This is a genomic window from Xanthomonas sacchari, assembly GCF_040529065.1.
Classification (GTDB): domain Bacteria; phylum Pseudomonadota; class Gammaproteobacteria; order Xanthomonadales; family Xanthomonadaceae; genus Xanthomonas_A; species Xanthomonas_A sacchari.
This window is the reverse complement of the sequence record NZ_CP132343.1, coordinates 4,771,284-4,827,332: the sequence shown is the minus strand read 5'-3', so window position 1 is coordinate 4,827,332 and position 56,049 is coordinate 4,771,284. Positions and strand designations below refer to the sequence as shown.

General features: G+C 69.6%; 50 protein-coding genes and 1 pseudogene (1 of these 51 cut by a window edge). 33 read left to right on the top strand and 18 right to left on the bottom strand.

What is annotated here, in order from left to right; all coding sequences use genetic code 11:
- Positions 1-45: 45 nt before the first annotated feature.
- From RAB71_RS20560 to RAB71_RS20545, 4 genes are all read right to left on the bottom strand, one after another.
- The gene (locus RAB71_RS20560) at positions 46-969 is read right to left on the bottom strand and encodes a transposase (RefSeq protein ID WP_104609622.1); all 924 of its coding nucleotides are present in this window, start codon (positions 967-969) and stop codon (positions 46-48) included.
- A gap of 515 nt (positions 970-1,484) precedes the next feature.
- Positions 1,485-4,520, bottom strand: coding sequence for a TonB-dependent receptor (locus RAB71_RS20555; protein WP_244170800.1), 3,036 nt, complete (start codon positions 4,518-4,520; stop codon positions 1,485-1,487).
- 114 nt (positions 4,521-4,634) lie between these two features.
- A complete protein-coding gene (locus tag RAB71_RS20550; protein ID WP_010343762.1) occupies positions 4,635-5,681 on the bottom strand; it encodes a FecR family protein in 1,047 nt (348 codons plus the stop codon).
- Positions 5,662-6,234 carry an RNA polymerase sigma factor gene (locus tag RAB71_RS20545; RefSeq protein ID WP_010343761.1) on the bottom strand — a complete coding sequence of 191 codons (573 nt, stop codon included), beginning with the start codon at positions 6,232-6,234 and terminating at the stop codon, positions 5,662-5,664. Before RAB71_RS20545 ends, RAB71_RS20550 begins: the two co-directional genes overlap by 20 nt.
- Between RAB71_RS20545 and RAB71_RS20540 the strand changes: the two are divergent.
- The 6 genes and pseudogenes from RAB71_RS20540 to lepB form a co-directional block, all read left to right on the top strand.
- Positions 6,145-7,110, top strand: a pseudogene (locus tag RAB71_RS20540) (cyanophycinase); the annotation flags it as partial. The gene RAB71_RS20545 and the pseudogene RAB71_RS20540 sit on opposite strands and share 90 nt — an antisense overlap.
- A 261-nt stretch (positions 7,111-7,371) precedes the next feature.
- Positions 7,372-8,337 (top strand): isoaspartyl peptidase/L-asparaginase family protein, encoded by a 966-nt coding sequence (locus tag RAB71_RS20535; protein WP_234006673.1) that lies wholly within the window; start codon positions 7,372-7,374, stop codon positions 8,335-8,337.
- A gap of 216 nt (positions 8,338-8,553) precedes the next feature.
- Positions 8,554-10,713 (top strand): peptidyl-dipeptidase Dcp, encoded by a 2,160-nt coding sequence (dcp, locus tag RAB71_RS20530; protein WP_010343759.1) that lies wholly within the window; start codon positions 8,554-8,556, stop codon positions 10,711-10,713.
- Between the two features lie 101 nt (positions 10,714-10,814).
- A complete protein-coding gene (locus tag RAB71_RS20525) occupies positions 10,815-11,324 on the top strand; it encodes a hypothetical protein (protein ID WP_010343758.1) in 510 nt (169 codons plus the stop codon).
- Positions 11,325-11,479: 155 nt separating this feature from the next.
- Positions 11,480-11,872: a hypothetical protein gene (locus RAB71_RS20520; RefSeq protein ID WP_010343757.1), complete on the top strand. Its 393-nt coding sequence runs from the start codon at positions 11,480-11,482 to the stop codon at positions 11,870-11,872.
- 135 nt (positions 11,873-12,007) lie between these two features.
- Complete coding sequence (lepB, locus tag RAB71_RS20515; protein ID WP_010343756.1) at positions 12,008-12,637, top strand: signal peptidase I; 630 nt, start codon at positions 12,008-12,010, stop codon at positions 12,635-12,637.
- A gap of 124 nt (positions 12,638-12,761) precedes the next feature.
- Here lepB and RAB71_RS20510 read toward each other — a convergent pair whose 3' ends face one another.
- On the bottom strand, positions 12,762-13,691 hold the full coding sequence (locus tag RAB71_RS20510; protein WP_010343755.1) for an oxidoreductase: 930 nt from the start codon (positions 13,689-13,691) through the stop codon (positions 12,762-12,764).
- Positions 13,688-14,740: an MBL fold metallo-hydrolase gene (locus tag RAB71_RS20505; RefSeq protein ID WP_010343754.1), complete on the bottom strand. Its 1,053-nt coding sequence runs from the start codon at positions 14,738-14,740 to the stop codon at positions 13,688-13,690. The genes RAB71_RS20510 and RAB71_RS20505 overlap by 4 nt, the downstream gene beginning before the upstream one ends.
- Positions 14,741-14,832: 92 nt before the next feature.
- Here RAB71_RS20505 and RAB71_RS20500 point away from each other — a divergent pair, with 92 nt between their 5' ends.
- Positions 14,833-15,465, top strand: a complete 633-nt coding sequence (locus RAB71_RS20500; protein WP_010343753.1) for a TetR/AcrR family transcriptional regulator — start codon at positions 14,833-14,835, stop codon at positions 15,463-15,465.
- A 33-nt stretch (positions 15,466-15,498) separates the two neighbouring features.
- Here RAB71_RS20500 and RAB71_RS20495 read toward each other — a convergent pair whose 3' ends face one another.
- The 3 genes from RAB71_RS20495 to RAB71_RS20485 all read right to left on the bottom strand — a co-directional run bounded on the left by RAB71_RS20495 (position 15,499) and on the right by RAB71_RS20485 (position 17,650).
- Entirely contained in the window at positions 15,499-15,849 is a 351-nt protein-coding gene (locus RAB71_RS20495) for a VOC family protein (protein WP_010343752.1), read from the bottom strand.
- 70 nt (positions 15,850-15,919) lie between these two features.
- Positions 15,920-16,642, bottom strand: a complete 723-nt coding sequence (locus RAB71_RS20490; RefSeq protein WP_029562206.1) for a helix-turn-helix domain-containing protein — start codon at positions 16,640-16,642, stop codon at positions 15,920-15,922.
- Positions 16,643-16,732: 90 nt separating this feature from the next.
- Positions 16,733-17,650, bottom strand: a complete 918-nt coding sequence (locus RAB71_RS20485; protein WP_010343750.1) for an alpha/beta hydrolase — start codon at positions 17,648-17,650, stop codon at positions 16,733-16,735.
- Between the two features lie 92 nt (positions 17,651-17,742).
- Between RAB71_RS20485 and RAB71_RS20480 the strand changes: the two genes are divergently transcribed.
- On the top strand, positions 17,743-18,660 hold the full coding sequence (locus RAB71_RS20480; RefSeq protein ID WP_010343748.1) for a LysR family transcriptional regulator: 918 nt from the start codon (positions 17,743-17,745) through the stop codon (positions 18,658-18,660).
- A 36-nt stretch (positions 18,661-18,696) separates the two neighbouring features.
- Here the strand turns inward: RAB71_RS20480 and RAB71_RS20475 are convergent, their stop codons facing one another.
- Complete coding sequence (locus RAB71_RS20475; RefSeq protein ID WP_026144209.1) at positions 18,697-19,665, bottom strand: LysR family transcriptional regulator; 969 nt, start codon at positions 19,663-19,665, stop codon at positions 18,697-18,699.
- 108 nt (positions 19,666-19,773) lie between these two features.
- On the opposite strand from RAB71_RS20475, the gene aceB reads away from it, so the two are divergent.
- The 4 genes from aceB (at position 19,774) to RAB71_RS20455 (ending at position 26,791) form a co-directional block, all read left to right on the top strand.
- Complete coding sequence (aceB, locus tag RAB71_RS20470) at positions 19,774-21,414, top strand: malate synthase A (protein ID WP_010343746.1); 1,641 nt, start codon at positions 19,774-19,776, stop codon at positions 21,412-21,414.
- A 146-nt stretch (positions 21,415-21,560) separates the two neighbouring features.
- A complete protein-coding gene (aceA, locus tag RAB71_RS20465; protein ID WP_010343745.1) occupies positions 21,561-22,856 on the top strand; it encodes an isocitrate lyase in 1,296 nt (431 codons plus the stop codon).
- A 236-nt stretch (positions 22,857-23,092) separates the two neighbouring features.
- Positions 23,093-24,136 (top strand): diguanylate cyclase, encoded by a 1,044-nt coding sequence (locus tag RAB71_RS20460; RefSeq protein ID WP_010343744.1) that lies wholly within the window; start codon positions 23,093-23,095, stop codon positions 24,134-24,136.
- Between the two features lie 27 nt (positions 24,137-24,163).
- On the top strand, positions 24,164-26,791 hold the full coding sequence (locus RAB71_RS20455) for a putative peptide modification system cyclase (RefSeq protein WP_010343743.1): 2,628 nt from the start codon (positions 24,164-24,166) through the stop codon (positions 26,789-26,791).
- Here the strand turns inward: RAB71_RS20455 and RAB71_RS20450 are convergent.
- Complete coding sequence (locus RAB71_RS20450) at positions 26,743-27,099, bottom strand: NHLP-related RiPP peptide (RefSeq protein WP_019799789.1); 357 nt, start codon at positions 27,097-27,099, stop codon at positions 26,743-26,745. The genes RAB71_RS20455 and RAB71_RS20450 overlap by 49 nt on opposite strands.
- Before the next feature lie 161 nt (positions 27,100-27,260).
- On the opposite strand from RAB71_RS20450, the gene RAB71_RS20445 reads away from it, so the two are divergent.
- The gene (locus RAB71_RS20445) at positions 27,261-28,427 is read left to right on the top strand and encodes a putative peptide maturation dehydrogenase (RefSeq protein ID WP_010343741.1); all 1,167 of its coding nucleotides are present in this window, start codon (positions 27,261-27,263) and stop codon (positions 28,425-28,427) included.
- Positions 28,428-28,445: 18 nt separating this feature from the next.
- Here RAB71_RS20445 and RAB71_RS20440 read toward each other — a convergent pair whose 3' ends face one another.
- Both RAB71_RS20440 and RAB71_RS20435 read right to left on the bottom strand, forming a co-directional pair.
- On the bottom strand, positions 28,446-28,952 hold the full coding sequence (locus tag RAB71_RS20440) for a cupin (protein ID WP_010343740.1): 507 nt from the start codon (positions 28,950-28,952) through the stop codon (positions 28,446-28,448).
- Positions 28,953-29,091: 139 nt separating this feature from the next.
- The gene (locus RAB71_RS20435) at positions 29,092-30,714 is read right to left on the bottom strand and encodes a SulP family inorganic anion transporter (protein ID WP_010343739.1); all 1,623 of its coding nucleotides are present in this window, start codon (positions 30,712-30,714) and stop codon (positions 29,092-29,094) included.
- Positions 30,715-31,013: 299 nt separating this feature from the next.
- On the opposite strand from RAB71_RS20435, the gene RAB71_RS20430 reads away from it, so the two are divergent.
- The 4 genes from RAB71_RS20430 to RAB71_RS20415 all read left to right on the top strand — a co-directional run bounded on the left by RAB71_RS20430 (position 31,014) and on the right by RAB71_RS20415 (position 33,935).
- Positions 31,014-31,445, top strand: coding sequence for a hypothetical protein (locus RAB71_RS20430; RefSeq protein WP_010343738.1), 432 nt, complete (start codon positions 31,014-31,016; stop codon positions 31,443-31,445).
- Between the two features lie 240 nt (positions 31,446-31,685).
- The gene (locus RAB71_RS20425; RefSeq protein ID WP_010343737.1) at positions 31,686-31,889 is read left to right on the top strand and encodes a hypothetical protein; all 204 of its coding nucleotides are present in this window, start codon (positions 31,686-31,688) and stop codon (positions 31,887-31,889) included.
- A 37-nt stretch (positions 31,890-31,926) separates the two neighbouring features.
- Positions 31,927-33,042, top strand: a complete 1,116-nt coding sequence (locus RAB71_RS20420; protein WP_010343736.1) for a DUF3182 family protein — start codon at positions 31,927-31,929, stop codon at positions 33,040-33,042.
- 2 nt (positions 33,043-33,044) lie between these two features.
- Positions 33,045-33,935, top strand: a complete 891-nt coding sequence (locus RAB71_RS20415; protein ID WP_010343735.1) for a S9 family peptidase — start codon at positions 33,045-33,047, stop codon at positions 33,933-33,935.
- A 249-nt stretch (positions 33,936-34,184) separates the two neighbouring features.
- On the opposite strand, the gene RAB71_RS20410 is transcribed toward RAB71_RS20415, so the two are convergent.
- The gene (locus RAB71_RS20410; protein WP_010343734.1) at positions 34,185-34,502 is read right to left on the bottom strand and encodes a hypothetical protein; all 318 of its coding nucleotides are present in this window, start codon (positions 34,500-34,502) and stop codon (positions 34,185-34,187) included.
- 324 nt (positions 34,503-34,826) lie between these two features.
- Here RAB71_RS20410 and RAB71_RS20405 point away from each other — a divergent pair, with 324 nt between their 5' ends.
- From RAB71_RS20405 to RAB71_RS20370, 8 genes are all read left to right on the top strand, one after another.
- Positions 34,827-35,657 carry a p-hydroxycinnamoyl CoA hydratase/lyase gene (locus tag RAB71_RS20405; protein WP_010343733.1) on the top strand — a complete coding sequence of 277 codons (831 nt, stop codon included), beginning with the start codon at positions 34,827-34,829 and terminating at the stop codon, positions 35,655-35,657.
- An 81-nt stretch (positions 35,658-35,738) separates the two neighbouring features.
- Complete coding sequence (locus tag RAB71_RS20400; RefSeq protein ID WP_010343732.1) at positions 35,739-37,604, top strand: feruloyl-CoA synthase; 1,866 nt, start codon at positions 35,739-35,741, stop codon at positions 37,602-37,604.
- 132 nt (positions 37,605-37,736) lie between these two features.
- A complete protein-coding gene (locus tag RAB71_RS20395) occupies positions 37,737-39,089 on the top strand; it encodes an alginate export family protein (protein WP_010343731.1) in 1,353 nt (450 codons plus the stop codon).
- A gap of 14 nt (positions 39,090-39,103) precedes the next feature.
- Complete coding sequence (locus RAB71_RS20390) at positions 39,104-40,426, top strand: MFS transporter (RefSeq protein ID WP_010343730.1); 1,323 nt, start codon at positions 39,104-39,106, stop codon at positions 40,424-40,426.
- Positions 40,427-40,564: 138 nt separating this feature from the next.
- Positions 40,565-41,041 carry a MarR family winged helix-turn-helix transcriptional regulator gene (locus tag RAB71_RS20385; protein WP_010343729.1) on the top strand — a complete coding sequence of 159 codons (477 nt, stop codon included), beginning with the start codon at positions 40,565-40,567 and terminating at the stop codon, positions 41,039-41,041.
- A gap of 250 nt (positions 41,042-41,291) precedes the next feature.
- Positions 41,292-42,239 (top strand): transporter, encoded by a 948-nt coding sequence (locus tag RAB71_RS20380; protein ID WP_029562204.1) that lies wholly within the window; start codon positions 41,292-41,294, stop codon positions 42,237-42,239.
- Between the two features lie 27 nt (positions 42,240-42,266).
- The gene (locus tag RAB71_RS20375) at positions 42,267-43,034 is read left to right on the top strand and encodes a coniferyl-alcohol dehydrogenase (RefSeq protein ID WP_010343727.1); all 768 of its coding nucleotides are present in this window, start codon (positions 42,267-42,269) and stop codon (positions 43,032-43,034) included.
- 38 nt (positions 43,035-43,072) lie between these two features.
- Entirely contained in the window at positions 43,073-44,542 is a 1,470-nt protein-coding gene (locus tag RAB71_RS20370; RefSeq protein ID WP_010343726.1) for a benzaldehyde dehydrogenase, read from the top strand.
- Positions 44,543-44,824: 282 nt separating this feature from the next.
- Here the strand turns inward: RAB71_RS20370 and RAB71_RS20365 are convergent, their stop codons facing one another.
- On the bottom strand, positions 44,825-45,724 hold the full coding sequence (locus tag RAB71_RS20365; protein ID WP_010343725.1) for a helix-turn-helix domain-containing protein: 900 nt from the start codon (positions 45,722-45,724) through the stop codon (positions 44,825-44,827).
- 93 nt (positions 45,725-45,817) lie between these two features.
- Between RAB71_RS20365 and pobA the strand changes: the two genes are divergently transcribed.
- Together pobA and RAB71_RS20355 are read left to right on the top strand one after the other, a co-directional pair.
- Positions 45,818-46,996 (top strand): 4-hydroxybenzoate 3-monooxygenase, encoded by a 1,179-nt coding sequence (gene pobA, locus RAB71_RS20360; RefSeq protein ID WP_010343724.1) that lies wholly within the window; start codon positions 45,818-45,820, stop codon positions 46,994-46,996.
- Positions 46,997-47,443: 447 nt separating this feature from the next.
- Complete coding sequence (locus tag RAB71_RS20355) at positions 47,444-47,932, top strand: nuclear transport factor 2 family protein (protein ID WP_010343723.1); 489 nt, start codon at positions 47,444-47,446, stop codon at positions 47,930-47,932.
- A gap of 87 nt (positions 47,933-48,019) precedes the next feature.
- On the opposite strand, the gene RAB71_RS20350 is transcribed toward RAB71_RS20355, so the two are convergent.
- The 3 genes from RAB71_RS20350 to RAB71_RS20340 are packed head-to-tail and all read right to left on the bottom strand — an operon-like array spanning position 48,020 to position 50,909.
- A complete protein-coding gene (locus RAB71_RS20350) occupies positions 48,020-49,003 on the bottom strand; it encodes a PDR/VanB family oxidoreductase (RefSeq protein WP_010343722.1) in 984 nt (327 codons plus the stop codon).
- Positions 49,004-49,053: 50 nt separating this feature from the next.
- Complete coding sequence (locus RAB71_RS20345) at positions 49,054-49,803, bottom strand: GntR family transcriptional regulator (RefSeq protein ID WP_010343721.1); 750 nt, start codon at positions 49,801-49,803, stop codon at positions 49,054-49,056.
- A gap of 29 nt (positions 49,804-49,832) precedes the next feature.
- On the bottom strand, positions 49,833-50,909 hold the full coding sequence (locus RAB71_RS20340; protein ID WP_010343720.1) for an aromatic ring-hydroxylating dioxygenase subunit alpha: 1,077 nt from the start codon (positions 50,907-50,909) through the stop codon (positions 49,833-49,835).
- Between the two features lie 327 nt (positions 50,910-51,236).
- Between RAB71_RS20340 and RAB71_RS20335 the strand changes: the two genes are divergently transcribed.
- From RAB71_RS20335 to RAB71_RS20310, 6 genes are all read left to right on the top strand, one after another.
- A complete protein-coding gene (locus tag RAB71_RS20335) occupies positions 51,237-51,926 on the top strand; it encodes a 3-oxoacid CoA-transferase subunit A (protein ID WP_010343719.1) in 690 nt (229 codons plus the stop codon).
- Positions 51,914-52,585, top strand: coding sequence for a 3-oxoacid CoA-transferase subunit B (locus RAB71_RS20330; protein WP_029562203.1), 672 nt, complete (start codon positions 51,914-51,916; stop codon positions 52,583-52,585). The genes RAB71_RS20335 and RAB71_RS20330 overlap by 13 nt, the downstream gene beginning before the upstream one ends.
- Entirely contained in the window at positions 52,582-53,790 is a 1,209-nt protein-coding gene (pcaF, locus tag RAB71_RS20325; protein WP_010343717.1) for a 3-oxoadipyl-CoA thiolase, read from the top strand. The genes RAB71_RS20330 and pcaF overlap by 4 nt, the downstream gene beginning before the upstream one ends.
- An 86-nt stretch (positions 53,791-53,876) precedes the next feature.
- Complete coding sequence (gene pcaH, locus RAB71_RS20320) at positions 53,877-54,596, top strand: protocatechuate 3,4-dioxygenase subunit beta (RefSeq protein ID WP_010343716.1); 720 nt, start codon at positions 53,877-53,879, stop codon at positions 54,594-54,596.
- A gap of 4 nt (positions 54,597-54,600) precedes the next feature.
- Positions 54,601-55,158 (top strand): protocatechuate 3,4-dioxygenase subunit alpha, encoded by a 558-nt coding sequence (gene pcaG / locus RAB71_RS20315; RefSeq protein WP_010343715.1) that lies wholly within the window; start codon positions 54,601-54,603, stop codon positions 55,156-55,158.
- 66 nt (positions 55,159-55,224) lie between these two features.
- A protein-coding gene (locus RAB71_RS20310; protein ID WP_010343714.1) for a 3-carboxy-cis,cis-muconate cycloisomerase crosses the window boundary here: on the top strand, positions 55,225-56,049 show its 5' portion. It continues 528 nt past the right edge of the window; 825 of the gene's 1,353 nt are visible here — the first part of the coding sequence; the start codon lies at positions 55,225-55,227; its stop codon lies off the right edge, out of view.

Here is a 56,049-nt window from a genome sequence, read left to right as displayed (position 1 = left end):
GCCGTTTTATCCAACGGCACCAACCGATGCCGTAGGAGTCAACTGTCATGCACCTGCGATGACAGGAGGAGCATATGGTGCGTGATCGCGCACGATGGCGTTGAGCCAGCGCAGGAACTTGTGCATACAGGCGACGATGGCGACCTTGGCCGGCTTGCCCGCTGCGCGCAGGCGCGCGTAGGTGTTGGCCAAGGGGGATTTGGCACGGATGCTGGCCCAGGTGGCCATGTACAGCACGCGCCGCACGTCGGCACGTCCGCCTTTGATGCGGCGTTGGCCTTTCCAGCAGCCGCTGTCGTGATTGAACGGGGCCAGCCCGACCAGGGCAGCGAGCTTGCGTGGCGGCAGCGTGCCTAGTTCTGGCAGCCGCGCGGCCAGAACCGCGCGCAGGATCGTGCCGAGCCCAGGCACCTTGGGTAGGCTCGAGCAGGTCTTGCCCTGCTGCTCGATCTCCTGCGTCAACGTCTGGATCTGCTGGTTCAGTAGGGCGATCACCTCTCGGCAGCGGTGTTGCACTTTGGCGCTGGTGATGTGCTCCAGGCGCCGCCGATGGACATCGCGCTGGCCCACCAGGGTGGCACGCAGGTCCAGCAGTTCGCGAAGAGATTGCTGGTGCTCAGGCACCACGGGCGTGAGGGTGGTCGGGATGTGCTGGGCGGCGATGGCCAGCAGGCGCGCGTCCAGGACATCGGTCTTGGCATGCAGGCCCAAGGCCTGGGCTAGTTTGCGCGGACGATCGGCGGCCATCCGCACTGCCGGCAGGTTCGCCTCTCGGAGCACCTGCAGCACGGCATGTTCGTAGCCGCCACTGGCTTCCAGCACGATCCGCTCGCAGCCCAACTCGGCCAGGCGTTGGGCCAGCGCACGCTGCCCCTGTGGCGTATTGGGTTGGGTCCAGGTCTGCTCGTCCGGCAGTACATGAATGACCAGTTCGGCCTTGGATACATCGATCCCGATATAGCGTCGCATAGACGTTCTCCGCAGTAGACTCAGGCACGAGAGCACTCCTGCCGACGCCCATGCTTGTGGAGTTCGAGCTCGCGACTCGGGCAACTGTTCGGGCTGATGAGGCAGGAGACACGGGGTGCGGCGGCGCTGACTCCTACTCGTGCTTGCTGGCACCACGGCTAAACGGCCTGCCGCACTCCGCTCTCACCTGCAACGATAGACCCTCATTTGACACAAGCGGCTTCAGCCGCGACCGGGACATCGGGAAAGCCCCGGTTGCGGCTGCAGCCGCTCCTACGGTGCATGGGTCGGATGTCGTTGTGGGAGGGACTTCAGTCCCGACGCAGGAACGTACCAGATGGCTTTGAGCTTCATTCGTTGCGGCTGAAGCCGCTCCCACAAGTGCGGTGCCAGTATCGCTGAAGGACTGCACTGTGGGAGGGACTTCAGTCCCGACGACGGACGGTATCAGCCGACCATTCGCTTTCGCTCGTCGCGGCTGACGCCGCTCCCACATGCAGGCTTCGCTCCCGGCGCTACAACGCGCTGCCGCCGAACTTCTGCGTGTACTGCAGGTACACGCTGCGGCCCACGGTGTCGAACCAGGACACGTCGTAGTACGGATACGACGTATAGGTGCGGTCGTGCGGCGGCATCGTGTCGAACAGGTTTGTCACCGTCAGCGACAGCTGCGCGTGGTCGGTGAAGCGGTACTGCAGCGAGGCGTTGTAGCGGTAGGTGGCGCCGATCCACGGGCTGTCGCCGCTGTCCGGGTCGTAGACCTGGTCGTAGGAATCGGAACTCGGCAGCCGCCCCAGGCGCTCGCCGTGCAGCGTCGCGGTCCAGGCGTTGCGCTCCCACGACACGCTGGCGCTGGCCTTGGTGCGCGGGATGTCGTAGCCGCTGTTGACCGCGAACTCGTCCACCATCGCTTCGCCCGCGTACACCTGGATGTCATGGCGACGTACCCAGGTGTAGTTGCCGCTCAGGCGGAAGGTGCCGATGCCGGTGTCGAGGCGGTACTGCGCGCTCAGGTCGATGCCGTTGGTGCGTTCGCGGGCGATGTTGATCGGGTTGACGTAGACCCCGTACAGGCGCCCGTCGGCGCTGCGGGTGACCCGCGCCAGCGCCTGCTGGCAGGTGGTGGAGGTGGCCTGCAGCACGCCGAGCCGACAATCGGCCTCGTCGCGCAGCACCTGGTCCACGCGCAGGTCCTGCACCTGGTCGCGCATGTCGATGTCGAAGTAGTCCAGCGACAGGTCCAGGTCCGCCAGCGGCGACCACACCAGGCCGGCGGTCCACGAGGTGCTGTTCTCCGGGTTCAGCGCGCGGTTGCCGCTGCGGCCGCGGATCAGCGCTTCCTCGTTGTAGCTGCAGTCCTGGATCGCCACGCCCGGTTCCTCGCTGGCGCAGCGGTAGTAGTCCACGCCGGTGGTCTCGTCGTTGCCCGGGCCGGCATACACGTAGTGCAAATCGGGCGCGCGGAACGCGGTGCCGTAGGAGCCGCGCACCAGCAGCGACTGCACCGGCCGCCACTCCAGGCCGCCGCTGTAGGTGAACTTGCCCAGCGAGCGCCCGGCGAAACGGTACTGGTCGTAGCGCCCGGCCAGGCTCAGCGACACCGTCGACAGCACCGGCAGGCGCAGTTCGCTGGCCAGCGCCCAGCGGTTGCGGCTGCCGTGGCCGTCGGAGTCCTTCCAGCTGTAGTAGTAGTACTGCGTGGCCAGCGGATCCGGGCGCAGGTTGTAGCTCTGGTTGCCGAACTCGGCGGTCGCGGACATGCCGGCATCGCCGCCGGGCAGGGAGAACAGCGCGGTGTTGGTGGCGGTGAAGGCGAGGGTGTCGGTGCGCGAGCGCGGCTGGTACACCGTGCGCTGGGCGATGCTGTCGTACTCGGCGCGGCTCAGCGGCGTGTACAGGCGCTGCGGGTCGGCATCGAAGATCGGCAGCCCCGAGTCCTCGTCCACGCCCAGCTGCGGGCCGAGGAACAGCGCATTGGCGCGCGCGGCGACGATCTGCGGCCAGCTGATGGCGGCCTGGTACTGCGAGTGGCTGAGGCTGGTCTCGTAGTCCCAGTCCGCGCCGAGGTGGCCCTTGAACCCGGTGGTGATGCTGAAGGTCTTCTGCCGGGTGCGGATGGTGCCGGCAGTCAGTCCGCCCATCTCCTCCGGGCTGAACTGGCGGCCCCAGGCTTCGACCTGGCCGGTGGCCTGATTGTAGAAATAGCCTTCCTCGTTGCCGTCCGGGGCCATGTAGCCCCACTGGGTCACGTCGCGGAACAGCGAAAGCTCGTGGTAGCCCAGTTGCACGTCGGCGAACCACTCGCTGCCGTTGTCGAAGGCGTAGCGCAGCGAGGCGTAACCGTTGAGGCCGCGGCGCTTGTTGGTGATGGTGCCGTAGCCGATCGAGGCGCTGCTGCCGCAGAACGCGCCGTAGCCCGGACGCGTGGCGTAGCCGGTGCTGCCGCCGTTGAGCGCGGATACCGCCGCGCAGGTGTCCGCGCCCGGGTCGAGATAGTTGTCGTCATAGTCGGTGCGCAGGAAGGTACGCCGCGGCACCTGCGAGCGTGCGGTAGGACCGTCCAGGGTGCTGTCCTGGCGGCTGCGCTCATAGGCCCACAGCGGCGTCTGCGACACCAGCTCGGCGCCGAACACCGCATCGAAGTTGCCGCGCGACCAGCCGCTGCTGAGGCTGAGGTTGAAGCTCTCGCCGCCGCCGCGTGTGGTGTCGCCGAAACGGTAGTCCAGCGTGGTGCCGTCGGCGTGCTTCTTGAGGATGAAGTTGACCACGCCGGAGATCGCGTCCGAGCCGTAGATCGCCGAGGCGCTGCCGGTCAGGATCTCGATGCGGTCGATCATGCCCAGCGGGATGTTGGAGATGTCGGTGAAGTTGCTGCGACCCTTGAACGGCATCGGGAAGTCGGCGATGCGGCGGCCGTTGACCAGCACCAGGGTGTGGTTGGGCCCGAGCCCGCGCAGGTCCACCTGCTGCGCGCCGGGCGAGAAGTCCGCGCCGCTGGCCGACTGCGGGCTCTGCGTCTCGCCGCCGTTCTGGGTCATCGCGCGCAGCACGTCCGGCACCGAGGTGAAGCCGTTGGCCTTGATCTGCTCGGCGCTGATCACGCTGATCGGCGCCGGACCTTCCACCTGCGTGCGCGGGATGCGCGAACCGGTGACGCGCAGGGTCTCCAGTTGCGCCACCGGGGCGTCGGCCGTCGCGGCCGGCGCTGGCGCGGCGGCGCGGGCCGGCTGCGCGCGGGCCGGCGACGGCTCCTGGCGCCGCACCAGCCATGCGCCGGAGGAGTCGCGCTGGGCGACGAAGCCGCTGCCGCGCAGCACCTGCTGTAACGCCTGTGCCGTGTCCAACTGGCCGTGCGCGCCGCCGCTGCGGGCCTGGCCGAGCTGGTCGGCGCGGTAGAGCAACTGCGCGCCCGATTGCCGCGCCAGCGTGTCCAGCGCCGCACGCAGCGGGCCGGCGGGGATGTCCACCGTGCCGGTGGCGGCCACGGCAGCGGGTTGCGCCTGCGCCGCACAGGCGCTCGCACAGGCCATGCTCAGCAGCAGGGCACGCATCGGATACCGCATCGAGTTTTCTCCCCTAACGAGCGCGGAGCGCGCCTTCGTAGCTCCAGGACGAACGAGACCGGCAAATCCCCCCGCCATCGCGCCTGGCCGGCGCGCGGCGGCTCACCGGCTGTGCAACAGCACCGTGTCGCCGCGGCGTTCGGCGCGGATCGGGAAGCCCTGTTCGAGCAGGCGCACGAAGGCGTCGACATTGGACCAGCGCACGTTGCCGCCGACCCGCAACGCCGCGGCGCCGGCATCGGCGACCTGCAGCTTGACCGTGTTGTAGCGATTGAACTCGGTCACCGCCGCCTGCAGCGGGGTGTCGTCGAAACTCAGGTAGCCGCTGCGCCAGTCCAGCACGCGCTCGGCCTCGGCCAGCGCCACCCGCCGTACCAACACCCCGTGCGGGCCGGCCTGGGCGATGCTGCCGGCGTGCAGCAGCAGCGGCGGTGCCTGCGGTGCGCCGGCCGATTCCAGCCGCACCGTGCCTTCGGTGACCACCACGCGCAGCGCGTCGGCCTCGCGGCGCACCGCGAAGCGCGTGCCCACCGCCACCACCCGGCGCGCGCCGCTGTCGACCACGAACGGCCGGCCCGGATCCTTGCTCACCGCGAAGAACGCTTCGCCGCGCTGCAGGTCGATGCGCCGCTGCGCGCGCGATAGCGCCACCGCGATGCGGCTGTCGCTGCTCAGCGTGGCCTGCGAACCATCGGCCAGGGCCACCGGGCGCAACTGGCCGGTGACGCTGGCATAGGCGGTGGGGACCGGTTCGACCGCATGGCGCCAGAGCAGGGACAGCACCGCGACTCCCAGCACTGCCGCGGCCAGTGCGGCCGGCCAGCGGCGTCGCGGCCGTGCGCGCGGGCGTGGGGCGAAGCGCAGGCCGCGCAGATCCGGTGCGGTCGAGGTCGCCGGCGCGACCAGGCGGCCGCCCAGGCCCTGCCAGCGGCCGCGTTCGGGCACCTGCCCATCGCGCTGGCCTGCGCCCAGCGCCTGCAGGCGCCCGCTCTCCTGCCAGGCGACCTGCAGGCGCAGGAATGCGACCCTGTGCGCGGTGGCCGCGGCCAGCCACGCATCCAGGCGCGCCTGCCGTGCGTCGGTCCAGTCGCCGCGGTCGCGCCGCGCCAGCCAGGCCGCCGCACGCGCCTCAATCCACCTGCTGTCCATCGCGTGCCCGCGCCTGCAACGGCTTCGCCGGCGCCGCCGCGCCCTCGTCGCCATGGAAATGATCGGCCAGCAGGCGCATGCCGCGGGCCACCTGCTTCTCCACGCTCTTCTCGCTGATTCCCAGGCGCACGGCCACCTCCTTCTGCGGCAGTTCCTCGACCCGCCGCAGCCAGACCACGCTGCGGCAGCGGTCCGGCAACCGGTCGAAGGCCGCCGCCAGCCGACCCAGCACCTGCCGTCCGCCGCACCAGCGTTCCGGCGACAGCTCGTCTATCAGGACGTGCATCGACTCCAGATCCCCCACCGCCTCGATCGACACCACCCGGTTGCGGCGCAGCCGGTCGGTCATCAGGTGCCGCGCGGTGGCGAACAGGAACGACTTGGGCAGGCTCGGCCGCGCCTTGCCGGCGGCCTCGTAGACGCGCACGTAGATCTCCTGGCGCAGGTCGTGCCATTCCTCGCGATGCGGCCAGCAGCGCCGCAGGTAGCCGCTGAGCGCCTGCTCGTGGACCAGGATTTCTTGGACGAACCAATCGTCGAGGGAAGCGGACATGGATTCCACATTAGCCGATCGCCGGCAGCTGCGGGCAAGTGCCGCGCAGGCGAACGTGGGAGGGTGGCGCGGCGGGGGGAAACCGTGCCGCCGTTCGTCCCCTCTCAGCAACGAGCCGCACGCTCGCCTGCCCGCCCCGTTCCCGAGGAGATCCGCATGCCCCGTTCCGTCGGCCTGTTCCGGCCCTGGCTCTCGCTGCTGCTGGGCCTGTGCCTGGCCACGCCCGCCGTCGCGCGCGATTACCGCCAGTATCTGGTCGGCGATCCGGCCGCGCCCACGCCCGGCCCGGTGTCGCCCGGCCTGCTGCTGATGGGTGGCGGCGACCGCAACTACGACGCGCTGCGCTGGTTCATGGCCAAGGCCGGGCATGGCCACGTGGTGGTGCTGCGCGCCTCGCAGGCGGGCGAGGTGGGCGAGGAGTTCTACCGCAAGGTCGGTGGCGTGGCCTCGGTCGAGACGTTCGTGTTCAGCGGCCGCGGCGCCTCCAGCGATCCGGCGCTGTTGCGCGCGCTGGCCCGCGCCGACGGCATCTTCATCGCCGGCGGCGACCAGTCGCGCTACGTGCGCTACTGGAAGAACACGCCGGTGGCCGACGCGCTGGACGCGCACGTGCGCGCCGGCAAGCCGCTGGGCGGCACCAGCGCCGGCCTGGCGATGCTGGGCGAGTACCTGTACGGCTCGATGGACGGCGGCAGCATCACCAGCCCGGCGGCGTTGTCCGACCCGCTGGGGCCGGCGGTCACCATCGAAACCGACTTCCTGCACCTGGACCTGCTCAAGCGGGTCATCACCGACACCCACTTCCGCGAGCGCGACCGCCTCGGCCGCCTGTTCGCGTTCCGCGCCAAGGCCGCCACGCTGGCACCGAAGGCGGAACCGCTGATCGGCCTGGGCGTGGACGAGAGCGCCGCGCTGGCGGTGGAGGGCGACGGCACCGCGCGCGTCTATGCCACCGATCCGCAGGCCGTGGCCACCGTGGTCGCCGGGCCGCTGACGCCGCCCACCCCGGCCGGGCAGCCGCTGCAGGCCGCCCGCATCGAGACCGTCGGCGTCGGCCCCGGCTCCACCCTGCACCTGCCCGACGGCCGCGTAGAGGCGCCGGTATTCCACCGCTACTACGCGGTGCAGGACGGGCGCATGCGCGAGATTCCCGCCACCACCCTGGTGATCCATGGCGGTGCCGGCGTCGAGCGCGCCAGCAGCAGCGCCGCCGACCTGGCCGAGGCGCGCGCCGCCATGGAGACCGCGCTGCGCACCGGCCAGGCGCTGCTGGCGCAGGGCAAGCCGGCGGTGGATGCGGTCGCCGCCGCGATCGCCGTGCTGGAGGATTCCCCACAGTTCAACGCCGGCAAGGGCGCGGTGTTCACCCACGACGGCCGCAACGAACTGGACGCGGCGATCATGGACGGGCGCACCGGCAAGGCCGGCGCGGTGGCCGGCGTGCACCGGGTCAAGAACCCGATCGAACTGGCGCGCGCGGTGATGGACCAGTCCGAGCACGTGATGCTGGTCGGCGATGGCGCCGAGGTCTTCGCAAAGCAGCACGGCATCGCCCTGGTCGACCCGTCCTACTTCCGCACCGAGAAGCGCTGGCAGCAACTGCAGCAGGCGCTGAAGGAAGAGGCCAACAATCATGCGCACGCCGACCTGGAAACCGCCAAGCACTTCGGCACGGTGGGTGCGCTGGCGCTGGACCTGCAGGGCAACCTGGCCGCCGGCACCTCCACCGGCGGCATGACCAACAAGCGCTATGGCCGCGTCGGCGACTCGCCGATCATCGGCGCCGGCACCTTCGCCGACAGCCGTTGCGCGGTGTCCGGCACCGGCTGGGGCGAGTTCTACATCCGCGCGGTGGCCGCCTACGACATCTGCGCGCGGGTGAAGTACGCCGGGCAGAGCCTGGCCCAGGCCGCCGACGCGGTGATCGACCAGCAGATCCCCAAGGCCGGCGGCGACGGCGGCGCCATCGCGCTGGGCGCCGACGGCAGCGTGGCCTTCCCGTTCAACACCGAGGGCATGTACCGCGGCTGGATCGGCGCCGACGGCGTGCCGCACGTGGCCATCTTCAAGGACGAGGCGCTGCCGCTGCCCGGCGGGCAGTGAGCCTTGCACGCCGGCGTGCCTGCGCGGTGCGCCGGCCGGCCTGGGAATCGCGCTGCGGGCCCCGTGCTGGTGGCGCCGGCGCCCGGCCCGTGCCCGGCGATCTGTACGCCGGCTGGCTGCCGTGCCGGGCCGAGCCAATGGCACATGCCGCTGCCATCCAAACCCGGTAACGTGCACGGCTGTCTTGGCCCCAGGTCCTCTCAGGAGTTCCACCTCATGTCGCGTAACGTCGTTCTGGCCGCTGCCATCAGCTTGGCGCTGGCCGCCTGTTCCGGTAAGGAGTCCACCCCCGTGCCCGCCGCCCCCGCTGCTCCGGCCGCCGCGCAGCCCGCCGCCGCCGCCAACCCGCTGCTGACCCCGAGCACGCTGCCGTTCCAGGCGCCGCCGTTCGACAAGATCAAGGACAGCGACTACCTGCCGGCGTTCGAAGAAGGCATGAAGCAGCACCTGGCCGAGATCCGCAAGATCGCCGACAACCCGGAGCCGGCCACCTTCGCCAACACCCTGGAAGCGATGGAGCGCAGCGGCGAGACCCTGACCCGCGTGTCGCGCATCTTCTTCGGCCTGGTCCAGGCCGACACCAACGACGCCCGCCAGAAGATCCAGGAAGAGATCGCGCCCAAGCTGGCCGCGCACCAGGACGAGATCAGCCTGGATCCCAAGCTGTTCGCGCGCATCAAGAGCCTGTACGACCAGCGCGACACGCTGACCCTCGACCCGGAGCAGAAGCGCCTGGTCGAGTACGAATACCAGGAGTTCGTGCGTGCCGGCGCGCAACTGTCCGACGCCGACAAGGCCACCCTGCGCAAGCTCAACGTCGAAGAGACCACCCTGGCCACGCAGTTCCACACCAAGCTGGTCGCGGCCACTGCCGCCGGCGCCGTGGTGGTGGACGACAAGGCCAAGCTCGACGGCATGTCCGACGGCGACATCGCCTCGGCCGCGCAGGACGCCACCGCGCGCAAGCTCGACGGCAAGTACCTGCTGGCCCTGCAGAACACCACCCAGCAGCCGGTGCTGGCCTCGCTGAAGGACCGCGATCTGCGTCAGCAGGTGATGGCCGCCTCGCAGTCGCGCGCCGAGAAGGGCGACGCCAACGACACCCGCCAGACCGTGCAGCGCCTGGCGCAGCTGCGCGCGCAGAAGGCCAAGCTGCTCGGCTTCGGCAGCTACGCCGCCTACAGCCTCAGCGACCAGATGGCCAAGACCCCGGCCGCGGCGCTGAAGCTGCTCACCGACACCGTGCCTGCCGCCACCGCCAAGGCGCGCAGCGAAGCGGCCGAAATGCAGAAGGTGATCGACGCCCAGAAGGGCGGCTTCAAGCTCACCGCCGCCGACTGGGACTTCTACGCCGAGCAGGTGCGCAAGGCCAAGTACGACCTCGACGAAGCGCAGATCAAGCCGTACTTCGAACTGGACAACGTGCTGCAGAACGGCGTCTTCTACGCCGCCAACCAGCTGTACGGCCTCACCTTCAAGGAGCGCACCGACATCCCCACCTACCACGACGGGATGAAGGTCTATGAAGTGTTCGACAAGGACGGCAAGTCGCTGGCGCTGTTCTACACCGACTACTTCAAGCGCGACAGCAAGTCCGGCGGCGCCTGGATGGACGAGTTCGTCGGCCAGAACGGCCTGACCGGCACCAAGCCGGTGGTCTACAACGTCTGCAACTTCACCAAGCCCGCCCCGGGCCAGCCGGCGCTGCTGAGCTTCGACGACGTCACCACCATGTTCCACGAGTTCGGCCATGCGCTGCACGGCATGTTCTCCAACGTGAAGTACCCGACCCTGGCCGGCACCGCCACCTCGCGCGACTTCGTCGAGTTCCCCTCGCAGTTCAACGAGCACTGGGCGTCGGATCCGAAGGTGTTCGCGCACTACGCCAAGCACTACCAGACCGGCGAAGCGATGCCGGCCGACCTGGTGGAGAAGATCAAGAAGTCGCGCACCTTCAACCAGGGCTACGCCACCACCGAGTACCTGTCGGCGGCGCTGCTCGACCTGTCCTGGCACACCCTGCCGGCCGACGCGCCGCTGCAGGACGTGGACAAGTACGAGGCCGACTCGCTGAAGAAGTACAAGGTGGACCTGGCCGAAGTGCCGCCGCGCTACCGCACCACCTATTTCGACCACATCTGGGGCGGCGGCTACTCGGCCGGCTACTACGCCTACTTCTGGTCGGAAGTGCTCGACGACGACGCGTTCCAGTGGTTCAAGGAGCACGGCGGCCTGACCCGCGCCAACGGCGATATCTTCCGCGACAAGATCCTCTCGCGCGGCAACACCGTCGACCTGGCCACCCTGTACCGCGACTTCCGCGGCAAGGACCCCAGCGTCGAGCCGCTGCTGGAAAACCGTGGTCTGAAGAACTGATCGGCGCTGGCCGATCGGGTGTGTGGAGAACGGGATGGCCTTGCGGCCATCCCGTTTTTGTTGGAGTGTCCGGAGACTCCATCCACCACAAGGAGATGGCCATGAAGGGAAGCTGGATTGTCGGTATGGCGCTGCTGGGCGCCTGTTTTGCGGCGTCTGCCGCAGGGCGATTGGATATCCGACTGGAACACACGCAAGCAGCCAGTGAGAGCACGGGCACAGCGGTCATTACGATCACTCTGGCCAACGCGGGCGATCAGCCGATCGCGGTGCCGGATGCCTATATCCCCGAGGTGAACCGCGACGGGCAACTGCAAGCGAATGTGTTCCGAGTGCTGCAGGAGGACGGAAGTCCTGTGGCCTACCGTGGCATCTACGTGAGCCAGCTACCGGGTTCGAGGCCCGACGTGATCCTGCGTCCGGGCGAGTCGAAATCCGCGACGGTGGATCTGTCCAGGAACTACCGGATCGTGCCTGGACGCCGCTACTTGGTGGCTGCGCAGCCGTTGCTGCGGTACCGCGAATTGCTGGCGGCGACAGTGGCGAACGCTCCCGATCAGGTGGGCCCCATGAAGGCTGCCACGTACAACCGCATCGAGGTCACACCATAGGTAGCTGCCGAGGGCGTGACCGCCGTGCTTTTGCTCGCACGCTGGCGCGCGCTGCGGTCTGGGAAAGTACGCTCGAACCGCCCAGGTGGCGTGTCTCGACAGATGCGGCATCATTGCGGCTGATTCATTCACCCGATGCATAGGAGTCTCGAAACATGATGGTGGGTCTGGCGCTTCTGATGAGCGTGGCAGCGGGTTCGGCGCATTTCCACGAATCGAGACCGGAGAGCTTTTCCAATGTCTGCTGGTCCGAGGCTGGCGGAGATTTGCTGGGGACGACGATCTGGATCCTGCCCGCCGCCGATGGCACTCGGCTGTTGATCCAGCGCTACGAGGGCGGTCCGTTGACCCCGTCCTTGTTCTCGACGCATGCCGAAGACGAAACGCTCGTGGTGTACTCGGACCGGAACGAACCGCTCTACGCGGTGCGTCGCGACGGGAAAGGCGCGCGAATCACCTATCTCAATGGCGAACAAGGGAGGGATGGCGGAAACGAGGAACGTTTGCCTCCCGTCGTCAAAGTGGGTGAGTTTCCGGACTGCAAGTAGTTGCCGTCTGCATGGTGTCGGCATGCGTCTGTGCCGGGCGGCGCCATGCCTTTCGTCACTGGCTTCCCGAGCCGCCGAGCGCGCACTGTCGCCATGACACGTCCCGTGCCGCCCTCGCTCATCCCAGGTGCCCCCATGACCCACGCCGATCCGCATGCCACCCGCCTGCAGCGCGCCGCGCGCTGGACCCGCAAGGAACTGGTGCCGATGGCGGTGATGCTGTTGCTGCTCACCGCCGCGCGGTCGTCCTTCGCCAATCACTACGTGGTGCCCTCCGGCTCGATGCAGCCGACGCTGCAGCCCGGCGATCGTGTTGCCGTGGACATGAGCGCTTACGGGCTGCGCGTGCCGTTCACCGAGTACCGCGTGTTCGAACGCGGCCGGCCGCAGCGCGGCGACGTGGCGGTGTTCGATTCGCCGCACGACGGCACGCGCCTGATCAAGCGCGTGGTGGCGGTGGCGGGCGACCGTGTGGATGTGCGCGATGGCCATCTCTCCATCAACGGCCAGCCGCTGCAGATGGGCGCCGCAGGCGATGCCGAGCGGTTCGGCGCGCGCATCGCGCGGCTCGACCTGGACGCAGGCGGCGGCCCGGACCTGCACGACGTGCGGGTGCCGCGCGGCAAGCTGCTGGTCATGGGCGATCATCGCGGCGACAGTTTCGACGGCCGCTATTTCGGCTTCGTCGATGCCGACAGCGTCTGCGGCAAGGCGCTGGCGGTGTTCTATCGCCGGAGAGAGGGATTGGAGTGGGCGCGGCTGTAGCAGCCGCTAGTAACGACGGGGCGTGCTGCGTAGGAGCGGCTTCAGCCGCGACGGGCATTCCCGGTAACGCCTGTCGCGGCTGAAGCCGCTCCTACGAAGGCCACCTGTTGGTGCCGCGGTGCAGTCAGAACGCCACGCCGGCCAGCGTGCACGCCACGTCCCACAACTTCGCAGCGACCTGCGGGTCGCGCGCCTGCCGGGCGATCCTGGCCGGAGCCGGGTCGCCTTTCAGCTCGAGCAGGCCGTCGGGCCCGTAGTAACCGCCGGGCTGGGCGTTCGGCGAGGTGGCGGCGTAGAGCGTGGGCAGCGCACCGGCGGCGGCGGACTGGGTGATCCATGCGCCCAGCCACTGCGTCGCCGCGCCGATCGCGGTGCGGCGACCGTCGACCGCCGGGCCATTGGCGATCAGCGCCGTCTGCGCGAAGCCGGGATGCGCGGCCAGCGCGCGTACGCCCCAGCCCTGCGCGTCGCTGCGCCGCTGCAGTTCCAGCGAAAACATCAGCATCGCCAGCTTGGATTGCCCATAGGCCTTCCACGGCCGGTAGGGACGTTCGCACTGCAGGTCGTCGAAGTCGATGCGGGCTTGGCGATGCGCCAGGCTCGAGAGGTTCACCACGCGTGCGCCCGGCGCGGCGCGCAGCAGCGGCAACAGGCGCGCGGTCAGCGCGAAGTGGCCGAGGTAGTTGCTGCCGAACTGCAGTTCCAGGCCGTCGGCGGTGGTCTGTCGCTGCGGGGGCGCCATCACGCCGGCGTTGTTGATCAGCAGATCCAGCCGCGGGGAGCGCGCCGCGATGCGCGCGGCGAAGGCGGCTACCGACGCGAGCTGCGCCAGGTCCAGGGCTTCCACGCGAACGTCGGCCGCCGGATGCGCGGCCAGGATCGCCTGCCGCGCAGCCTCGCCCTTGCCCGGGTTGCGGGCGGCCAGCACCACGCTGGCGCCCGCGCCGGCCAGGGCCTGCGCTGTCTCGTAGCCGAGGCCGCCAGGGCTGGCACCGGTGACGATGGCGATCTTGTCGCGCTGCGACGGCAGGTCGGCCAGGGTCCAGCGGTTCACAGCGACAGCCCCTGCGCCAGTGCGCGCCACCAGCGCTCGCCGTGCGCGGGCTGCGCCAGGTCGACGCGCTCGCCCATGCGTGGTGTGGCCAGTGCCACGCCGGCAGCGTCGGCCAGCGTCGCGAGGCGTTCGAAGGGTTCGTGCCAGGCGTGCATGGCCAGGTCGAAGGTGCCATTGTGGATCGGCAGCAGCGTGCGTCCACCGATGTCCAGATGCGCCTGCAGGGTCTGCTCCGGCTGCATGTGCACGTGCGGCCAGTCGACGTCGTAGGCACCGTTCTCGATCAGGCTCACATCGAACGGGCCCAGCCGCTCGCCGATCGCCTTGAAGCCGTCGGAGTAGCCGCCGTCGCCGCTGAAGAACAGCTTCAGGTCGGGCGTCTCGATCGCCCACGAACACCACAGCCGGCGCCCACGGTCGAACATGCCGCGTCCGGAGAAATGCTGCGCCGGCGTGGCGGTCAGCGTCACCCCGTCCACCGTGGTCGACTGCCACCAGTCCAGTTGCCGCACCTTGTCCGCGGCCACACCCCAGCGCTGCAGCAGGTCGCCCACGCCCAGCGGGGTCACGAAGGTCCCGCCGCGCTCGGCCAGGCGGCGGATGCTGGCGCGGTCCAGGTGGTCGTAGTGATCGTGCGAGAGGATCACCCCGGCGATGGGCGGCAACGCGTCCAGCGCGATCGGCGGTGCGTGGAAGCGGCGTGGGCCGGCGAACGGAAACGGCGAGACGCGCTCGGAGAACACCGGGTCGGTCAGCCACAAACGCTCGCGCAGCTTGAGCAGCACGGTGGAATGGCCGAGCCGGTACAGGCTGCGGTCGGGCGCCGCCAGCAACTGGGCGGCGGTCAACGGCAGCACCGGCAGCGGCTGCGCGGGCACCGCCTCGGGCGACTTGCGGGTCAGCAGGTGCCACAGGATCCGCACGGTCCCGGCCAGACCGGGCGCGCCGCTGGTGCCCGCGGTGGCGTTGCGGAAGCGGCCGTGGCGGTACTGCGGCGACGCCAGATGCGCGGGCGGAACAGGAGACAGCGAGGAAGCGGACGCGGACATGGCAGCAACCCTTGGAAGACGAGCGCGAGAATTACACTACACAGTGTAGTTTCCTTTGCGTGAAAGTAAACTGGTCGGTGTAACATCCGGACATGGCTTCTCTTTCCACACCCGCTTCGGCACGGCTGACCGAGCGCAAGCGCCAGGCGATCCTGGAGGCGGCGATCGCCGAGTTCCATGGCCATGGCTTCGAGGCCACCAGCATGGACCGCATCGCGGCCAGCGCCGGCGTGTCCAAGCGCACCGTCTACAACCATTTCCCCAGCAAGGACGCGCTGTTCGACGAGATCCTGGTGCAGCTCTGGCAGCGCAGCCTGGACACGGTCGGCGTGCCTTACGACCCGCAGCAGCCGCTGCGCGCGCAGCTGCTGCAGTTGCTGCAGCAGAAGCTGCAGATGTTTGACGATCCCGCCTTCCTCGGCTTGTCGCGGATGGCGATGGTGGAAGGCCTGCGCGCGCCCGAGCGTGCGCGCGAGCTGGTCGCGCGCCTGGGCAGCAAGGAGGAGGGCACCCTGGTCTGGTTGCGCGCGGCCCTGGCCGATGGGCGGCTCAAGCCGCTGCAGCCCGAGTTCGCCGCGCAGCAGTTGCATGCGCTGATCAAGGGCTTCGCGTTCTGGCCGCAGTTGAGCATGGGCCAGCCGCCACTCAGCCCCGCGCAACAGGCCGAGGTCGCCGCATCGGCGGCCGACATGTTCCTGGGGCACTACGCGCGCGATCCGGACTAGCGCGGCCGCATCGCCGCGCGTGCGCAGCGGGCATCAGCCCTCGCACCACACCGCCAGTTCGTAGCCGTCGCGGTCGGCGAAGTGGAAGCGGCGCCCGCCGGGGAAGTCAAATACGGGCCGCACGATGCGGCCGCCGGCGGCCTCGATGCGGGCCTGGGTGGCGGCGAGATCGTGGGAGTACAGCACCACCAGGGCGCCGCCGGGTTGCGGCGTGCCGTGGAAGAAGCCGCCGCTCAGGCGGCCGTCGCGGAATTCGCAGTAGTCCGGGCCGTAGTCCTGGAAGGTCCAGTCGAAGGCCTGGCCGTAGAAGGCCTTGGCCGCGGCGATCGAGGCGACGGCGAATTCCAGATAGTCGATGCGGTGGTGTTGCTCGGCGCGGGACATGGGCGGCTCCTGTGGACGAGCCGCCAGTATCCCGCGCCGCGGCGGCGTCGGCTTGGCGAAAACGGCCAGCTCAGCGCGCGTGGCGTTGCACCAGTTCGCGCGGGCGCAGGCCGGTCAGTTGCTGGCTGTCGCGCACCAGGTGCGGGGCGTCGCCGTAGCCGGCCTCGAGTGCCGCTGCGGTCAGACTGGGATGCTGGCGCACGATGCCCAGGAAGCGCTGCAGACGGAGAATGCGTTCCAGCGTCTTGGGGCCGTAGCCGAAGGCCTCGTGGCTGCGTCTCCGCAGCGTGCGTTCGCTGATGCCGAGCATGCCGGTCAACGCGGCCAGCCGCGGCGGCGTGCTGCCGGCGAGTTGCCCGAACAGCCAGGCCATTGCGGGATCGGCCTGCAGCGGGCGGCTGGCGCACAGCGCGTGCAAGGCCGCCAGCGGATCGGTGGCCTCTTCCAGCCGTGCCTGCCAGTCGCGGCCGCGCACGCCCCACAGCGCGTCCAGCGGCACGCGCTGGTCGGCGACGGCATGCAGCGGCACGCCGAGCAGGCTGGGCCCGGCCCCCGCAGCCAGCCGCACCGCGGTCAGCACGCTGCCCGGCGCCACTGTGGCGTCGCTGGCGCAGTGGTCCGGTCCGGCCACGAACAGCGCGCGGCCGTTCCAGATCAGGTCGACGCAGCCGTCGGGCAGCACCTGCGTCGCGGCGGTGTCGGCCTCGCCCTGGCGGAAGCGCCAACTGCAGCGCAGGTGATCGCGCAACGCCGGTGGTGCGTCGCATTCGGCGTAGCGGGAGGGCAGCGACATGCGGTGCGGGTAGGGCGAGGGAACCAGCCGCCACACTAGCAGCCGCATCGCCGTCCCAGGCGCTGCGGCGCCGTCCCGTTGCGCCATTGATCAGGTAGCGGGCGCTGGCGTCGCCGCCAGGTGCGCAACGAACCAGTCGCGTGCCGCGCCGCTGGAGGCCTCGAACTGTTCGACGTAGGGCACGAAGTGACCGCCGCGCAGCATCAGCAACTGCTTCGGTTCCAGTGCCTGCGCATAGGCCTGCAACTGGAAGTCGGTGCCGGAAATGTAGTCGCGGTCGGCGACGATCATCAGCAACGGAGTCGGGCTGATCGCCGCGGCGAAGCATGCCGGCTCGTAGCCGCGGCTCCACTCCGCCGAGCGCAGCGTGGTCCAGTTGCGCCAGTTCGGTGCGATCGCACCGGCGCCCTCGAAGAAGGCGCGCGCGTCGTCGCTGGGAAAAAGCGCATCGGCGGCGCCGATCACGGCCTTGCGTGCGGGTTCTGCGCCGCGCAGCACCGCCAGGCGATCCGCGGCGAACGCGGCCTGCAGGGCCTCGGCGCGCTCGTAGCTGCCGCGGCGCAGCCCGTTGCGATAGCCGGCCAGGCCGGGCACCTGCGCGACCACCGCTTTGACCCGCCGATCGGTGGCCGCGACCTGCATGGCGTGCGCGCCGCTGTAGCTGGTGCCCCACACGCCGATGCGCGTCGGGTCGACGCCGTCCAGGCTGCCGGCGTAGGTGATGGCGTGGCGGCAATCCTCGATCTGGCGCCAGGGATCGATCTCCTGCCGCGGCGTGCCGTCGCTGTCGCCGAAGCCGCGGTGGTCGTACACCAGCACGGCGAGGCCGGCGGCGGCAAACACTTCGGCGTAGCGATCCAGGTAGGCCTCCTTGACCAGCGACCAGCCGTGCGCCATCACCACGATCGGCGCGGGCGCGGCGGTTGTCGGCATGGGCCGGTACAGCCAGCCGCGCAGGGTGACGCCGTCGGCGTCGAAGGCGATGTCGTCGCGGGAATGGGAATGCATGGGACAGGCTCCTGTGCAGGGCCGCGGTGCCGCGGCGGGGCACTCACCATGCACGCGCACCGCTGCAATCCGGCATTGCGTAAACTGCAACGATGCACGATTTCGAGCGGATGTTCGGCCAGTTGCAGGCGTTCCTCGACGTGATCGAGGCGGGCAGCCTGTCCGCCGCGGCGCGTCATCGCGGCGTCGCCACGTCCTCGCTCAGCCGCAGCCTGGATGCGCTGGAGAAGGCGCTGGGCACGCAGCTGCTGATCCGCTCCAGCCGCAGCCTGAGCCTCACCGAGGCCGGACGCGTCCTGCAGGCGCGCGCCGCCACGCTGCTCGGCGGCCTGGCCGACACCCGCGCGGAACTGGCGCAACTGCAGGGCGAGGTGGCGGGCACCTTGCGCCTGAGCTGCCTGCCGTCGTTCGGCCGCACGCAGCTGATGCCGTTGCTGGCGGCGCTGGCGCGGCGGCACCCGCAGTTGCACGTCGACCTGGACCTGGTGGAGCGGTTCGACATCCCGCTGCGCCGGCGCCTGGATGCGGTGATCCGGCTCGGTCCGGATCCGGCGCCGGACGGCGCGTTGCGGCTGGCCCCGTTGCGGCGGGTGGTCTGCGCCAGTCCCGCCTACCTGCACGGCGCCGGGCCGGTCGACCGCTTGCCGGCGCTGGCCACGCACGCGTTGCTCGACAAGCGCCACGACGACACGGTCATCAGTTGGCGCCATGTGCTCGGCGCGGACGCGGCGCTGCCCACGCGGCGGCTGCGCTGCGACGATCTGGAAACCCTGCGCCTGGCCGCGCTGGATGGCCTGGGCGTGGCCTGCCTGCCGACCTGGCTGGTCGGCGAGGATCTGCGGCGGCATCGCCTGCGCGCGCTGTTCCACGAGGCGGCGTTGCCGTCCGGGCCGCAGCAGTGGCTGTGGCTGGTGCCGAGCCAGACGCCGCTGCCGGCGCGGGTGGCGCGATTGGCGCATGTGCTGCGGCAGGCGATCGGGCAGCCGCCGCAGTGGGATCGCCCCGGCTGAGCGGCGCGATGCCGGCGACGGCATGCGCCGCCGCGCTCAGCGCTCCGACGGCCCGCTCTCGTCGTAGCCGCGCGGGGTGAACAGGTCCGGCTGGATCAGTTCGATGAAGGCGCGTGCCTGCGGCGACAGGTACTTGCCCTTGCGCACCACCACGCCGTAGCTGCGCGCCGGGAAGTAATCGCCCAGGGCGCGGGTGGCCAGGCGCGCGCGGTCGGCGTCGGTGAGGCAGATCGAACTGACGATGGACACGCCCATGCCCATCGCCACGTACTGCTTGATCACTTCCCAGCCGCCGACCTCCAGCGCCACGGTGTAGGGCACGCGCGCCTGCTGGAACACCAGGTCGACCAGGCGGTAGGTGACCTGGCGCCGCGGCGGCAGGATCAGCGGGTAGGGCGACAGGTCCTCCAGGGTCAGCTTCGGCTTGCGTGCCAGCGGATGGTCGTGCGGGGCGATCAGCAACTGTTCGAAGCGGTACACCGGGGCATAGCTGAGGTCGGCGGGGACGTCGAGCATGGAGCCGACCGCCAGGTCCACCGCGTCCTCGCGCAGCAGGTCGGTGCCGTCGGCGCTGATCGCGTTGTGCAGCGTCAGCCGAACCTGCGGGTGGCGGGCGCGGAAGGCCTCCACGATCTTCGGCAGCAGGTAGAGGATGGTGGAACTGTTGGCGGCCACGTTGAGCTCGCCGGCGTCCAGCCCGCGTGCCTTCTCGCGGAAGTCGGCCTCCAGCCGGTCCAGGCTCTCCACCAGCGGCTGCGCCATCTCGTACAGCAACTGGCCCTCGCGGCTGGGCACCAGGCGCCGGCCGCTGCGCTCGAACAGCACCACCCCCAGTTCCCGTTCCAGCGCCTGCAACTGCAGCGTCACCGCCGGCTGGCTGACGAACAAGGCCTCCGCGGCCCGCGACACCGCCCCCAGGCGCACCGTCTGGCAGAACGCACGCAACGGTTTGAGCCGGTCGGATTTGTAAGGAAATCGAGGGGTTGCAGCGCTTCCCGTGGCCATGACGTAATGGATATAAGGCTGACTTATATAAAGCATTGACAAAACTGCTTTGTCAAATACATGCCCTGGCATCACGGTGGAGCCCCGGAAACATCGAGGAATCCCCACATGTCCGCCCCCGCTTTCGCTGTCGCTCCAGACCCCACGCGTTCCACGCCGGGCATCGCGCTCACCACCTCGCTGGCCGGCCAGGACGCCCTGCTGCCGCCGCCGCTGCTGGCCCTGCTGGTGTCGCTGCACCGGGCGATCGAGCCGGAGCGGCAGGCGCGGCTGGCGGCGCGCCGCGAGCGCCAGGCGTTCTTCGACGCCGGCGGCTTGCCGGACTTCCGTGACGACACCCGTGCGATCCGCGAGGGCGACTGGCAGGTGGCGCCGCTGCCCGAGGCGCTGCAGGACCGCCGGGTCGAGATCACCGGACCTACCGATCCGAAGATGGTCATCAACGCGCTGAACTCCGGCGCCAAGGTGTACATGGCCGACTTCGAGGACTCGACCGCGCCGACCTGGCGCAACCTGGTCGCCGGCCAGCGCGCGCTGGCCGAGGCGGTGGCCGGGACGCTGACCTTCACCTCGCCGGCCGCACGCGACGGCAGCCCGGGCAAGCGCTATGCGCTGCGTCCCTACGAGGAACAGGCGGTGCTGATCGTGCGCCCGCGCGGCTGGCACCTGGACGAGAAGCACGTGCTGGTCGATGGCCAGCCGCTGGCCGGCGGCCTGTTCGATGCGGCGCTGTTCGCCTTCCACAACGGTCGCGCGCTGCAGGCCAAGGACCGCGGCCCGTACCTGTACCTGCCCAAGCTGCAGTCGATGGAGGAAGCGGCGCTGTGGGAGACCGCGCTGGCCCACATCGAGGACATGCTCGGCCTGCCGCAGGGCCAGATCAAGGTCACCGTGCTGATCGAGACGCTGCCGGCGGTGTTCGAGATGGACGAGATCCTGCATGCGCTGCGCGGGCGCATCGTCGGCCTGAACTGCGGCCGCTGGGACTACATCTTTTCCTACCTGAAGACCTTCCGCCGGCATCCGGACCGGGTGCTGCCCGAGCGCGGTCAGGTGACCATGACCCAGCCGTTCCTGAAGGCCTATTCGGAACTGCTGATCCGCACCTGTCACCGCCGCGGCGCGCATGCGATGGGCGGCATGGCCGCGCAGATCCCGATCAGCCACGACGAGGCGGCCAACGAACAGGCGATGGCGCGGGTGCGCGCGGACAAGCTGCGCGAGGTCACCGCCGGCCACGACGGCACCTGGGTGGCGCACCCGGCGCTGATCCCGATCGCCCGTGCGGTGTTCGACGAACACATGCGCACGCCGAACCAGCATGCGGTGCGCCGCGAGGACGTGCAGGCCGACCGCGACACGCTGATCGCCCCGTCCACCGGCACCATCACCCGCGCCGGCTTCGAGGGCAACATCGAAGTGTGCGTGCGCTACCTGGCGGCGTGGCTGGACGGCAACGGCTGCGTGCCGATCCACCACCTGATGGAGGACGCCGCCACCGCCGAGATCAGCCGCAGCCAGCTGTGGCAATGGCTGCACGTGGGCGGCCTGCACCTGGACGACGGCACCGCCATCGATTTCGCCCTGTTCGACGCCTGCCTGCGGCAGTTGCCGGCACGGCTGGGCGAGCGCGCGCTGCTGCCGGGCGGGGCGCGGGTGGACGAGGCCATCGCGTTGCTGGATCGGCTGACGCGCGACGAAGAACTGGCCGATTTCCTGACCTTGCCGGCCTATCAGTTGATTGATTGATGGGACGCCGGGAATGGGGATTTGGGAATGGGGAATCGTGAAAGCGATGTCCCTGCGTCTGACTCCTTCCATGCCGGCCAGGCCTTCAATCCAGCCACACCCCCACCGTTTCATCGCTGCATCCATTTTTTCGAGGAGAACGCCAGATGAGCACCACGTTGCAGACCGCCGAACAGATCCAGCGCGACTGGGACACCGATCCGCGCTGGGCCGGGATCACCCGCAACTACACCGCCGCCGACGTGGTGCGCCTGCGCGGCACGGTGCACGTGGAGCATTCGCTGGCCCGGCTCGGTGCCGAGAAGCTGTGGAAGTACCTGCATGAGAAGGATTTCGTCAACGCGCTGGGCGCGCTGACCGGCAACCAGGCGATGCAGCAGGTCAAGGCCGGGCTCAACGCCATCTACCTGTCCGGCTGGCAGGTGGCCGCCGACGCCAACCTGGCCGGTCAGATGTACCCGGACCAGTCGCTGTACCCGGCCGACTCGGTGCCGGCGGTGGTCAAGCGCATCAACAACACCCTGCTGCGTGCGGACCAGTTGCACCACGCCGAAGGCAAGGACGAGATCGACTTCCTGCAGCCGATCGTGGCCGATGCCGAGGCCGGCTTCGGCGGCGTGCTCAACGCCTTCGAATTGATGAAGGCGATGATCGAGGCCGGCGCGGCCGGCGTGCACTTCGAGGACCAGTTGGCCTCGGTCAAGAAGTGCGGGCACATGGGCGGCAAGGTGCTGGTGCCGACCCGCGAGGCGATCGAGAAGTTGAACGCCGCGCGCCTGGCCGCCGACGTGATGGGCGTGCCGACCCTGCTGGTGGCGCGCACCGATGCCGAGGCCGCCGACCTGGTGACCAGCGACATCGACCCGAACGACCGCCCGTTCACCACCGGCGAGCGCACCGTCGAAGGCTTCTTCCGCACCCGCAAGGGCCTGGACCAGGCGATCAGCCGCGGCCTGGCCTACGCGCCCTACGCCGACCTGATCTGGTGCGAGACCGGCAAGCCGGACCTGGAGTTCGCGCGCAAGTTCGCCGAGGCCATCCACGCCAAGTTCCCGGGCAAGCTGCTGGCCTACAACTGCTCGCCCAGCTTCAACTGGAAGAAGAACCTGGACGACGCCACCATCGCCAAGTTCCAGCGCGAGATCGCCAGCTACGGCTACAAGTTCCAGTTCATCACCCTGGCCGGCTTCCACGCGCTGAACTACTCGATGTTCAACCTGGCGCACGGCTATGCGCGCCGGCAGATGAGCGCCTTCGTCGAACTGCAGGAAGCCGAGTTCGCCGCCGCCGACCGCGGCTTCACCGCGGTCAAGCACCAGCGCGAGGTCGGCACCGGCTACTTCGATGCGGTGACCCAGGCGATCCAGCAGGGCCAGTCCTCGACCACCGCGCTGACCGGCTCGACCGAGGAAGAGCAGTTCCATGGCGAGAAGGCGGCCTGACCTGCAGCCAGGTGCCGATCGATCGCCCCTCCCTGGCAGGAGGTGGGAAGCCCGGGTTCGCCCGGGCTTTTTTTACGCGCGGGTGCCGATGGCGCGGCGACGATGTCTACCGCGTGCGACAGCTTGCTGTGGCGTCTCCTGGCGGGGCGAGATTGGCTGTGAAATGTATCGTGAGCGCCATGTGTAGGTGATATGCTCACCGGACAGGGGCCAGCGACGTCAGATTAGGGGGCCGGATGAGCTGCGACAGCGCCGCATCCACCGCACGCGGCACAATTTCCAACGCTGCGGTCGCTCCGAAGCCGAACGAGCTGGCGGTGCTGACCGCCGCGGAATTGCGCCTGTTTTCCGAATTCGGCCGCGCCCGCACGGTGCGCGCCGGCGACGTGCTGTTTCGCCGCGGCGACGGCGGCAGCGCCATGTTCGTGATCACCAGCGGCGTGATCGACCTGGATTTCGGCGAGGACCTGGTGGTCAAGCACCTGGGCCACGGCGAGTTCTTCGGCGAACTGGGCCTGCTGATCGGCAACCACATGCGCAGCGCCGACGCGCTGGCCGCCAGCGACGGCGCGCTGGTGGAGCTGGACCACGACGATTTCCAGCGCCTGGTCGAGCGCGACCCGGGCGTGGTCGCCTACTTCCTCCGCCGCACCATCGTGCGCGTGGTGATGAACGAGCAGACCCTGATCCGCCAACTGCGCCGGCGCAACCGCGACCTGGAAGCGGCGCTGGACAACCTCTACGCCACCACCCATCAGCTGACCCAGACCGAAGAGCTGGTGCGCACCGACGAACTGACCGGCCTGCACAACCGCCGCGGGCTGATCCTGCGCCTGCAGGAGTGCCGCCGCGACGGCCGCTCGCCCGGCCCGGGCCTGTTGCTGATCGACTGCGACCGCTTCAAGCACATCAACGATGCGCACGGCCACCTGGTCGGCGACCGCGTCTTGCAGAACGTCGCCAACATCCTGCGCTCGGTGGCCGGGCCGGACGACATCGCCTGCCGCCTGGGCGGCGACGAGTTCTGCCTGCTGGTGGCCGCCGGCAACGTCGAGGACCTGCGCCGCATCGGTGAGTTCGTGCTCGCCACCGTGCAGAACCTGCTGGGCGTGCCGCACCCGGCGCCGCACATCTGCCCGGTCAGCATCGGCATCAGCCGCGTCGATCCGCACTCGGACTGGAACGACTGGTACGCCAACGCCGATGCGGCGCTGTACGAGGCCAAGCGCCAGGGCGGCAATCGCCTGTACTGGCACGACCTCGCCTCTGCCCCCTGCTGAGCCACCGCGTCCCGCCGAGCCGCCGCCATGACCGACGCCATCGCACCGCCGCCCGAGGTCCCGCAGCTACGCACCCTGCTGCTGACCGACCTGTGCGACTCGGTGGCGCTGGTGGAAAAGCTCGGCGACGCCAACGCGGCCGAGCTGTTCAAGCGGCACGACTCGCTGGTGCTGGAACTGCAGCAGCGCTGGCGCGGGCGCCTGATCGACCGTTCCGACGGCCTGCTGCTGTTGTTCGAACGGCCGATCGACGGCCTCGGCTTCGCCCTGGACTACGGCCGCGGCCTGCGCGAGCTGGGCACGCAGCGCAAGCTCGACCTGAAGGTGCGCGCCGGCCTGCACGTGGGCGAAGTGCTGACCTGGCGCAACAGCGACGCCGCCGTGCAGGTGGGCGCCAAGCCGCTGGAGGTGGAAGGCCTGGCCAAGCCGACCGCGGCGCGGCTGATGACTCTGGCCCGGCCCGGGCAGATCCTGCTGTCGGCGGTGGCCGAGTCGCTGACCCACCGCGCTGCGCGCGAACTGGGCGAGCGCGGCGAGCGCCTGCTGTGGAAATCGCACGGCCGCTGGCGCTTCAAGGGCGTGCCGACCCCGCTGGAGATCTACGAAGTCGGCGAGATCGGCCACACCCCGCTACGCGCGCCCAAGCCCACGCCCAAGGCCTGGCGCGATATCCCGCTGTGGCGCCGGCCGGCGGCGCTGGCGGCGGAGGCCGCGCTGATCGCCGCGTTCGCGGTCGGCATCTGGTTCGTCACCCGCCCGCAGCCGGCCATCGCCTTCGCCGAACGCGATTGGGTGGTGGTGGGGGATTTGCGGAATCTGACGGGCGATGTGGCGTTGGACGATTCGCTGCAGCAGGCCTTTCGCATCAGCCTGGAGCAGTCGCGCTACGTCAATGTGCTCAGTGATCTGAAGGTGCGCGATACGCTTACGCGGATGCGCCGCGATCCGGAGCACACGCCACTTGATCGCGCCACGGCCTCTGAGATCGCGCAGCGCGACGGCGCGCGCGCCGTGCTGCTCGCCACGGTGTCGGAGGTCGGCGGGCGGGTGCGGGTGAGCGCGGAGGTGGTCGATCCGCGTACGCAGGCGACCGTCTATGCCGAGTCCCGCGACGGCCGCGGCGCTGGCTCGGTGCTGGCGTCCATCGACGCGGTGACCGCTTCGCTGCGCGAGCAGTTGGGCGAAGGCGAGGAGGTCATCAGGAAGAACTCGCCTCCGCTGCCCAGTGTCACCACCAGCAGCCTGGACGCTTTGAAGGCCTATGCGATCGCGATGAAGTACTTCACTCGGCGTGATTTCCGATCCGCCGATCAGTACTTCGTCAAGGCGGCGGAGATCGACAAGGACTTCGCGCTGGCCTACATGGGATCGATGCGGGTCGAGATCTCCACCGCCAACAATCGCGCGGCGTTGCAGTACCTGGCCAAGGCCATGGCCCTGCGCGACCATCTGTCCGAGCGTGATGCGCTATACCTGGATGCGTGGGCGAGCGAACTGGGGCCGCACCCGTGGCGGCAGGCCAAGCAGAAGTGGAAGATGCTGTCGGAACTGTATCCGGACTACTACGCCGGCGCGGCGCAGTTCGCCTGGGACGAGTTCACCGAGGGCAATTACGCTTCCGCCGAGCATAGCGTGCAGAAGTTCGCGGTGCCGCAGAATCCGCTGCGCGACGTGGCGGTGGAATTGCAGGGTCGCATCTACCTGGCGCAGGGCCGTTACGGCGACGCGCTGAACGCCTTCAAACAGGCCGAGGAGCTTGGTGGCTATCCCGCAACCCGACGCCACGCCGCTGCGTTCGCTGCGATGAAGGACTATCCGGCAGCTGGCAGGATCATGGCGGCACTGGCGGCGTCAGGAGCAGCGCTGACCGACCACTTCGAACAGATTTCCATTCCCTTGGACCAGGGGCGCTTGGGCGATGCCGCCGCTGCCGCGCAGGCGGCGGTGGCTGCGTCGGCGGATGCCGAGCCAGTGATCCGCTATCCCCTGCAGATCGCACAGCAGGCGGTCGCCTTCGTCACCGATCCGCGGACGGTGGATCGGACGATGTTGGCGCGGATCGCTGACGAAGCTCTGGAGCGCGCGGTCCACGGCGATGCTGGCGATCGCGACGATCTCGTGATCGTGGCGATGTCGGCGATCCGCCTGGCACAGCGCAGCGGCGACCACACGCTGTACGACGTCCACGCTGCGCAGCTCGCTTCGCTGGTCACGCAGTCCGGCTTCCCGCCGATGATCAAGCTGCTGTCCCTGCTGCGGGCGCAGCAGTTCGTCGATAGCGGAAATCCCGAGCGCGCGGTCGCCTTGTTGCGTGAACAGATCGATGGCCGGGAGCCGTATCAACTCCACGTCAGCCTGCGCGACGCGTTGCTCGCGGCCGGCGAGAAGAAGCAGGCCCTGGCCGAAAACGACTGGTTGGTCGCGCGCCGCGGCCTGGCGTACATCGAACCGATCGGTGGATTGGCCCTGCAATCGATGAATGTCGCCGATGCGAACCTGGCAGTGGTAAGTACCACGGAAATCCTGGCCAGCCTGGGCCAGACCGACCAGGCGCGGCAGAAGGCGGAAACCTTCCGTCGTGCCTGGGCGGGGCAAGCGCTACCGACCTATTTGGCGGTCAGGCTGGCGACAACGGAACCTGCTTCGAAGCAGTGAACGACCGTATGCGTGCCCTCGGCGGTGAGGTAGGCCAGCAGCAGTTCCAGGGCTTCCTGGATTTCTTCCTTGCTCGCCAGGTCCGACGTGCACAGGCAGGTCGGCTCCTCAACCGCGGCGGCGGCGCGTTGATCGGACAAGCCGAGGCTACGCAGCGCCGCGCCCGGATCCTGCGCGAACAGCGCGCGGAAGTCGTCGTCGGTGGACAGAAGCGTGAGCAATTGCTGGGCGGTGGCGAGATCGAAGGGCGGATGCCCCTGCGGCTGATCGGTCATGGTGTAGTCCCCTGTTTCGATATTGGTGGACATGCGATGTACGCATGGCGGCGGTGCGGTTGCCTCGGGCGCTGCCAGCAGCGATCGGGTCCGCGACGGTATCCTAGCAGTCCAGCATCTCTCCAATGTGGCCAATCGATGCAGCACTTACGCAGGGCGGAAACGAGGGATGCATGCGCGTAAGACGCTGCTCCGTGCTGTTTGTCGAGGCGCGGGAGCATGTGGCGTTCGACATGACCAGCCTGCTTCGTGGTGGTGCCGGATTGCGTCGCCGGCTGGCCTGGGTCGCCCTGGCGCCGCATCTGGATGGTGAGCTCGAACTCGATGCGGTCGACCTGCCGTTGCTCGGCCAGGTCAGTCCCACGGAATGGGTCGAGCGCGCGCAGTTGACCGATCATGCGGACGACGCGATCGAGCGGGCGCTCGAACGCGGTCTGCTGATCGGCGACGACGCGCGCTCTGCCGCGTTTCGCGAACGCGACGAGGCATTGCGGTCCGCCTATTGGTGGCCAGCTGCCGCCGTGGCGCATTGGGCAAGCCGTTGGCAGGGTATCGACGGAGTGACTGCGATGGAACGCAATGGCATGGTGTCCGCCCCGGACCTGCGCCGCAAGCTGGGCGCGCCGCCGCCGGAGGTGCAGGACATCGGGTCCGGCCTTGCCAGGATTCCATTGCCGCGGCTGGACGATGGCGCCTTTGAGGCCATGCTTGCGCGTCGCGTTACCTGTCGCAATTACGACGATGCCCGCCCGCTGCCGCACGCGCTGTTCCTGCGAATGTTGCAGCGGGTGCTGATGGCGCGGGCGACGCTGAAGGTCCAGGACGACACGGTGTTCCTGAAGAAGAACGTGCCGTCCGCCGGCGGGCTGCACCCGACCGAAGCCTACCTGCTGATACGCCGGGTGGAAGGAATCGAACCCGGCCTGTACCACTACCACCCTGTGGATCACGCGCTAACCCAGCTGCCGTGCCTGGGACCGGACATCGATACCTTCGCGAGGGTGGCGCTGGCCGGCCAGCATTGGTTCGCCGACGCTCACGTGCTGGTCCTGCTGGCGCCGCGATTCAACCGGACGTTCTGGAAGTATCGCCAGCATGCCAAGGCCTATCGCGCGCTGACTCTGGACGTCGGCCACATCTCACAGGCGCTGTACTTCTCTGCCACCGATCTGGGGTTGGGCGCGTTCGTCACCTCTGCCATCAATGATGTCGATCTCGGCAAGGCACTGGACCTGGATCCGATGCGCCAGAGCGTCATGGCGATCTGTGGCTTCGGTTGGCGGTCCGAGCGCGCAGCGACGACCGAGTTCGATCCGGCCTGCGATGTCTGGGCGGCGGGGCCAACTTCGCGGCAAGCATGATCCCGGGCGACGACGCGATCAGTCAACGTCGACAGGTCTCTTCCAATGCTCCAGCAATGGCCCATCCGCCCCGAGCAGCGGATTGCTCCGCGGAAACGGCACATTGGCGATCCGTTGCAGCATCGCGGCGCTGGGCGGCTCCCGGCAGATATCCCAGTCCTGGCCGTCCGGATAAGCGCCGACGACCAGGAAGTCGGCGCTGGCCGACAACCGGCAATGGCCTGTCCCGGCCGGCAATAGCAGCGCATCGCCGGCCGCGAGCGCGACCTCGATGCCGCCCGGACCGCCGAGCAGCACGCGGGCGCTGCCGCGGGCGACGCCGAGCATTTCGTGCGCGGTGGAATGGTAGTGGTGATAGTCGTAGATGCCGTCGCGCCATTGCGGCGGCCAGCCGTGCGCGGCGAAGCGACGTTCGAAGCCGTCGGCGTCGATGGCGCCCACGCACTGCCGGTAGTGCAGCACCGGCAGGAACGGGTGGTTGGGCACCCAGTCGTGCGGCGGCAGTTGCCAGTGGTCCAGTGACATCGGCAGATCTCCTGCATGGCCGTTAGCAGTTCGATGCTAATCGGCCGACGTCGTCGCCATGTCGGCACGCGGGACGGCACGCGGCGTGACCGCGCGCTGCGCCGTGCCGCCGTGGCGACACGATCATCCCGGCCGGGCCTCAATGCAGGGGAACGCTTTCCACGTCATCACGCTGGTGCCTGCCAAGCCGCCCGACCATCGCTGCACTGTCCGGATTCAATCCCAGCACGTGGACTTGCGCACCATGGCGGCGGAATTTCATCACCACCTGGTCCAGCGCGCCGATGGCGCTGATGTCCCAGACGTGCGCGTGGCTCAGGTCCAGGGTGACCCGCGCCGGCGCATGGGCGAAGTCGAAGGCGCCGGCGAAGCTGCCGGCCGAGGCGAAGAACAATTGACCGCGGATGCGGTAGGTGTGGCCACCGTCCGCGTCCTCGCTGCGCTCGATCTGCAGCATGCGTCCGACCTTGCGCGCGAAGAACAGCGCCGACAGCAGCACGCCGGTGAGGACGCCGCGAGCCAGGTCGTGGGTGGCCACGGTCACCGCGACGGTGCCGAGCATCACCACGCTGGAACTGGTCGGGTGGGTGCGCAATTGCGCCAGCGAGCGCCAGCTGAACGTGCCCACCGAGACCATGATCATCACCGCTACCAGCGCGGCCATCGGGATCTGCCGCACCCAGGCGCCGGCGAACACCACCAGCAGCAACAGCACGCTGCCGGCGACCAGCGCGGACAGGCGGCCGCGCCCGCCGGACTTCACGTTGATCACCGACTGCCCGATCATCGCGCAGCCGGCCATGCCGCCGAACAGGCCGCTGACGATGTTGGCCACGCCCTGGCCCACGCACTCGCGGTTCTTGTCGCTGGGCGTGTCGGTCATGTCGTCGACGATCTGCGCGGTCATCATCGACTCGAGCAGGCCGACCACCGCCATCGTCGCCGATACCGGGAACACGATCCGCAGCGTCTCCAGCGTCCACGGCACGCTTGGCAGCAGCAGGCTGGGCAGGCGATCGGGCAGCTGCCCCTTGTCGCCGACGGTGGGCACGTGGATGCCGAAGTACAGCGCCAGCCCGGTCAGCAGCACGATCGTCACCAACGGCGGCGGTACCGCCAGGCCGCGCGTCCAGCGGTGCCCGAGCAGCAGCGCTGCGGCACCGCCCACGGCGACCGGCAGCAGCGTCCAAGGCGCCATGCTGCCCGTCGTCAAGGCCGCGCCCAGCACCAGCAGCCACAGGCCGATGCCGGGGAAGCTGCGCCGCGACAGCCAGGGCAGGCCGTAGATCAGCAGCAGGCCGAGCGCCACCAGCGGATACACCGGCACCGGCACGCCGATCAGCTCGGGCAGTTGCGCCATGAAGATCAGGATCGCCAGCGCGTTGACGAAGCCGGTGATCACCGAGCGCGAGACGAAGCGCATCAGCGCGCCGAGCTTGAACAGCCCGGCCAGGATCTGCAGCACGCCGGTCAGCAGCGTGGCCGCGAGCAGATAGGGCACGCCGTGCTGTTTGACCAGGCCGATCATCAACAGCGCCATCGCGCCGGTGGCGGCGGAGATCATGCCGGGGCGCCCGCCGGCGAAGGCGATGGTCACGCAGATGCAGAAGGCGGCATAGAGACCGATCTTGGGATCGACCCCGGCGATGATCGAGAACGCGATCGCCTCGGGAATCAGCGCCAATGCCACGACCAGGCCGGCGAGCACGTCGCCACGGAGATTGCCGCACCAGGACTGGCGCAGGGAAGAGGAAAACTTCAAGGTAAACGCTCCTGACACCGCCCATGTCGCAGGGCAGCGCTCGCTGTATGCAATGGAAAACCAGCAACTTGCGGCCAGCCGTCGAGGCGGGCCGATGCGAGCGGCGGGTGTCAGGGTGGCGTCATGAGCAGAGCGTGGTGAGGGATCGGCGCGAGCGGACGCGCGCCGCAAGTATACGCGACGGCTGCCGCGGCGCCCGCTGTGACCGCCTGCACGCCGCCATCGCCGCGCGACTCACGTTGCGCTCACTTTCGCCGCGCAGAATGTGCGGATCGCAACGCCGTATCGTGGAGGCGGCCATGCAGGATCTTCGCATCGATCATGTGGATGGCGCCTTGTCCGCCCTGGACCAGGCCGACCCGCAGTACAAGGCCGCGCTGTGGCAATGGGCGTGCCTGGAAATGCTGCACGAAACGCTCAGCGCCATGCACCAGCTCTCGCACCGCGCCGGCGTGGCCGAGCTGGTCGCCGACGCCTGGCTGGCCCCGGTCGACGTCATCGCGCCGGAGCAGCCGTTCATGGAGCGCGCCGCGCTGGCCGATCCCCGTGTGCAGGCATTCGCACTGGCGCTGAACGCGGCGGCGTCGCGGCAGTCACGCGCGGAACTGTGGCGCAGCGGCTATGCCAGTGCGGTTCAGGCCACCTTGCAGGGCATGCAGGCGCTGGCCGGCAAGCACCGCATCGATGCGCGGCTGCCCGCGCACCACGCGGCGGCGACGGCTGCCGCCTGAGCGCGGCGCCGGGCGCGGCTTGCACCCGCTGCCGCGCGTGCTGGCGATCCTGATGACGCGGCCCGGTTTCTGTTTGCACTGACGTGCTGCGCGCACTGCGTCGGCTTTGTTGCAAACGCCAGGCGCATTGCCGGGCGACGATGCGGTTGGGCGCGTGCCGTCGATACTTGTCTCCCGCGATGACACACGCACCACATCGCGTTCACCCGCATGCGACAGCGTGCGCGACAGCCTTGGCTCATGCGCCACGACGACCGCCAGTCTGCGGCTTCCCCTCCAGCGTCCGCGCCGACGCCACAGCGCGCCCGGGATGCCAGCGGCACGCCCGAGGCCTCGGCCTGGTGGAAGCAACTGTGCGCCAGCCGCTGGCTGCGCGTGGTCGTGTCGCTCCTGGTGATCGCCCTTGCCGTGGCTGTGCTGCTGCGCTGGTACGGCCATGGCTGAGACGTCGCGTCTTTCCCATCTGCACGGAGCGCCCGACATGTCCCGGTTCGCTGCGCACGCCAATGTCCGCGCCTACCGCGTACGCGATGCGGCGTTCGGGGGCCACGAGGCCGCCACGCATGCCTGGGTGGTCGCCGAGGTCGCGCGATTGATGCGCCTGCCGGTGCACGACGCACGTCTTGCCGCCGGGTCGGATGCGTTCGGGTCGGGTGCGTTCTACGTGCCCGACGAAACCCTGACGGAAGCGCAGGCCGCGCAACTCGGCGTACAGGGCGCGGCCGATCTGCTGGGCGGCGTGGTGCCACATGCCTTCGTCGCCACCAAGGCGATCAGCCATCCGCTGGTCGATGGCGATGCGCAGGCGCCGGAGGGATGGCAGCCGGACTTGGGCGTGGCCCTGGCGTCCGCGACGCTGCCAGGCTACACCGCTTTCAGCGCCGCGGATGCCCGGCGCGCCTTCGCGCGTCTGTGCGACGGCGGCCAGGTGCGGCTGAAGCCGTGCCATGGCGTGGGCGGGCTGGGGCAGGTCCTGCTGCACGATACGGCGGCGCTGGACGCGGCGCTGTCGGCCTTGCCCGTCCATGAATTGCACCGGCATGGGGTGGTGCTGGAACGGCACCTGCAGCAACCGACCACCTTCAGCGTCGGCGAAACGCACTGCGCCGGCATCACCATCGCCTACTGCGGCACGCAGTCGGTCACCCGCGACGGCAGCGGCCGCGAGGCGTACGGCGGCTCGGAGCTGCACGTCATCCGCGGCACCTTCGACACGCTGCTGGCGCAGCCGTTGCCGCCGCGCCAGCGCACCGCGGTGCTGAAGGCGCGCGACTACGATCGTCTGGTGGCCGAGGCCTATCCGGGCTTCTATGCGTCGCGGCGCAACTACGACGTGATCGAAGGCCTGCTTCCCGACGGCAGTGTCGCCTGTGGCGTGCTCGAGCAGTCCTGGCGTGTCGGCGGCGCCACGCCGGCGGAACTGGCCGCGGTCGCCGCGTTCCAGCAATCGCCGACGCTGCAGCGCGTGGTCGCCGCCACCGTCGAGCGCTACGGCGCGCATCCGCCGCCGCCGGCCGGGGCGCAGGTCTACTACGTCGGCGAGGAGCCACGCACCGGCCTGTTGACCAAGTACCGCCACATGCGCAGCGTGACCTGACCATGGAAGCCGAACTGTCCAGCATCGATATCCCGGTCGACGATGCGGCGCTCAGCGGCACCTTGCTGACGCCGACCAGCCGCCTGCCCGGCGTGCTGTTCGTGCACGGCTGGGGCGGCAACCAGCACCACAACCTGGTGCGCGCGCGCGAGGCGGCGGGCCTGGGCTGCGTGTGCCTGACCTTCGACCTGCGCGGCCACGAAGGCCTGGCGGCGATGCGCGAGACGGTGACGCGGGCGCAGAACCTGGACGACATCAAGGCCGCCTACGATCGCCTGGCCGCCTCGCCGCAGGTGGATCCGGAGGCGATCGCGGTGGTGGGGCTCAGCTACGGCGGTTACCTGGCCGCGTTGCTGACGCTGGAGCGGCCGGTGGAGTGGCTGGCCCTGCGCTCGCCGGCGCTGTACAAGGACGCGCACTGGGACGGGCCGAAGGTCGCGCTGAACCGCGATCCGGACCTGATGCCGTACCGCAACCGCGTGGTGACGCCGGCGGACAACCGCGCTCTGGCGGCCTGCCAGCGTTATCGCGGCGATGTGCTGCTGGTGGAGGCCGAGCGCGACGTGATCGTACCCGGGCAGGTACTGCGCAACTATGCGGCAGCGTTCTCCAACGCGCGATCGCTGACCACGCGCACGATCGCCGGCGCCGATCATGCGCTGACCGAAAAAGCGCACCAGGCCGCTTACACGCATTACCTGATCGACTGGCTGACCGACATGGTGATCGGGCGTCGCGTGGCGCTGGCCAGCAACGTGGTCGAACAACGCAAGCAGCGGCTCAAGCGCAGCGAGGGCGAGTCGGCGACGGCGCCGGGCAAGGGATCGAACGCGTTCCATGGGCGCCTGGAGGCGAAGGAGCACAGCGCGTCGCCGCCCACGTCGTCGCGTTGACAGCAGCGTGGGGAGCGAACGACAGCAAACCCGCGGCGCAGGCCGCGGTGTGCCATGCACGCGATGGTGTGCTGTCCTGTTTGTCGCGGCTACGCCGGCACGCGGCGCCTTGTGGGCGCCTTCAGTAACGACCAAAGACTTGTCATAGGAGTTGCTTCAGCCGCGACAGGCATTCTCGGTAACGCCCGTCGCGGCTGAAGCCGCTCCTACGCGGGCAACGACGAGATGCCCCGCTGCGCGAGGCGCCCCTCAGTGACAACGCCCCGAATGCGCCAGATGCTGCCACGCATGCCGCACCAACCAGCGCGCCTCGTCCCACGGCACCGACAGCATCGGCGCGCACTGGTGATAGGCGTCCTGCAGCACTCGGTAGAGTTGCGCCTCGCTGGCGCGCGGATAGGCCAGATAGACGTCGTAGCCGATCTTCAGCAGCTGCGCGTAGTCGGCGAATCCCTGGCGGCCGAGACGGCCCTCGGCGTGGGCCTGCTGCCAGTACGCCATCTCGGCGTCCAGATCGATGCGGACGCGAGCGTGGGTCGGTTGGTCAAGCGCGGAGACGGTGTGCATCACATCACCCCGGTGTCGACGGAACCCCTGTGGCCTGGATGCTAACCCGGGACTGAACGTCCCCCGTGAGCATTGCGTTCGCTGGGCGTGAAGCCTCGCGGCGATGCGTCGACGGATCTAAGGTCCTGGGATGGCCTGCTCCCTTCACGACGCCCACGAAACCCGGTATCGCGATTGCTGTCGCGCCGCCCAAGGGCGTACCGCCATGCTCCCACCACCGCGCGGCGCCATGCTGCAGTGCAGCTTGCGCCGAAATAATGATGATCTATAACTATTATCAGTCCTAAGTGATCGCTCCTTCCCCCTCCCCATGCAGGCCTATCCATGAGCAGCTACCAAGACCGCTGGCAGACCGTCCAGGTCGAGATCGACGCAGGCATCGCCTGGGTCACCCTGAATCGCCCGGACAAGCGCAACGCGATGAGTCCCACGCTCAATCGCGAGATGATCGACGTGCTGGAGACGCTGGAGCTGGACAGCGACGCCGAGGTGCTGGTGCTGACCGGCGCCGGCGAATCCTGGTCGGCCGGCATGGACCTGAAGGAATACTTCCGCGAGACCGACGGCAAGGAAGAGATCGTGCAGGAGCGCATGCGCCGCGACTGCTCGCAGTGGCAGTGGCGCCTGCTGCGCTTCTACAGCAAGCCGACCATCGCCGCGGTCAACGGCTGGTGCTTCGGCGGTGCGTTCTCGCCGCTGGTGGCCTGCGACCTGGCCATCGCCGCCGACGAGGCAGTGTTCGGGCTGTCGGAGATCAACTGGGGCATCCCGCCGGGCAACCTGGTCAGCAAGGCGGTCGCCGACACCATGGGCCACCGCAACGCCATGCTCTACATCATGACCGGGCGTACCTTCACCGGCACCGAGGCGGCGCAGATGGGCCTGGTCAACGCCAGCGTGCCGCGCGCGCAGCTGCGCGCCGAAGTGACCAAGCTGGCCCAGGAACTGCAGCAGAAGAACCCGGTGGTGCTGCGCTTCGCCAAGCACGGCTTCAAGCGCTGCCGCGAGCTGACCTGGGAGCAGAACGAGGACTACCTGTACGCCAAGGTCGACCAGTCCAATCACCGCGATCCCGAGAAGGGCCGGCAACAAGGCCTGAAGCAATTCCTGGACGACAAAACCATCAAGCCCGGTCTGCAGACCTACAAGCGCTGACCCGTCGCGTCGCTTGCGGCCCGCAGGGGCCGCGGCGGCGCTGCCGCACGCCGTGCCGTCTTTCTCCTCCGGATGGTTCCGATGAATGCCGCTGAGTCCGTTGCCACCGCCGTGCGCTACCGTCCTGTCGGACTGAGCCACGCCGATACCGAGGTCCACCGCGATGCCGACGGCGTGCTGCGCCTGCGCGCGCGCGAACCGCTGGCGCCGCTGCCCAGGCACCTGCTGCAGCGCCTGCAGCACTGGGCGCTGCACACCCCCGATGCGACCTTCGTGGCGCAGCGCGACGAAGATGGGCAGTGGCGGCGGCTGAGCTACGCGCAGATGCTCGAGCGCACCCGCCGCATCGCTGCGCACCTGCTGGACATGGGCCTGTCGGCGCAACGGCCGCTGGCGATCCTGTCGGGCAACGATCTGGAACACCTGCAACTGGCGTTCGCGGCGATGTATGCCGGCATCCCGTACTGCCCGGTGTCGCCGGGCTATGCGTTGCTGTCGCGCGATTTCGCCAAGCTGCGGCATGTGGCCGAGGTGCTGCGCCCGGGGCTGCTGTTCGCCAGCGACGGCGACGCATTCGCCCCGGCGATCGCGGCCGTGTTCCCCACCGATGTACCGGCCGTGTGCGTGCGCGGCACCCTGCGCGATCGCGCCTGCCTGCGCTTCGAGGAACTGCTGGCACCGCGCGCGCTGGACGCTGCCGATGCCGCCTTCGCCGCTTGCGGCCCGGACAGCATCGCCAAGTTCCTGTTCACCTCCGGCTCCACCCTGCTGCCCAAGGCGGTGATCACCACCCAGCGCATGCTGTGCGCGAACCAGCAGATGCTGCTGCAGACCTTCCCGGTGCTTGGCGAGACGCCGGTGCTGGTCGACTGGCTGCCGTGGAACCACACCTTCGGCGGCAGCCACAACATCGGCATCGCCCTGTACAACGGCGGCAGCTTCTATCTGGACGACGGCAAGCCGACCCCGGCGCTGTTCGAGCAGACCTTGCGCAACCTGCGCGAGATCGCGCCCACCGTGTACCTGAGCGTGCCGCGCGGCTGGGAACAGCTGGCGCAGGCGCTGGAACAGGATGCGGCGCTGCGCGAGACCTTCCTGTCGCGCATGCGCATGTTCTTCTTCGCCGCTGCGGCGTTGTCGCAGGAAGTCTGGGACCGGCTGGAGCGCATCGCCGAGGCGCACTGCGGCGAGCGCATCCGCATGCTCGCCGGCCTGGGCATGACCGAGTGCGCGCCGTCGTGCACCTTCACCCACGGCACCAGCAACACGCCTGGCGACGTCGGCGTGCCGGCGCCGGGTTGCGAGGTCAAGCTGGTGCCGGTCGGCGACAAGCTGGAAGCGCGTTTCCGTGGGCCGCACGTGATGCCCGGTTACTGGAACGCACCGCAGCAGACGGCCGAGGCCTTCGATGAGGAAGGGTTCTACCGCTCCGGCGACGCGCTCAAGCCGATCGATCCGCAGCATCCCGAGCGCGGCCTGCTGTTCGACGGGCGCCTGGCCGAAGATTTCAAGCTGTCCTCCGGCGTGTTCGTCAGCGTCGGCCCGCTGCGCACGCGGGTGCTGATGGAAGGCGCCGCCTACGTGCAGGACGTGGTGGTCACCGGCGCCGACCGCGACGCCATCGGCCTGCTGCTGTTCCCGCGGCTGGACGCGCTGCAGGCGCTGTCCGGGCTGTCGGCGCAGGCCGAGGCGGCGCAGGTGCTGCAGGCGCCGCCGGTGCGCGCCTGGCTGCAGCGGCTGCTCGACACGCTCAACCGCAGCGCCACCGGCAGCGCCAGCCATGTCGCGTGCGCGGCGTGGCTGGAACAGCCGCCGAGCCTGGAGGCCGGCGAAATCACCGACAAGGGTTCGATCAACCAGCGCAACGTGCTGCGCGCACGGGCGGCGCTGGTCGAACAGCTCTACGCCGGCACCGCACCGGGCGCGGTGGCGACGCCGCCGTCATGACCGAACCGCTCGGCCGCGCGACCGGATAGCGGATCGCGCTCCTTCGCACCACTGGCTTCGAGACTTGGGAGGGAATCGATGACTGTGCCTCATGCGCGCGCACGCCGTGCGCCCCGTACCGTGTGCCTGGCAATGTTGTGCAGCGTCGGCTGCGCCCAGGCCGATGCCGAAAACAGCGGCCCGCAGGGCAAGCTGCTGGCCGATCAGGAGGACTATTCGGCGCTGGCCGCGCGTCCGCGCCAGGGCTGGGAGAAATGGAAGTACATCCCCGTCGGCGATGGCTGGCTCAGCCTCGGCGGCGAGAGCCGCACGCTGTACGACTATCGCGAACACGCCGGCTTCGGCCGCTTCGCCACCGATCCGCACGGCTATGCGCAGCAGCGCCTGCGCTTGTGGGCCGACTATCGGCCCTCGGCGTACCTGCGCCTGTTCGGCGAACTGGCCGACAGCCGCGTGGCCGGTCTGCAGACGCGGCCGGTGCAGGCCACCGACCGCAACCCGCTGGACCTGGCGCAGGGTTTCGTCGAACTGTCCGACGGGCAGAAGGAGCCGGCCTGGCGCCTGCGCGCCGGCCGCCAGCAGATCGCCTACGGCTGGCAGCGCCTGCTCGATCCGCGCGACCCGGCCAATTCGCGCATGCCGTTCGATGCGGTGCGGCTGCTGACCCGGCAACCGCGCTGGAGCGGCGGCCTGCTGTGGGGGCGCCCGGTGCTGACCCGTACCGGCAGTTTCGACGACCGCACCAACCGCGACCAGCGCCTGTGGGGCGCGCACGCCGAAGTGCCGCTGTCGCCCAGCCAGCCGAAGGCGGCACTGCTGGAGACGCTGTACCTGGACACCGTGCAGGACGGGCGCCGCTATGGCGGGGTGGTCGGCGAGGAGCATCGGCACACGCTGTCCACGCGTCTGAGCGGCGCGGTGCAGGGCTGGGACTACGACCTGGAACTGATCGGCCAGCGCGGCCATTTCGCCGGCCAGCGCGTGCGCGCCTGGCAGGGCACGCTGTTTGGCGGCTATACCTTCGCCAAGACCGAGTGGACGCCGCGCCTGGGTTGGCGCATGGAAGCGTCCTCCGGCGACCGCGATCCGCGCGACGGCGAACTGAATACCTTCAATGGCCTGTATGCGCGTGCCTCGGTGTTCGACGGCAGCATGATCAGCAGCAACGTGCGCGCCATCGGCCCCGAGCTGGTGTTGCGTCCCAGCGAGCGGCTGTGGATCGACATGTACGTGCTCAAGCTGCAGCGGCAGAGCCTGCACGACGGCGTGTACGCGGCCGGCTGGCGGGTGCTGCAGCCGGGCGACGCCAACGACGCGCGCGACATCGGCACGCGCTCGGTGGTGTGGGTGAAGTACCGCTTCAACGCTTTCGCCAGCCTGGACGTGTACGCCCACTACACCCAGGCCGGACCGTTCCTGCGCGAGGGCGCGGTGCGCGGCCGCGACTACTTCTACATCGCCCCCTTCCTGACCCTGCGCTTCTGAGCCGGAGCCTTCCCATGCGCGATCCGCTGTCATCGCCTGCGCCGTACCGCCCGCTGTATGCGTGGTACGTCACCCTCGTGCTGTTGCTGGCCTACACGCTGTCCTTTGTCGACCGGCAGATCCTGGGTTTGCTGGTGCAACCGATCAAGCGCGACCTGCAGCTGTCCGACTCGGCCTTCAGCCTGGTCCACGGCTTCGCCTTCGCGGTGTTCTACACACTGATCGGGGTGATGCTGGGCCGCGTCGCCGACCGCCGCAACCGTCGCAACCTGATCGTGCTCGGCGTGGTGGTGTGGATCGCGGCCACCGCGGCCGGCGCCTACGTCACCAGCTTCTTCACCCTGTTCCTGGCGCGGGTGTTCGTCGGTGTCGGCGAGGCCTCGCTGTCGCCGGCGGCGTACTCGATGCTGGCCGACTACTTCCCGCCGGAAAAACGCGCGCGGGCGATGAGCGTGTACACCTCCGGCGTCTACATCGGCTCGGCGGCGGCGTTCATCGTCGGCGGCCTGGTGATCGCAGCGACCAGCAAGGAGAGCACGGTGGTGCTGCCGCTGCTGGGCAGCTTCCGGCCCTGGCAGGCGGCCTTCATCCTGGTGGCGCTGCCCGGGCTGGCGGTGATCGCGCTGATGGCCACGGTGCGCGAGCCGGCGCGGCGCGAGCAGGCCGCGGCGGTGCCCAGCGTGCGCCCGGACCTGAGCCACCTGCGCGACAACGCGCGGGTGTACGTGTCGCTGTTCCTGGCCAACGGGGTGATCGCGATGATCACCTTCGGCATCACCGCCTGGCTGCCGGCCACCTTCATCCGCCGCTGGCAGTGGACCCCGGGCGAGATCGGCCCGGCCTACGGCATCATCATCCTCACCTTCGGCATCGCCGGCATGCTGTTCAGCGGCTTCCTCGCCGACCGCCTGGCCGCGCGCGGCAGCCGCGATGCGGCGCTGAAGATCTCGCTGGTCGGGGCGGTGCTGCTGGTGGTCAGCAACGCGTTGTTCGCGATCGCGCCGGGGCCGTGGCTGGCGCTGGCGGCAGTCGCGCTGACCACGTTCGTGCTGGGCATGCCGGTGGCGCTGGCACCGGCGATCCTGCAGGCGGTCACGCCGAACCGGCTGCGCGGCCAGGTCACCTCGATCTACCTGCTGCTGGTCAACCTGATCGGACTGGGCCTGGGGCCGTACCTGGTGGCGCTGGGCACCGACCACGTGCTCGCCGACGAGCGCCAGGTCGGGCTGTCGCTGGGCGTGGTATGCATGGGGGCGGCGCTGCTCGGCGCGCTGTGCCTGTGGACCGCCGCCGCGCCGTACCGGGCGCTGCTGCGGCGCGTGGACGCGGCGTTGTGACCATGCGCGGCCATGCCCCTACAATGCAATGGCGACGGCACCGCCGGCCGGCGCCGACGGATGCGTGCGCAGCCGCCGTGACCTGGCCGCAGGACGCCCCATGCAGGAAGCGCCGTGAGTTCGAAACCGAGTCCCGAGATGTCCAACAGCGCGTTGCCCGCCGATCCGCACATGGCGGACAGCGTGGACCAGCGACGCCTGACCAGCCTGATCGGCTACCGCATCACCCGCACCGAACTGCAGGTGCGGCGGCTGTTCCAGGACTGCGTGCGCGCCTTCGAGCTGAAGCCGGTGGAGTATTCGCTGCTGGTGCTGGTGGACGCCAATCCCGGCATCAACCAACGGCAACTGGGCGAAGTGCTGAGCGTATCGCCGCCGAACCTGGCGATCGTGGTCGCGCGCCTGGTCAAGCGCAAGCTGCTGCGGCAGGTGCGCGGGCGCCAGGATCGGCGCATGCAGCACCTGCATCTGACCACCGCCGGCACGGCGCTGCTGGCGCAGGCCGAAGCCGAAGTGGTGCGCATGGAGCAACAGCTCGGCACCGCGCTCGGCGCGACTTCCGCACGCGCGCTGCTGCAGGCGCTGGACCGGCTGGACGCGCTCGACCGCCTGTAGCCCTGTGCGTGGGCGCGGCCGGCCTGCGCCGCGCGCCCGTCTTCCTCGTTGATGTCCGACCCGCTGCCGGCGTCCCGCTGACGCTGCGCGTCGCCGTGCGGCCGCGCCCTGCGCGCGGCGGCGCCTGTTCGCGTTTCTCTTCCCCCGCACCCCGTCGTTTCCCTTTCGCTTGGAGTGCCTGCCCGTGACCCGTGTTCGTCATCGTGTTCCCTCGTCGCCGCGCACCCGCCCGCGCGTGTCCCTGTTCGCCTTGCTGACGATCGCCTGCGCCGCCCCGGCGGCCGCGCAATCGGTGCCGCAGAGCGCCACCCTGCCGACCGGCATCAACACGGGCGGCACCAGCTTCTTCGACGGTTTCAGCAAACCCAATCCGGGCTGGACGGCGATCCAGTACCTGCGCCGCTACGACTTCGATGCGATCAAGGACGCGCACGGCGACGACGTGCCGGTGTTCCGCGATCCGCACATCGGCTCCTCGGTATGGGTCACCCAGGTCGCCTACCTCAGCGACTACAAGCTGTTCGGCGGCTCCCTCGGCATCACTGCGCTGGCGGCGCTGGTCGACCTGGACACCTCGTTCGCCTACGACAGCCCGGTGCGGCTGCGCGACAACGGCCTCGGCCTGGGCGACCTGACCATCGGCCCGTACCTGCAGATGGCGCCGGTGATCCGCGATGGCCGGCCGGTGTTCTCGCAGCGCTTCGAACTGGATGCGCTGGCGCCGATCGGCAAGTTCGACCGCAACCGCGACGTCAACCAGGGCTCGGGCTACTGGTCGGTGCTGCCGAGTTGGGCCTTCAGCATCCTGCCGACGCCGCGTTGGGAGATCAGCGGGCGGCTGAACTACATCTACAACTTCCGCGCCGACAAGGCCTCCAACGTGCCGCAGGGCGATGGCTTCGTGTTCCGCAACGGCCAGGCCGGCGACGCCGCCTGGCTCAACTTCGCCAGCTCGCTGGAAGTGGTCAAGGACCTGCACATGGGCATCAACGGTTACTACCTCAAGCAGTTGCGCGACAACCGTACCAATGGCGAACGCGTGGCCGACAGCAAGCAGACCCTGTTCTATCTCGGCCCCGGCCTGTCGTGGCGGATCGACCAGAAGAATATCTTCAACGCCAATTTCTACATGCCGGTGGAGGTCAAGAACGCGCCCTCCGGCCATAACGTCAACGTCCAGTACATCCACGTCTTCTGATCAACTCCGCAACGGACACGCGCTGCCATGAACCTGCACAACAAGACCCTCCTCGTCACCGGCGTGGCCTCCGGCATCGGCGCCGAGGTCGCGCGCCTGGCGCGCTTCCACGGCGCCACGGTGATCGGCATCGACCGCCAGCCGGTCAACATGACCCTGCACGGCTTCCACCAGGCCGATCTCGGCGACCCGGCCTCGATCGACGCGCTGGTGGCGCAGTTGCCCGAACGCATCGATGCGCTGGCCAACATCGCCGGCGTGCCCGGCACCGCGCCTATGGACGTGGTGGCGAAGGTCAACTACCTGGGGCTGCGCCATCTCAGCCAGGCGCTGCTGCCGCGCATCGTGCCCGGTGGCAGCATCATCAACATCGCCTCCATTCTCGGCGCGGAGTGGCCGCAGCGACTGGACCTGCACAAGCAACTGGCCGCCACCGACAGCTACGCCGCCGGCAGCGACTGGCTGGCGACGCATCCGGTGCCGCAGGACACCTGCTACCAGTACTTCAAGGAAGCGCTGATCGTGTGGACGCTGCTGCGTTCGCGCGACTGGTTCGCCGACCATTCGGTGCGCGTCAACAGCGTCGCGCCCGGCCCGGTGTTCACACCGATCCTGGGCGATTTCGTCACCATGCTCGGGCCCGAGCGGGTCCAGGCCGATGCCGGCAAGATGAAGCGCCCGGCCTATGCCGACGAAGTGGCCGAAGCGGTGGTGTTCCTGGCCTCCGATGCGGCGCGCTGGATCAACGGCGTCAATCTGCCGGTGGACGGCGGACTGGCCGCCACGTCGATCTGAGTACGCCCCTGCCCATCCTTTCCACGAGAGTAGACATCATGCACAGCACCGAACCCCTGGCCGCCGCGTCCACCTGGAGCGAGCGCATCTTCAATGGCGAGTGGATCGCCGCCCAGGGCGGCGTCCTCGAGGTGATCGAACCCGGCAGCGGCGCGCCGCTGCACCGCGTCGGCCAGGCCAATGCGGCCGACGTGGCCACGGCGGTGGCGCAGGCGCGCGAGGCGCAACGCGCCTGGGCGGCCACGCCGCCGCGCGAGCGTGCGGCGGTGTTCCATCGCGCCGCGCAGGTGCTGCAGCAGCATGCGGCGGCGGCCGCGGCGCTGATCGCGCGCGAGACCGGCGGCATCCTGCCCAAGGGCGAGCACGAGGTGCGCGAGGCGATCGTGCTGCTGCAGCAGGCCGCGGCGATGCCGCTGCAGGCGCAGGGCCAGGTGCTGCCGACCGCACCGGGCCGGCTGAGCCTGGCGCGGCGCCTGCCGCTGGGCGTGGTCGGGGTGATCTCGCCGTTCAATTTCCCGCTGGTGCTGTCGCTGCGTTCGGTGGCGCCGGCGCTGGCGGTGGGCAATGCAGTGGTGCTCAAGCCCGATCCGCGCACGCCGTACGCCGGCGGCTTCGTCATCGCCGAGGTGCTGCAGCAGGCAGGCCTGCCGAAGGGCCTGCTGCACGTGCTGCCGGGCGGTGCGGATGCCGGCCAGGCGCTGGTCGAGGCGCCGGGCGTGCCGATGATCGCGTTCACCGGGTCCACCGCCGCCGGCCGCCGCATCGGCGAGCTGGCCGGCAAGCACCTCAAGAAGACCGCGCTGGAACTGGGCGGCAAGAATTCGCTGATCGTGCTGGAGGATGCCGACCTGGACAAGGCGGTGTCGGCGATCGCCTTCGGCGCGTACTTCCATCAGGGCCAGATCTGCATGGCCACCGGCCGCGTGCTGGTCCAGCGCAGCATCGCCGCCGAACTGACCCGGCGCCTGGCCGAGAAGGCGCGGCATCTGCCGGTCGGCGACCCGGCCACCGCGCACGTGGCGCTTGGCCCCATCATCGACCAGCGCCAGTTGCAGCACGTCAAGGACGTGGTCGATGTCTCGGTGGCGGCCGGCGCGGTGATCGAGGCCGGCGGCACCCACGACGGCCTGTTCTACGCGCCCACGGTGCTGTCGAACGTGCGGCCGGGCATGCCGGCGTTCGAGGAGGAAGTGTTCGGCCCGGTCGCCAACGTGATCGCCTTCGACAGCGACGACGAGGCGGTGGCGCTGGCCAACCAGACCGAATACGGCCTGTCGGCCGGCATCCTGTCGGCCTCGGTCGGCCGCGCGATGGCACTGGGCGAACGCCTGCACACCGGCCTGCTGCACATCAACGACCAGACCGTGGCCGACGAAGTCACCAATCCCTTCGGCGGCACCGGCGCCTCCGGCAACGGCACCAGCATGGGCGGCCCCGCCGACTGGGGCCAGTACACGCACTGGCAGTGGGTGACGATCCAGGACAGCGCGCCGCAGTATCCGTTCTGAGGGTGGGGTCGCCGGGCGTCGGTGTGGCGCTCGGCGATGCAACTTGCCGACCAGTACAGGACTCTAGCGTAGGAGTCGCGCTCGGCCTGTTCGCGCGTGGGTTTGAAATACCTGGTCGCGGCTGAAGCCGCTCCTACGACGTACGCGCAGCCCAGTCGTAGGAGCGGCTTCAGCCGCGACGAACGAAGTGGGGCAGGTCGATCATCGATCACGTGTCGGGACTGAAGTCCCTCCCACAGTAGAGCGACCGCACCGCGATCTCCGTTCTGACTGCGGATCCTGTCACCCCTGCGCCCGCTGCCGGAACTGCATCGGCGAACATCCTGCATGTCGGCGGAAGCAGCGGCTGAAATAAGCCGCGTCCGCATAGCCAAGAACTTCGGCGAGTTGCTGCACGGTCAGGGTGGTGTAGACCAGGCTGCGCCGCGCCTCGAGCATGATCCGCCGTTGCAGCAGCTCCAGCGCCGAGGCGCCGGCCAGGCGTCGGCATAGCGCGTTGAGATGGCTGCGGCTCAGCCCGAGCCGGTCGGCATAGCGCGCCAGCGGCCAGTGTTCGCGATAGTGCGCGTCGATCAACGCGGTGTAGGCGCGCACGTGGCGTGCGCCGCGGTCGGCATCGTGCGGATCGGCATGGGCCTGCGCCAGCGCGCCGCGCGCCGCCCACAGCAAGGCCTGCGTCGCCAGCGCCTGCAGCATCGGCTCGCGGCCGGGGCGGCGCTGCGCGTGTTCGCTGGCGATGGCGGCGAAGCAGGCGTCGAGCACCGGTTGCTGGTCGCCCGCAGGCAGGCAGATCGGCTGCGCCAGCGCCTCGTCCAGGCTCGGCCACTGCGCCGCCAGGCGCTGCCGCAGCGGCGCCGAGACGGTCACAATGTGGCCACGCACGTTGCGCTGGAATCGGAAGCCGTGCACGCACAGCGGCGGCAACAGCAGCAGACACGGTCCGCGCAGGCGCTGCTGCGTTCCGTCCAAGTGCAGGCCGGCGCTGCCGCGCTGCAGATACAGCAGTTGCAGCAGGTCGTCGTGGCGGTGCGGGCGGATGTGCCAGTCGTGCAGGCGGCTGCGTGCGGCGATGGATTCCCAGTGCAACAGGTCCGGTGTCTCGCGGTCGCCCGTCTCGCCGTACAGGCGGAAGGCGGGGACCGTGACGGGCGACGCGGCAGCGGCGGAAGCGGTGCGGGGCATCGGCGAAAAGTACCGGAATCGGTCGCAATGATCCATGTCCCTGGCGCGCCGCAGCCGGAACACTGTGCGTCGGTCCCATCCTGCGGAGGACGCATGCGTACCCAGGTCGCCATCGTCGGCGCCGGCCCGGCCGGACTGCTGCTCGGGCAGTTGCTGCACGGCCACGGCATCGACACCGTCATCGTCGAACGGCAGACGCCGGAGCACGTGCTGTCGCGGATCCGCGCCGGCGTGCTGGAGCAGGGCACCGCCGACCTGCTGTGCGCCGCCGGGGCCGGCGCGCGCATGCAGCGCGAAGGCATCGTCCACCACGGCTTCGAACTGGCGCTGGAGCAGCGCCGCGAACGCATCGAGCTGAGTGCGGCGACCGGCGGCCGTGCGGTCACCGTCTACGGCCAGACCGAAGTGACCCGCGACCTGATGGACGCACGCCGTGCCGCCGGCGCCACCACGCTCTATTCCGTCGAGGACGTGCAACTGCACGACATCGGCGGGCCGCAGCCGTGGCTGAGCTTCGTGCAGGACGGCGTCACGCAACGCCTGGATTGCGACTATGTGGTCGGCTGCGACGGCTTCCACGGGGTCAGCCGCCGCGCGATCCCGGCCGAGGTGCTGCGCGTGTACGAACGGGTCTATCCGTTCGGCTGGTTGGGTGTGCTCGCCGACACCCCTCCTGTGGCCGACGAACTGATCTATGCGCGCAACGCACGCGGCTTCGCCCTGTGCAGCATGCGCTCGCCTACCCGCACCCGTTACTACGTGCAGGTGCCGGCGGACGAGCGGGTGGAGGACTGGTCGGACGATCGCTTCTGGGACGAACTGCGCCGGCGCCTGCCCGACGACGTGGCGCAGGCGCTGGTCACCGGCCCATCGCTGGAGAAGAGCATCGCGCCGCTGCGTAGCTATGTCGCCGAGCCGATGCAGTACGGCCGCCTGTTCCTGGCCGGCGATGCCGCGCACATCGTGCCGCCGACCGGCGCCAAGGGGTTGAACCTTGCGGCCGGCGATGTCGGCCTGCTCGCGCACCTGTTCGCGCAGGCGCAGCAGAAGCGCAGCGATGCGCCGCTGCAGCGCTATTCGGAACTGGCGTTGCAACGCGTGTGGAAGGCCGAGCGCTTCTCCTGGTGGATGACCACGATGCTGCATCGCTTCCCGGACGAGGACGCGTTCAGCCGCCGCCTGCACGATGCGGAACTGGACTATCTGCTTGGAAGCGCCGCCGGTCGCGCCACGATTGCCGAGAATTACGCGGGACTGCCGTTGGCGGTTTAGAGCGGGGATTGGTGAGTCGGGATTGGGGATTGGCAAAGCCGCGTCCCAGTTCCCCTGCGCACGTAGATCGTGTCCTTCTCGGCTTTCTTCCAATCTCGAATTCCGAATCCCCACCCTCGATAGAAGAGTCGTCGATCATTGTGATCGATGACGGCGATCAAGCGCGCCGATGGATGATCGTGCAGAGCGCCAACACATCGCGGCGCCATGCACTGCATGCACACCTTTAGGTGCGTGGTACTTCGCCATTTCTGATATCCAGGTAACTGTGGCGATTCTCCCAGACTAGGAAAAAAGCCGGTAAAACTGCCGGTTTTTTGCGATTTTCTGGATTGCGCAAGGGCTGCACGTTGCTACGCTGCAGCCGCGCCGGTGCCCTCGTTGCCGCGCATCGCGGCAGCGCGGCGTCATCGCGCATTCCCCTGTTCCCCCATCGGAGCGTCTTCCATGAAGATCCGTTTTCAGGCCTGCCTGCTGGCGCTGCTGCTTGCGCTTCCCGCCGCGTCCGCGTTCGCGCAGACCGCGGTCACCGCCAATCCCAACCATGAGCAACTGCTGCACGGCGAGGACTGGCGCACCAGCGCCAACAAGCGCCTGGTCTACGACTTCTGGCGCATCGTGTTCGAAGCCGGGCACACCGAATATGCGCCGATATACATGGCCAAGGACTACATTCAGCACAACCCCAACGTGGCCAACGGCCGCGATGCGTTCCTGGCGTTCCTGACTTCCTTCGTCAAGCCGACGCCGATCCAGCCGCGCGTGCAGTTGCCGCTGGTGGCGATCCTGGCCGAGGGCGACTACGTGACCCTGGTGTCGGTGCGCACGCTGCCCGATCCCAAGGACGCCAGCAAGACCTACACCACCACCTGGTTCGACATGTTCCGCATCCAGAACGGCAAGATCCAGGAGCATTGGGACGCGGCGACCAAGTGAGGTCGCGTCGCGCGCGTTGATCGCTGGCAGGTGCCGTCCACCCGCGTGGACGGCGCCTGCGCGCTGAGAGGGCGATGCGCGCAGGCGTCAGAACGCGTCGGCGCGGTAGCCCGTGTCGATGCTGACGCTGCCGCCGAGCGCACGCGAGACGCAGGCGCACAGCTTGCGGTTGCTGTAGCGCTGTTCGTCGCTGAGGAACACGTCGCGGTGGTCCAGCGGGGCGGCCGCGTCCAGCACCTCGACCACGCACAGGCCGCATTCGCCGCGGCGGCAGTCGGCCATGACTTCCACGCCGGCCGCGCTCAGCGCGTCCAGCAGCGATTCGTTCTCGGCCACCTGCACGGTCTTGCCCAGCGCCGGCACCTGCACCACGAACGGCTGCGCCGGCGCGTTGCCGCTGTTGCCGAAGGTCTCGAAGTGCAGGCGCGCGCGGGCGCGGCCGTCGTCGCGCCAGCGTTGCCGCAGTTCGTCCAGCAGCGGCAGCGGGCCGCAGGCGTAGACGTCGGCGTTGCGCGGCCATTGTGCGATCTGTGCAGCCAGCTCGAGCTGGCCCAGGTGTTCCGGGCAGAACAGTTGCAGGCGCTCGCCCAGCAGGTCCTGCAGATGCTCCAGGTAGGCCATGCTGGCGCGGCTGCGGCCGGCGTAGAGCAACTGGAACGGAATGCGCCCGCGTGCCAGCCGCTGCGCCATGCCCAGGATCGGGGTGATGCCGATGCCGCCGGCGACCAGCACGATGTGCTCGGCGGTCTCGTCCAGGGCGAAGTGATTGTTCGGAGAGGAAATCTCCAGTTGGTCGCCTGGCGCCAGCGCCCACATCGCCCGCGAACCGCCGCGGCTGTCCGGCACCGCGCGCACCGCGATGCGGTAGTGGCCATCGGCGGCAGGCTCGCCGACCAGCGAGTAGGAGCGTTCGTGCCAGGCCTCGCCGATGCGCACGCGCACGTCGAGATGGCTGCCGACGGTGAACGGGCGACTGGCGCGGCCGGGATCGAGCACGATCTCGCGCACGTCCTGGCACGGCGTGGCAACGGCGACGACGCGGGCGGTGGTCCACTGGGTGTCTTTGCGCATGGCGGGGTCCGGCAGGCGGGAAGAGGAGGTTGGTACGGCGCGCGTCGCGATCAGGCCGGCGGACGCCGCCGCAGCAGGCGGCTGCCGGGAATCTGTCCCAGCGCGTTTTGGTCGTGCAGGGCGTGGTGCGCATTGCGCTGCGCCAGCCGCGCGTGTTCGCGCATCAAGGCTTCGGCGCGCGCGCCTTCGCGGCGCACGATCGCATCCAGCACCTGGCGGTGCTGGTCCTGCGCGATCGATAGCACGGTGGCGGCCTGGCCGCGCTCGAGCACGAAGCTGCTGGGTGAGGCGAACGGCAGTTGCGCGACGCGCGCGAACTCGCGCGAGAGCAGCGCACTGCCGGCCATCTCGAACAGCAAGGCGTGCCACTGCGCGTTGCAGTCCACATAGCGGGCAAAGGCCTCCTCGCTCAGTGGTCGCGTCGCCAGGACGGCGTCGATCTGCGCCAGCAACGACTGTGCCCGCGCCAGCAAGGCCGGCTCGGCACCGCGCTCGGCCGCGCGGCGCGCGGCCAGCCCTTCCAGGGTGCCGCGCAGTTCGATGGCGTCGTCCACATCGGCCTCGTCGAACGCCTGCACCGCGTAGCCGCCGCCACGCAGCGGCTGCACCAGGCCTTCCTCGGCCAGCCGCTGCAGGGCGGCGCGCACCGGCGTGCGCGAGACGCCCAGCCGCTCCACCAGGGCGACCTCGGACAGGCGCTCGCCGGCGGGCAGGGCGCCGGCCAGGATCAGCTCGCGCACTTCCAGCAGGGCGCGGGTGGTCTGCGCGGCACTGGAGCGGAACGGATGCGCGGCGGACATGGCGGTAGCTCCGGGATTCTGGCGGCGGTTCATCCGACCATGCGCAGCTGCAGGTCCTGGTTGCGCTGCTCGGCGGCGACCATGCGTTCGATCAGCCGCCGCGCCCACATGCCGCCGGCATCGACGTTGAGGTTGTAGAACATATGGTCCGGATGCGCGTCGATGGCGCGTTGCTGCGCCTCCAGCACCAGCTCGTCCTCGCCGAACACGCCGGTGACGCCGTCGCGCAGGCGCGTGGTGATCGACTGCTCGTGCAGCGAGTGGTTGCGCACGAACGCCCAGAAGTAGTGACAGGTACGGTCGGTCTCGGGGGTGATGGTGTTGAGCACGTAGCCGTTGACCCCGCGCGAGCGATCGCCCTGCGGCGCGCCGCTGCCGGCCACCGCCACGCCGACGTCGATGGCGATGGTGCAGGGCGCCTCGAAGCGGATGATCTGCCAGCGGTCGACCTTGCCGCGGTAGCCGTGCGCGTGTTCGATCTGCCACGCCCAGAACGGCGGCGGGTCGATGTCCAGCATCCAGCGCGAGACCACCGTGCTGCGTTCGCCGTGGACCACGTCGAACGGCGCCTCGGCGACCTCGTCCTGGCCGATGCTGGAGCCGTGCACGAAGGTCTCGTGGGTTAGGTCCATCAGGTTGTCCAGCACCAGCCGGTAGTCGCACTTGACGTGGATGGTGCGGCCGTCGCCGGCCCAGGCCGGGTCGTCGTTCCAGTGCAGGTCCGGCACCAGTGCGGGATCGGCCAGCGCCGCATCGCCCGGCCATACCCAGACGTAGCGGTGCCGTTCCACGGTGGGGAAGCGGCGCACGCAGGCGGACGGATTGATGGTGTCCTGCGAGGGCATGTGCACGCAGCGCCCGTTCGCGTCGTAGACCAGGCCGTGGTAGCCGCAGACCACGTCGTCGCCGCGCAGCCGGCCCATCGACAGCGGCACCAGCCGATGCCAGCAGGCGTCCTCGAGCGCGGCCACGCGGCCGTTGCTGGTGCGGTACAGCACGATGTCCAGATTGCACACCTTGCGCGGCAGCAGCGCGTGCTTGACCTCGTGATCCCAGGCGATGGCGTACCAGGCATTGAGCGGAAATGCCGGAGCGGACGACTGCATGGCGGCGACCTCGATTGTGTATACAACAGGCTGGGGAAGATCCTTGCGTGTTGCGGGCGCGTGAGCACGAATACACTGCCGTCGCGCCGTCGCCCGATGCGGGACGACAGCCAATGTATACAACAGGGCGGGATCGGCACGCCGTTGCCATGGCGTTAAATTGTTCGTTTATCGAACTATGCATCCGATAATCGGATTGACCGCCCGCCGGAGCGGGCCTAACGTGGCCTCCCGAAGCGACCTGGAGGAGGATGTCGTGGCAGACCCCGTAATGCGCCTGCGCCCCCGTGCGCTGCGCCCCCGGCCGGCGACGGCGGAGCGGCGCCGATGATCGACAAGACCCTGGACTCGTGCGCTGCGGCGGTGGCCGACATCCACGATGGCGCCACGGTGATGATCGGCGGCTTCGGCACCGCGGGCATGCCCGATGCGCTGATCGATGCGTTGATCGCGCAAGGTGCGCGTGAACTCACCATCGTCAACAACAACGCCGGCAACGGCGAGACCGGGCTGGCGGCGCTGATCAAGCACAAGCGCGTGCGCAAGATCGTGTGCTCGTTCCCGCGGCAGAGCGATTCGCAGCATTTCGACGCGGCCTACCGCGCAGGCGAGCTGGAACTGGAGCTGGTGCCGCAGGGCAACCTGGCCGCACGCATTCATGCCGCCGGCAACGGCCTGGGCGCGATCTTCACCCCAACCGGCTACGGCACCGAACTGGCCGCCGGCAAGGAGACCCGCGAGATCGACGGCCGCCACTACGTGCTGGAGTATCCGATCCGCGCCGACTTCGCGCTGATCAAGGCGCACCACGGCGACCGCTGGGGCAACCTGGTGTACCGCAAGACCGCGCGCAACTTCGGCCCGTTGATGGCGATGGCCGCCACCTGCGCGATCGTGCAGGTGGAACAGGTGGTGGAGCTGGGCGCGCTGGATCCGGAAGCGGTGGTGACGCCGGGCATCTTCGTGCAGCGGCTGGTGGCGGTGCGCACCGCACAGGAGGATGCATGCACGCATTGAACGGGCGCGGCATCGACCGCAACGCGCTGGCCGCACGGGTGGCGCGCGATATCCCCGAGGGCGCCTACGTCAACCTGGGCATCGGCCTGCCGACCGCGGTGGCCAACTTCCTGCCGGCGGACAAGGAGATCTTCCTGCACAGCGAGAACGGCCTGCTCGGCATGGGGCCGGCGCCGCCGCCGGGCCAGGAAGACCTGGACCTGATCAACGCCGGCAAGCAGCCGGTGACGCTGCTGACCGGCGGCTGCTATTTCCACCACGCCGACTCGTTCGCGATGATGCGCAGCGGGCGCCTGGACGTGTGCGTGCTCGGCGCGTTCCAGGTGTCGGTGCATGGCGACCTGGCCAACTGGAGCACCGGCGCGGCCGATGCCATTCCCGCGGTCGGCGGTGCGATGGACCTGGCGATCGGCGCCAAGCAGGTCTACGTGATGATGGAACTGCTGACCAAGCGTGGCGAACCCAAGCTGGTCAACGTGTGCAGCTATCCGTTGACCGGGCTGCGCTGCGTGTCGCGGGTGTACACCGACCTGGGCGTATTCGCGCTGGGGCCGGACGGCGCGCGCGTGCTTGAACTGGTCCCGGGCGTGAGCCTGGACGACCTGCGCCAGGCCACCGGGCTGGCGCTGACCCTGGCAGATTCCACGGAGGCGGCATGAACGAGGCCTACATCATCGACGGCATCCGCACGCCGATCGGCCGCTACGGCGGCGCCCTGGCCGGGGTGCGCGCGGACGACCTCGGCGCGGTGCCGCTGCAGGCGCTGCTGGCGCGGCAACCGCAGCTGGATCCGGCGCAACTCGACGACGTCTACCTGGGTTGCGCCAACCAGGCCGGCGAGGACAACCGCAACGTCGCGCGCATGAGCCTGCTGCTGGCGGGCCTGCCGTTCAGCGTGCCGGGCAGCACGGTCAACCGCCTGTGCGGTTCCGGCCTGGATGCCATCGGCACCGTCGCGCGCGGCATCCGCGCCGGCGAGCTGGGCCTGGCCATCGCCGGCGGCGTCGAGTCGATGTCACGCGCGCCGTGGGTGATGGGCAAGGCCGACAGCGCCTTCGCCCGCAACCAGCAGCTCGAAGACACCACCATGGGCTGGCGCTTCGTCAATCCGAAGCTGCAGCAACTGTATGGAGTGGAGCTGATGGGCGAGACCGCCGAGAACGTGGCCGCACGCTACGGCATCTCGCGCGAGGACCAGGACGCCTTCGCCCTGCGCAGCCAGCAGCGCACAGCCGCCGCGCAGGCCGCCGGCTTCTTCGACGGCGAGATCGTGCCGGTGACCGCGCCGGGCAGGAAGCGTGGCGAGACCGTCGAGGTCAGCGTCGACGAGCATCCGCGCGCCGACACCACCCTTGAGGCGCTGGCCAGGCTCAAGCCGATCTTCCGCCAGCCGGGTACGGTCACCGCCGGCAATGCCTCGGGCATCAACGATGGCGCCGCCGCGCTGCTGCTGGCCAGCGACGCGCAGGTGCAGGCGCTGGGCCTGACGCCGCGCGCACGCGTGCTGGGCTTCGCCAGCGCCGGCGTGGAGCCGGCCTACATGGGCATCGGCCCGGTGCCGGCCACGCGCAAGCTGCTGGCACGGCTGGGGCTGTCCATCGGCGACTTCGACGCGATCGAACTCAACGAAGCCTTCGCCGCGCAGGGCCTGGCCTGCCTGCGCGAACTCGGCGTCGCCGACGATGCCGCGCACGTCAACGCCAACGGCGGCGCGATCGCGCTCGGTCACCCGCTGGGCATGAGCGGTGCGCGCCTCGCCCTGACCCTGCTGCGTCAGCTCGAGGCCAGCGGTGGTCGCCGCGGGCTGGCGACCATGTGCATCGGCGTCGGCCAGGGCGTGGCGCTGGCGATCGAGCGGCTGTAGCCGCTCGCCCCATCGACGCTGCGCCGCATACGCCTGCATCATTCTTCCAGCCAACCGGCTCCGCGCGGAGCCAGCGAGACCGCACGATGCGCGACGACACCCCCATCGATCCCCTGCTCGGCTATCGGCGCCCGTACCCCGGGACGCAGCCGGCCTACCTGCACCCGCCCTACGCCTCCACCGGCGCGCGCGGCCCGACCCGCGATCCGATCGCGATCCCGCTGACGTTGTCCGAAGCCACCGGCCCGACCCTGGACCGCACCACCCTCGGCGAACACGCCGCCGATCTCACCGCCGGCTTCCCCGGCGCGCCGCTGGGTGAGCGCATCATCGTCAGCGGGCGCCTGCTCGACGAGAACGGCAAGCCGGTACGCAACAGCGTGGTCGAGGTGTGGCAGTGCAACGCCGCCGGCCGCTACCTGCATGCCGGCGACCAGCACGACGCGCCGCTGGATCCCAACTTCACCGGCACCGGCCAGGTGCTGACCGACGAGCACGGCCGCTACCGCTTCACCACCATCAAGCCCGGCGCCTATCCGTGGCGCAACCACTACAACGCCTGGCGCCCGGCGCACATCCATTTCTCGCTGCACGGCGACGGCATCGGCCAGCGCCTGGTCACGCAGATGTATTTCCCTGGCGACCCGCTGCTGGCGTTCGACCCGATCTTCAACTGCGTGGAGGACCCCAAGGCGCGCGAGCGCATGGTCTCCGCGTTCGACTGGGAGACCACCGCCAACGAGTTCGCGCTGGGCTACCGTTTCGACATCGTCCTGCGCGGACGCAAGCAGACCCCTTGGGAGTGAGGCGATGAGTTTCCAGGCAACCCCTTCGCAGACGGTCGGCCCCTACTACCGCATCGGGCTGGAGCCGCTGTACCGCACCGAGATCGCGCCGGCGCAGGCGCAGGGCACCCACGTGGAGATCGTCGGCAGCGTGTTCGACGGCAACGGCGTACCGGTCGGCGATGCACTGCTGGAGATCTGGCAGGCCGATGCCGCCGGCATCTACGACCATGCCGCCGATCCGCGCCGCGGCGACCACGACCCCGCCTTCCATGGCTGGGGCCGGGTACCGACCGACGCGCAGGGCCGCTTCGCCTTCCGCACGGTCAAGCCCGGCCGTGTCGCCGGGCCCAAGGGCCTGCAGGCGCCGCACCTGGTGGTGCTGGTGTTCATGCGCGGCCTGCTGCGCGCCGCGCCGACGCGGCTGTACTTCGGCGACGACGACCTGGACGGCGACGCGATCCTGGCGCAGGTGCCGGCCGAGCGCCGCGCCACCCTGATCGCGCAACCACAGCCGCCCAACCGCTACCAGTGGGACGTGCGCATGCAGGGCGAGCACGAGACCGTGTTCTTCCGCTACTGAGCGCAGCGACATCCCGCACAGGCCGCAGCGGTTACGCTGCATGATCTCTCCACCGCCTACGAACCGATGAGCGTCTCCGAGTCCCTGTTGCGTCCGCTGTTCGGCGATCCGGCCGTCGATGCGCTGTTCGACGACCGCGCCCGTCTGCAGGCCATGCTCGACGTGGAAGCGGCGCTGGCGCTCGCGCAGGCACACTGCGGCGTGATCCCGGCCGACGCGGTGGCGCCGATCGCCGCCGCCTGCGATGCCGCGCGCTACGACCTGCCGGCGCTGGCCGCCGCCACCGCGTTGGCCGGCAATCCAGCCATTCCCTTGGTCAAGGCGCTCACCGCGCAGGTCGCCGCCACCGATGAAGACGCCGCGCGCTGGGTGCACTGGGGCGCGACCAGCCAGGACATCATCGACAGCGGCGCGGTGCTGCAGCTGCGCGCCGCGCTCGACCACGTGGAAGCGCAACTCGACGCGCTGTGCACGGCGCTGGCGGCGCTGGCGCAGCGCGAGCGCGACACCGGCCTGCCCGGGCGCACCCTGTTGCAGCAGGCGGTGCCGGTGACCTTCGGACTGAAGGCCGTAGGCTGGCTGGACGCGCTGCAGCGCAGCCGCCGACGCCTGCAGGCGCTGCGCGAAGATGCCCTGGTGCTGCAGTTCGGCGGCGCCGCCGGTACCCTGGCCGCGCTGCAGTCGCAGGGCCTGGCCGTGGCCGAGGCGCTGGCGGCGGAGTTGCGCCTGCCGTTGCCGGCGCTGCCCTGGCACGCGGCCCGCGACCGGATCGGCGAGATCGGCGCGGCGTTCGCGCTGCTCGCCGGCAGCCTCGGCAAGATCGGCCGCGACGTCGCCCTGCTGATGCAGTCGGAAGTGGCCGAGGCGTTCGAGCCGGCGGCAGCGGGCAAG

Excerpts from the sequence above, each read along its gene's own strand:
- RAB71_RS20365 (WP_010343725.1), bottom strand. The coding sequence starts at position 45,724 with ATGCCCCGCACCGCTTCCGCCGCTGCCGCGTCGCCCGTCACGGTCCCC.
- RAB71_RS20485 (WP_010343750.1), bottom strand. The coding sequence starts at position 17,650 with ATGCATTCCCATTCCCGCGACGACATCGCCTTCGACGCCGACGGCGTC.
- RAB71_RS20505 (WP_010343754.1), bottom strand. The coding sequence starts at position 14,740 with ATGTCCGCGTCCGCTTCCTCGCTGTCTCCTGTTCCGCCCGCGCATCTG.
- RAB71_RS20425 (WP_010343737.1), top strand. The coding sequence starts at position 31,686 with ATGCGCCACGACGACCGCCAGTCTGCGGCTTCCCCTCCAGCGTCCGCG.
- RAB71_RS20430 (WP_010343738.1), top strand. The coding sequence starts at position 31,014 with ATGCAGGATCTTCGCATCGATCATGTGGATGGCGCCTTGTCCGCCCTG.
- RAB71_RS20475 (WP_026144209.1), bottom strand. The coding sequence starts at position 19,665 with ATGGCCACGGGAAGCGCTGCAACCCCTCGATTTCCTTACAAATCCGAC.
- RAB71_RS20490 (WP_029562206.1), bottom strand. The coding sequence starts at position 16,642 with ATGTCGCTGCCCTCCCGCTACGCCGAATGCGACGCACCACCGGCGTTG.
- RAB71_RS20545 (WP_010343761.1), bottom strand. The coding sequence starts at position 6,234 with ATGTCCGCTTCCCTCGACGATTGGTTCGTCCAAGAAATCCTGGTCCAC.
- pobA (WP_010343724.1), top strand. The coding sequence starts at position 45,818 with ATGCGTACCCAGGTCGCCATCGTCGGCGCCGGCCCGGCCGGACTGCTG.
- lepB (WP_010343756.1), top strand. The coding sequence starts at position 12,008 with ATGACCCACGCCGATCCGCATGCCACCCGCCTGCAGCGCGCCGCGCGC.
- RAB71_RS20480 (WP_010343748.1), top strand. The coding sequence starts at position 17,743 with ATGCACGATTTCGAGCGGATGTTCGGCCAGTTGCAGGCGTTCCTCGAC.
- RAB71_RS20345 (WP_010343721.1), bottom strand. The coding sequence starts at position 49,803 with ATGTCCGCCGCGCATCCGTTCCGCTCCAGTGCCGCGCAGACCACCCGC.
- RAB71_RS20500 (WP_010343753.1), top strand. The coding sequence starts at position 14,833 with ATGGCTTCTCTTTCCACACCCGCTTCGGCACGGCTGACCGAGCGCAAG.
- RAB71_RS20420 (WP_010343736.1), top strand. The coding sequence starts at position 31,927 with ATGTCCCGGTTCGCTGCGCACGCCAATGTCCGCGCCTACCGCGTACGC.
- pcaF (WP_010343717.1), top strand. The coding sequence starts at position 52,582 with ATGAACGAGGCCTACATCATCGACGGCATCCGCACGCCGATCGGCCGC.
- RAB71_RS20535 (WP_234006673.1), top strand. The coding sequence starts at position 7,372 with ATGCGCGAGATTCCCGCCACCACCCTGGTGATCCATGGCGGTGCCGGC.
- aceA (WP_010343745.1), top strand. The coding sequence starts at position 21,561 with ATGAGCACCACGTTGCAGACCGCCGAACAGATCCAGCGCGACTGGGAC.
- RAB71_RS20340 (WP_010343720.1), bottom strand. The coding sequence starts at position 50,909 with ATGCAGTCGTCCGCTCCGGCATTTCCGCTCAATGCCTGGTACGCCATC.
- dcp (WP_010343759.1), top strand. The coding sequence starts at position 8,554 with ATGTCGCGTAACGTCGTTCTGGCCGCTGCCATCAGCTTGGCGCTGGCC.
- RAB71_RS20495 (WP_010343752.1), bottom strand. The coding sequence starts at position 15,849 with ATGTCCCGCGCCGAGCAACACCACCGCATCGACTATCTGGAATTCGCC.
- pcaG (WP_010343715.1), top strand. The coding sequence starts at position 54,601 with ATGAGTTTCCAGGCAACCCCTTCGCAGACGGTCGGCCCCTACTACCGC.
- RAB71_RS20450 (WP_019799789.1), bottom strand. The coding sequence starts at position 27,099 with ATGTCCACCAATATCGAAACAGGGGACTACACCATGACCGATCAGCCG.
- RAB71_RS20355 (WP_010343723.1), top strand. The coding sequence starts at position 47,444 with ATGAAGATCCGTTTTCAGGCCTGCCTGCTGGCGCTGCTGCTTGCGCTT.
- RAB71_RS20460 (WP_010343744.1), top strand. The coding sequence starts at position 23,093 with ATGAGCTGCGACAGCGCCGCATCCACCGCACGCGGCACAATTTCCAAC.
- RAB71_RS20520 (WP_010343757.1), top strand. The coding sequence starts at position 11,480 with ATGATGGTGGGTCTGGCGCTTCTGATGAGCGTGGCAGCGGGTTCGGCG.
- RAB71_RS20550 (WP_010343762.1), bottom strand. The coding sequence starts at position 5,681 with ATGGACAGCAGGTGGATTGAGGCGCGTGCGGCGGCCTGGCTGGCGCGG.
- RAB71_RS20385 (WP_010343729.1), top strand. The coding sequence starts at position 40,565 with ATGTCCAACAGCGCGTTGCCCGCCGATCCGCACATGGCGGACAGCGTG.
- RAB71_RS20350 (WP_010343722.1), bottom strand. The coding sequence starts at position 49,003 with ATGCGCAAAGACACCCAGTGGACCACCGCCCGCGTCGTCGCCGTTGCC.
- pcaH (WP_010343716.1), top strand. The coding sequence starts at position 53,877 with ATGCGCGACGACACCCCCATCGATCCCCTGCTCGGCTATCGGCGCCCG.
- RAB71_RS20330 (WP_029562203.1), top strand. The coding sequence starts at position 51,914 with ATGCACGCATTGAACGGGCGCGGCATCGACCGCAACGCGCTGGCCGCA.
- RAB71_RS20390 (WP_010343730.1), top strand. The coding sequence starts at position 39,104 with ATGCGCGATCCGCTGTCATCGCCTGCGCCGTACCGCCCGCTGTATGCG.
- RAB71_RS20395 (WP_010343731.1), top strand. The coding sequence starts at position 37,737 with ATGTTGTGCAGCGTCGGCTGCGCCCAGGCCGATGCCGAAAACAGCGGC.
- RAB71_RS20405 (WP_010343733.1), top strand. The coding sequence starts at position 34,827 with ATGAGCAGCTACCAAGACCGCTGGCAGACCGTCCAGGTCGAGATCGAC.
- RAB71_RS20555 (WP_244170800.1), bottom strand. The coding sequence starts at position 4,520 with ATGCGTGCCCTGCTGCTGAGCATGGCCTGTGCGAGCGCCTGTGCGGCG.
- RAB71_RS20410 (WP_010343734.1), bottom strand. The coding sequence starts at position 34,502 with ATGCACACCGTCTCCGCGCTTGACCAACCGACCCACGCTCGCGTCCGC.
- RAB71_RS20370 (WP_010343726.1), top strand. The coding sequence starts at position 43,073 with ATGCACAGCACCGAACCCCTGGCCGCCGCGTCCACCTGGAGCGAGCGC.
- RAB71_RS20560 (WP_104609622.1), bottom strand. The coding sequence starts at position 969 with ATGCGACGCTATATCGGGATCGATGTATCCAAGGCCGAACTGGTCATT.
- RAB71_RS20400 (WP_010343732.1), top strand. The coding sequence starts at position 35,739 with ATGAATGCCGCTGAGTCCGTTGCCACCGCCGTGCGCTACCGTCCTGTC.
- RAB71_RS20335 (WP_010343719.1), top strand. The coding sequence starts at position 51,237 with ATGATCGACAAGACCCTGGACTCGTGCGCTGCGGCGGTGGCCGACATC.
- aceB (WP_010343746.1), top strand. The coding sequence starts at position 19,774 with ATGTCCGCCCCCGCTTTCGCTGTCGCTCCAGACCCCACGCGTTCCACG.
- RAB71_RS20455 (WP_010343743.1), top strand. The coding sequence starts at position 24,164 with ATGACCGACGCCATCGCACCGCCGCCCGAGGTCCCGCAGCTACGCACC.
- RAB71_RS20375 (WP_010343727.1), top strand. The coding sequence starts at position 42,267 with ATGAACCTGCACAACAAGACCCTCCTCGTCACCGGCGTGGCCTCCGGC.
- RAB71_RS20525 (WP_010343758.1), top strand. The coding sequence starts at position 10,815 with ATGAAGGGAAGCTGGATTGTCGGTATGGCGCTGCTGGGCGCCTGTTTT.
- RAB71_RS20440 (WP_010343740.1), bottom strand. The coding sequence starts at position 28,952 with ATGTCACTGGACCACTGGCAACTGCCGCCGCACGACTGGGTGCCCAAC.
- RAB71_RS20415 (WP_010343735.1), top strand. The coding sequence starts at position 33,045 with ATGGAAGCCGAACTGTCCAGCATCGATATCCCGGTCGACGATGCGGCG.